Origin of the sequence: Pseudomonas sp. SWRI92 (assembly GCF_014268685.1) — a bacterium.
In the GTDB taxonomy this organism is placed as follows: domain Bacteria; phylum Pseudomonadota; class Gammaproteobacteria; order Pseudomonadales; family Pseudomonadaceae; genus Aquipseudomonas; species Aquipseudomonas marvdashtae.
The window spans coordinates 626883-684553 of sequence record NZ_JABWQY010000002.1 but is presented as its reverse complement, the minus strand read 5'-3'; the positions used below and the strand labels follow the sequence as shown (position 1 = coordinate 684553).

51 protein-coding genes (2 of these 51 cut by a window edge) are annotated in these 57671 nt (G+C 61.2%); 24 read left to right on the top strand and 27 right to left on the bottom strand.

Annotated features, from left to right (window positions below; genetic code table 11):
• Positions 1-453: the 3' portion of a glutathione S-transferase gene (locus HU762_RS06480; RefSeq protein WP_186634383.1), read on the top strand. Its footprint begins 177 nt before the window's first position; 453 of the gene's 630 nt are visible here — the last part of the coding sequence; its start codon lies off the left edge, out of view; the stop codon is at positions 451-453.
• A 181-nt stretch (positions 454-634) separates the two neighbouring features.
• Here HU762_RS06480 and creD read toward each other — a convergent pair whose 3' ends face one another.
• The 4 genes from creD to HU762_RS06460 all read right to left on the bottom strand — a co-directional run bounded on the left by creD (position 635) and on the right by HU762_RS06460 (position 4801).
• Positions 635-2008, bottom strand: coding sequence for a cell envelope integrity protein CreD (gene creD / locus HU762_RS06475; RefSeq protein ID WP_186634382.1), 1374 nt, complete (start codon positions 2006-2008; stop codon positions 635-637).
• 118 nt (positions 2009-2126) lie between these two features.
• Positions 2127-3545: a two-component system sensor histidine kinase CreC gene (gene creC, locus HU762_RS06470; protein WP_186634380.1), complete on the bottom strand. Its 1419-nt coding sequence runs from the start codon at positions 3543-3545 to the stop codon at positions 2127-2129.
• Positions 3545-4225: a two-component system response regulator CreB gene (gene creB / locus HU762_RS06465; protein WP_186634379.1), complete on the bottom strand. Its 681-nt coding sequence runs from the start codon at positions 4223-4225 to the stop codon at positions 3545-3547. Before creB ends, creC begins: the two co-directional genes overlap by 1 nt.
• Before the next feature lie 69 nt (positions 4226-4294).
• On the bottom strand, positions 4295-4801 hold the full coding sequence (locus HU762_RS06460; protein WP_186634377.1) for an ATP-dependent zinc protease: 507 nt from the start codon (positions 4799-4801) through the stop codon (positions 4295-4297).
• Between the two features lie 205 nt (positions 4802-5006).
• Here HU762_RS06460 and HU762_RS06455 point away from each other — a divergent pair, with 205 nt between their 5' ends.
• Positions 5007-5894, top strand: a complete 888-nt coding sequence (locus HU762_RS06455) for an acyltransferase (RefSeq protein WP_186634375.1) — start codon at positions 5007-5009, stop codon at positions 5892-5894.
• Here HU762_RS06455 and HU762_RS06450 read toward each other — a convergent pair whose 3' ends face one another.
• Entirely contained in the window at positions 5895-6464 is a 570-nt protein-coding gene (locus HU762_RS06450) for a DUF2780 domain-containing protein (protein ID WP_186634373.1), read from the bottom strand.
• 306 nt (positions 6465-6770) lie between these two features.
• Here HU762_RS06450 and HU762_RS06445 point away from each other — a divergent pair, with 306 nt between their 5' ends.
• The 3 genes from HU762_RS06445 to HU762_RS06435 all read left to right on the top strand — a co-directional run bounded on the left by HU762_RS06445 (position 6771) and on the right by HU762_RS06435 (position 8268).
• Positions 6771-7193: a DUF3757 domain-containing protein gene (locus tag HU762_RS06445; protein WP_186634371.1), complete on the top strand. Its 423-nt coding sequence runs from the start codon at positions 6771-6773 to the stop codon at positions 7191-7193.
• Positions 7194-7280: 87 nt separating this feature from the next.
• On the top strand, positions 7281-7856 hold the full coding sequence (locus HU762_RS06440; RefSeq protein ID WP_186634369.1) for a hypothetical protein: 576 nt from the start codon (positions 7281-7283) through the stop codon (positions 7854-7856).
• 199 nt (positions 7857-8055) lie between these two features.
• Positions 8056-8268, top strand: coding sequence for a cold shock domain-containing protein (locus tag HU762_RS06435; RefSeq protein WP_186634368.1), 213 nt, complete (start codon positions 8056-8058; stop codon positions 8266-8268).
• A gap of 577 nt (positions 8269-8845) precedes the next feature.
• Here the strand turns inward: HU762_RS06435 and fdhA are convergent.
• The 8 genes from fdhA to HU762_RS06395 form a co-directional block, all read right to left on the bottom strand.
• Positions 8846-10045 carry a formaldehyde dehydrogenase, glutathione-independent gene (gene fdhA, locus HU762_RS06430; RefSeq protein ID WP_123343755.1) on the bottom strand — a complete coding sequence of 400 codons (1200 nt, stop codon included), beginning with the start codon at positions 10043-10045 and terminating at the stop codon, positions 8846-8848.
• A 149-nt stretch (positions 10046-10194) separates the two neighbouring features.
• Positions 10195-11052, bottom strand: coding sequence for a formyltetrahydrofolate deformylase (gene purU, locus HU762_RS06425; RefSeq protein WP_072389895.1), 858 nt, complete (start codon positions 11050-11052; stop codon positions 10195-10197).
• Positions 11053-11213: 161 nt separating this feature from the next.
• A complete protein-coding gene (soxG, locus tag HU762_RS06420) occupies positions 11214-11846 on the bottom strand; it encodes a sarcosine oxidase subunit gamma family protein (RefSeq protein WP_186634366.1) in 633 nt (210 codons plus the stop codon).
• 59 nt (positions 11847-11905) lie between these two features.
• Positions 11906-14923, bottom strand: coding sequence for a sarcosine oxidase subunit alpha (locus HU762_RS06415; protein ID WP_186634363.1), 3018 nt, complete (start codon positions 14921-14923; stop codon positions 11906-11908).
• A complete protein-coding gene (locus tag HU762_RS06410) occupies positions 14920-15249 on the bottom strand; it encodes a sarcosine oxidase subunit delta (RefSeq protein WP_186634360.1) in 330 nt (109 codons plus the stop codon). The genes HU762_RS06415 and HU762_RS06410 overlap by 4 nt, the downstream gene beginning before the upstream one ends.
• A 14-nt stretch (positions 15250-15263) precedes the next feature.
• Positions 15264-16514 (bottom strand): sarcosine oxidase subunit beta, encoded by a 1251-nt coding sequence (locus HU762_RS06405; protein WP_186634357.1) that lies wholly within the window; start codon positions 16512-16514, stop codon positions 15264-15266.
• A gap of 21 nt (positions 16515-16535) precedes the next feature.
• On the bottom strand, positions 16536-17789 hold the full coding sequence (gene glyA / locus HU762_RS06400; RefSeq protein ID WP_186634354.1) for a serine hydroxymethyltransferase: 1254 nt from the start codon (positions 17787-17789) through the stop codon (positions 16536-16538).
• Positions 17790-17936: 147 nt separating this feature from the next.
• Complete coding sequence (locus HU762_RS06395; RefSeq protein WP_186634351.1) at positions 17937-18662, bottom strand: TraX family protein; 726 nt, start codon at positions 18660-18662, stop codon at positions 17937-17939.
• 193 nt (positions 18663-18855) lie between these two features.
• Between HU762_RS06395 and HU762_RS06390 the strand changes: the two genes are divergently transcribed.
• Complete coding sequence (locus HU762_RS06390) at positions 18856-19896, top strand: low specificity L-threonine aldolase (RefSeq protein WP_186634348.1); 1041 nt, start codon at positions 18856-18858, stop codon at positions 19894-19896.
• A gap of 236 nt (positions 19897-20132) precedes the next feature.
• Positions 20133-20666 carry a transposase gene (locus tag HU762_RS06385; protein ID WP_186634345.1) on the top strand — a complete coding sequence of 178 codons (534 nt, stop codon included), beginning with the start codon at positions 20133-20135 and terminating at the stop codon, positions 20664-20666.
• A 173-nt stretch (positions 20667-20839) separates the two neighbouring features.
• On the opposite strand, the gene gbcB is transcribed toward HU762_RS06385, so the two are convergent.
• Positions 20840-21940, bottom strand: a complete 1101-nt coding sequence (gene gbcB, locus HU762_RS06380) for a glycine-betaine demethylase subunit GbcB (protein WP_186634342.1) — start codon at positions 21938-21940, stop codon at positions 20840-20842.
• 284 nt (positions 21941-22224) lie between these two features.
• Between gbcB and gbcA the strand changes: the two genes are divergently transcribed.
• Positions 22225-23517 carry a glycine-betaine demethylase subunit GbcA gene (gbcA, locus tag HU762_RS06375; RefSeq protein ID WP_186634339.1) on the top strand — a complete coding sequence of 431 codons (1293 nt, stop codon included), beginning with the start codon at positions 22225-22227 and terminating at the stop codon, positions 23515-23517.
• A 123-nt stretch (positions 23518-23640) separates the two neighbouring features.
• Here the strand turns inward: gbcA and HU762_RS06370 are convergent, their stop codons facing one another.
• The 9 genes from HU762_RS06370 to HU762_RS06330 form a co-directional block, all read right to left on the bottom strand.
• Positions 23641-24888: a metallophosphoesterase gene (locus tag HU762_RS06370; RefSeq protein ID WP_186634338.1), complete on the bottom strand. Its 1248-nt coding sequence runs from the start codon at positions 24886-24888 to the stop codon at positions 23641-23643.
• Between the two features lie 27 nt (positions 24889-24915).
• The gene (locus HU762_RS06365) at positions 24916-26784 is read right to left on the bottom strand and encodes a hypothetical protein (RefSeq protein ID WP_186634335.1); all 1869 of its coding nucleotides are present in this window, start codon (positions 26782-26784) and stop codon (positions 24916-24918) included.
• A gap of 124 nt (positions 26785-26908) precedes the next feature.
• On the bottom strand, positions 26909-30361 hold the full coding sequence (locus HU762_RS06360; RefSeq protein ID WP_186634332.1) for a GMC oxidoreductase: 3453 nt from the start codon (positions 30359-30361) through the stop codon (positions 26909-26911).
• 1019 nt (positions 30362-31380) lie between these two features.
• Complete coding sequence (locus HU762_RS06355) at positions 31381-32151, bottom strand: electron transfer flavoprotein subunit beta (protein WP_186634329.1); 771 nt, start codon at positions 32149-32151, stop codon at positions 31381-31383.
• A 15-nt stretch (positions 32152-32166) separates the two neighbouring features.
• Entirely contained in the window at positions 32167-33387 is a 1221-nt protein-coding gene (locus HU762_RS06350; protein ID WP_186634326.1) for an electron transfer flavoprotein subunit alpha/FixB family protein, read from the bottom strand.
• Positions 33387-35336 (bottom strand): dimethylglycine demethylation protein DgcB, encoded by a 1950-nt coding sequence (gene dgcB / locus HU762_RS06345; RefSeq protein ID WP_186634323.1) that lies wholly within the window; start codon positions 35334-35336, stop codon positions 33387-33389. The genes HU762_RS06350 and dgcB overlap by 1 nt, the downstream gene beginning before the upstream one ends.
• Before the next feature lie 157 nt (positions 35337-35493).
• A complete protein-coding gene (dgcA, locus tag HU762_RS06340) occupies positions 35494-37554 on the bottom strand; it encodes a dimethylglycine demethylation protein DgcA (protein ID WP_186634320.1) in 2061 nt (686 codons plus the stop codon).
• Positions 37555-37569: 15 nt separating this feature from the next.
• Entirely contained in the window at positions 37570-38100 is a 531-nt protein-coding gene (locus tag HU762_RS06335) for a 4-vinyl reductase (protein WP_186634317.1), read from the bottom strand.
• A 79-nt stretch (positions 38101-38179) separates the two neighbouring features.
• Positions 38180-39157, bottom strand: a complete 978-nt coding sequence (locus tag HU762_RS06330) for a dipeptidase (protein ID WP_186634465.1) — start codon at positions 39155-39157, stop codon at positions 38180-38182.
• A gap of 233 nt (positions 39158-39390) precedes the next feature.
• Between HU762_RS06330 and HU762_RS06325 the strand changes: the two genes are divergently transcribed.
• The 5 genes from HU762_RS06325 (at position 39391) to HU762_RS06305 (ending at position 41789) form a co-directional block, all read left to right on the top strand.
• A complete protein-coding gene (locus tag HU762_RS06325) occupies positions 39391-39792 on the top strand; it encodes a lysozyme inhibitor LprI family protein (RefSeq protein WP_186634462.1) in 402 nt (133 codons plus the stop codon).
• An 88-nt stretch (positions 39793-39880) separates the two neighbouring features.
• Entirely contained in the window at positions 39881-40135 is a 255-nt protein-coding gene (locus HU762_RS06320) for a type II toxin-antitoxin system RelE/ParE family toxin (protein ID WP_186634314.1), read from the top strand.
• Positions 40119-40442 carry a helix-turn-helix transcriptional regulator gene (locus tag HU762_RS06315; protein ID WP_186634311.1) on the top strand — a complete coding sequence of 108 codons (324 nt, stop codon included), beginning with the start codon at positions 40119-40121 and terminating at the stop codon, positions 40440-40442. Before HU762_RS06320 ends, HU762_RS06315 begins: the two co-directional genes overlap by 17 nt.
• 104 nt (positions 40443-40546) lie before the next feature.
• Positions 40547-41323 carry a DUF4239 domain-containing protein gene (locus tag HU762_RS06310; RefSeq protein WP_186634308.1) on the top strand — a complete coding sequence of 259 codons (777 nt, stop codon included), beginning with the start codon at positions 40547-40549 and terminating at the stop codon, positions 41321-41323.
• Positions 41324-41372: 49 nt separating this feature from the next.
• Positions 41373-41789, top strand: coding sequence for a DUF3010 family protein (locus HU762_RS06305; protein ID WP_186634305.1), 417 nt, complete (start codon positions 41373-41375; stop codon positions 41787-41789).
• 190 nt (positions 41790-41979) lie between these two features.
• Here HU762_RS06305 and HU762_RS06300 read toward each other — a convergent pair whose 3' ends face one another.
• Positions 41980-43158: an AAA family ATPase gene (locus HU762_RS06300; protein ID WP_186634302.1), complete on the bottom strand. Its 1179-nt coding sequence runs from the start codon at positions 43156-43158 to the stop codon at positions 41980-41982.
• A gap of 68 nt (positions 43159-43226) precedes the next feature.
• Positions 43227-44186 (bottom strand): GlxA family transcriptional regulator, encoded by a 960-nt coding sequence (locus HU762_RS06295; RefSeq protein ID WP_186634299.1) that lies wholly within the window; start codon positions 44184-44186, stop codon positions 43227-43229.
• 194 nt (positions 44187-44380) lie between these two features.
• Here HU762_RS06295 and choX point away from each other — a divergent pair, with 194 nt between their 5' ends.
• The 6 genes from choX (at position 44381) to HU762_RS06265 (ending at position 49611) form a co-directional block, all read left to right on the top strand.
• The gene (gene choX, locus HU762_RS06290; protein WP_186634296.1) at positions 44381-45325 is read left to right on the top strand and encodes a choline ABC transporter substrate-binding protein; all 945 of its coding nucleotides are present in this window, start codon (positions 44381-44383) and stop codon (positions 45323-45325) included.
• A 71-nt stretch (positions 45326-45396) separates the two neighbouring features.
• A complete protein-coding gene (locus HU762_RS06285) occupies positions 45397-46284 on the top strand; it encodes a 3-keto-5-aminohexanoate cleavage protein (RefSeq protein WP_186634293.1) in 888 nt (295 codons plus the stop codon).
• Between the two features lie 45 nt (positions 46285-46329).
• A complete protein-coding gene (locus HU762_RS06280; protein WP_186634290.1) occupies positions 46330-47295 on the top strand; it encodes an L-carnitine dehydrogenase in 966 nt (321 codons plus the stop codon).
• Positions 47296-47424: 129 nt separating this feature from the next.
• The gene (locus tag HU762_RS06275) at positions 47425-47901 is read left to right on the top strand and encodes a thioesterase family protein (RefSeq protein WP_186634287.1); all 477 of its coding nucleotides are present in this window, start codon (positions 47425-47427) and stop codon (positions 47899-47901) included.
• 20 nt (positions 47902-47921) lie between these two features.
• Positions 47922-49085 carry a gamma-butyrobetaine dioxygenase gene (locus tag HU762_RS06270; protein ID WP_186634284.1) on the top strand — a complete coding sequence of 388 codons (1164 nt, stop codon included), beginning with the start codon at positions 47922-47924 and terminating at the stop codon, positions 49083-49085.
• A 265-nt stretch (positions 49086-49350) separates the two neighbouring features.
• A complete protein-coding gene (locus tag HU762_RS06265; protein WP_186634281.1) occupies positions 49351-49611 on the top strand; it encodes a hypothetical protein in 261 nt (86 codons plus the stop codon).
• A 43-nt stretch (positions 49612-49654) separates the two neighbouring features.
• On the opposite strand, the gene HU762_RS06260 is transcribed toward HU762_RS06265, so the two are convergent.
• A complete protein-coding gene (locus HU762_RS06260) occupies positions 49655-50758 on the bottom strand; it encodes a GlxA family transcriptional regulator (RefSeq protein WP_186612949.1) in 1104 nt (367 codons plus the stop codon).
• Positions 50759-51222: 464 nt separating this feature from the next.
• Positions 51223-52599: an L-serine ammonia-lyase gene (locus HU762_RS06255; RefSeq protein WP_186634278.1), complete on the bottom strand. Its 1377-nt coding sequence runs from the start codon at positions 52597-52599 to the stop codon at positions 51223-51225.
• 436 nt (positions 52600-53035) lie between these two features.
• Here HU762_RS06255 and HU762_RS06250 point away from each other — a divergent pair, with 436 nt between their 5' ends.
• The 5 genes from HU762_RS06250 to betB form a co-directional block, all read left to right on the top strand.
• Positions 53036-53983, top strand: a complete 948-nt coding sequence (locus HU762_RS06250) for a choline ABC transporter substrate-binding protein (protein WP_186634275.1) — start codon at positions 53036-53038, stop codon at positions 53981-53983.
• Between the two features lie 66 nt (positions 53984-54049).
• On the top strand, positions 54050-54895 hold the full coding sequence (choW, locus tag HU762_RS06245) for a choline ABC transporter permease subunit (protein WP_186634273.1): 846 nt from the start codon (positions 54050-54052) through the stop codon (positions 54893-54895).
• The gene (choV, locus tag HU762_RS06240; protein WP_186634270.1) at positions 54892-56070 is read left to right on the top strand and encodes a choline ABC transporter ATP-binding protein; all 1179 of its coding nucleotides are present in this window, start codon (positions 54892-54894) and stop codon (positions 56068-56070) included. The genes choW and choV overlap by 4 nt, the downstream gene beginning before the upstream one ends.
• 257 nt (positions 56071-56327) lie before the next feature.
• Entirely contained in the window at positions 56328-56948 is a 621-nt protein-coding gene (gene betI, locus HU762_RS06235; RefSeq protein WP_186612959.1) for a transcriptional regulator BetI, read from the top strand.
• Between the two features lie 80 nt (positions 56949-57028).
• A protein-coding gene (gene betB, locus HU762_RS06230) for a betaine-aldehyde dehydrogenase (RefSeq protein WP_186634267.1) crosses the window boundary here: on the top strand, positions 57029-57671 show its beginning. 830 nt of this gene lie beyond the right edge of the window; only the first 643 of its 1473 coding nucleotides appear in the window; the start codon lies at positions 57029-57031; the stop codon falls past the right edge of the window.

Here is a 57671-nt window from a genome sequence, read left to right as displayed (position 1 = left end):
GCCCTGCGCTTGGCCAATGGCAGCGTAATCCACGACAGCCGCGTCATCCTCGACTACCTCGACCACCAGCACGTCGGCAACCCTTTGATTCCCCGGGATGGCGCGGCCCGCTGGCGGCGCCTGACCCTGGCATCGCTGGCCGACGGGATCATGGATGCGGCCGTGATGATCCGTTACGAAACCGCGCTACGCCCGGCGGAAAAACACTGGGACGAATGGCTCGACGCGCAACGCGACAAGATTCGCCGCGCCTTGGCCACGCTTGAAGCCGAGGCGATTGCCGAGCTGGCCAGCCATTTCGACGTTGCTTCCATCAGCGTGGCGTGCGCCTTGGGTTACCTGGACCTGCGCCACCAGGACCTGGAGTGGCGCAAGGCCAATCCTCAGCTGGCGCAGTGGTTTGCCGAAGTCAGTTTGCGGCCGTCGATGATCGAAACGGTGCCCAAGGTTTAAATCTGCCTTGGCTGTATAGGCCTCCTCGCGAACAAGCCCCTTCCCACATGTTTTGCGTGTTCGTTGTGGGAGCGGGATTGCTCGTGAACCGGCCAACACGGTTGAGCCGCAAACAACCCGGCAATCTGCATCACCAACGCTTCCCGCACCCGCTGATCGTCCCGCAACCCCAGCGACCGGCTCATTTCACCTCCCCCAGATCGAAGCTCATCGCAGCTGCTGGCTTCGCCCCGACCCCGTACCAGTCCAGCTTGCGCGTCAGCACCATGAACACCCCGAGCAGGCTGAACAGCAGCAGCGAGCCCATCAACAGCGCATAGTCCTCAGCGCTCAACAGCCCGTAGAGCAAACCGTACAACCCCGCCAGGCCCGCCGAAAAACCCAGGCCGTGACTCACGCTGCGCAACACATGGCAGACATAGAACCCGATCAGCACCACGCAAGCACTGGCCGATACCAGGTACGCCAAGGTGAAGCCGATGTGTTCCGACAGCGATAACAGCAGTAGATAGAAGAATGCCAGCGCCACACCGACCAACGCGTACTGAACCGGATGCACCGCCAGGCTCTTGAGCACTTCGAAGAGGAAGAACCCGGCGAAGGTCAGCGCGATGAATAGCAGCGCATATTTGATCGCCCGATCGCTTTTCAGATACTGATCCACCGGGTCGACGAAACTCACGCCAAAGGCCCGGCTGCGGAACGCTTCACAGCCATCGCTTGGCTCACAGGCTTGCAGGGTTTCCAGGAGATTGGTGGAAAAAAACGAAGTCTGCCAGTCAGCGCTGAAACCCTGCTCATTGATTTCGCGTTTGACCGGCAAATAGTTGCCGATGAAGCTGGGGTGCGGCCAATCGGCGGCCAGGTGCACTTTGGTGGACTTGCCCACCGGCAGGATCTGCAGCTCGCCGGTGCCTTGCAGCCGCAGGTCGAAACCGAACGTCAACTCAGGACTGCCCTGGGCGGTGATCATCGGCAGCGGCACGTGGACGCCCTGCCCCAGCCAGCCGAGCCGCGAGCCGGGCAGGAAGTCGACCGTCTGCTGGTTCAGCGTCAAGGTCAGGGCATTCTCGATGCCGCGGATGTCGCTGATACCGACACTGAGGTACGGCTCGTCAAAACGGTAATCGGCAAAATCCTTCGGGGCGATGCCATAGCGTTCCGGCACTTTGAAGCGCCCATCGATCCGATTGTCGGCGTGGAACAATCGTGCTTCGTAGATCCCCCGGGCCCGGGTTTCGGTACGGATCTGCCCGTCGAGCTCGAATTGCTCCGGCAGAAAATACATCTCACCGGTTTGCTCGACGGTTTCCAGGAACCGCACGCCGGTCTTCTCATTGGTGTTCCAGACTTTCACGTCCTTGCGAAACGGCACCACGATCATCGGCCCGATCAACTGCTGGCTATGACTGGAGCTGCGGGCAATATCCTGCAACACCCCATCACGCAACTCTTGGCGCTCGTCAATCAGGCCGTTGATCATCAACAGCGGGATCATCAGCAAAAGAATCAATAGGGCGATCATGCCCAGTTTTATGGCGAGACTGCGGTTCATGTGGGGCTCTCCCTGGTCGAATGGAGAGAGTCTGGCGAGGCCGTGTGAGTGCTTTATGAGTGGAATGTGGAGATTGTGTGGAGACTGCATTCACCTGATCAACGTGAAACCTGTGGGTTCAGGGCAAACGGAGCACCACCTCGACTCCGCCCTCGACATTGCCAATGGTGAATTCGCCACCGTGCAACTGCACCACTTCCTCGACGAAGTTCAAACCCAGCCCTGTGCTCTTGCGACCGGTGCCGGGGCGCGGCAGGGAATAGAACCGCTCGCTCAGGCGCGGCAGCGCGTAGTCGGGAATCGGCTCGGCCTGATTGAATAACCGGAGCTCGACGCGCTTGCCGAGGCGCTCGGCGCTGATGCGCAACAGCCCTTCGACCGGTGTGAAGTCCAAGGCATTTTCCAGCAGGTTGCCCAAGGCCTGACGCAACAAGAACGCTTCTCCAGTCAGCGCCAGGTCGGCGGCTATGTGCCGTTCTATGCGCAACTGACGGTTTTCGATCCAGCCGCCACGGGCTTCGAGCAGCTCATCCACCAGCGCCGCCAACGGCACTTCGACGATGTCTTCAAGCCCTTGGCGCTGTTCGACCTGGGCCAAGTTCAGCAGGCGTTCGATCAATTGCTGCATGCGCACGCTTTCGCTGTCGATATTGCTGACAAAACGTTGGTGCTGGGCAGCGGGCATGTCGCTCTGGAGCAGCTCGGCGGCACCGCGAATCGCGGCCAGCGGGCTCTTGAGTTCGTGGGTCAGGGTGTGCACATAACGCTCGACGTAGGCCTTGCCTTCGAGTTGGGTGCGCATGTGCTCAACGGCGCCCGCCAGTTGCTCGAACTCACCGCCGCGATAATGCGGCACCTCCACCCGACGTCCTTGGCTGACCGCCTGGGCGTAGCTCGTCAAACGCCGCAGTGCCGCGCTGAGCCACCATGACAACGCCGCGCCCAGCAACAAGCCCAGGCCTATCAGCCCGGCGCCATAGAGCAGCAGACGCCGCTCCGTGCGATCGATATAAGGTTGCAGCGAACTGTTAGGCTTGGCGACGGTGACCACGCCGATGATCCGGCCGTTGTCACGGATCGGTGCCCCGACGTGCATCACCGAGGACGCTGGATCATCCGGATCACTGCGCGTCGAACGGGCGCCGTAGTGGCCGCGAAGGGTCAGGTAGACGTCATTCCAGCGTGAATAATCCTGGCCCACCGCCACGCCGCTTGAGTCGAGCACCACAATACCGTTGGCATCGGTGACGTAGATGCGATGGCTGACCTGGTTTTTTGGCAGCCCCCAGATCGTCGCCGCTGGCTGGCGCTCACCGTAGGATCTGAGCAATTGCGGCCAGCGATTCTGGCTGAGCGTCCCGGCCTTGAAGTCATCCCGCAGGATCTCGGCCATCAGGTTGGCCGTGTCCACCAGCGTCTCTTCGGTGGACTGGCGCACGCCGGGGCGGATTTCCTCCATCACCGTGTTGAGTACGAAATAACCGGCCAAGCCGATAAACAGCACGTAGGCGAGGAAGATCCGAACGCCCAGCGGCATCAGCTGTGCCCCGGGCTGTAGCTGTAACCCAGGCCTCGATGGGTCTGGATCGGTTCGGCCTCGGTCCTGACCAGCCGCAACTTGGCGCGCAGGCTCTTGATGTGGCTGTCGATACTGCGTTCATACCCGGCATCGCTGGGCACGCCCAGGGCATCAAGCAACTGTTCACGACTGAAGACCCGTTCGGGTTGCTCCAACAGGCAGTGCAACAGGCGAAACTCATGGCGGGTGAGGTTCAACGGTTTGCCGCGATAGCTGATTTGCACGCGATCGTTGTCCACCTGGAACAATGCCGAACCCGTTTCCACGACGGGCCTTGGCGCCACTCGCTTGAGAATGGCGCGGACCCTGGCGGCCACTTCCCGAGGGCTGAAGGGCTTGACCACATAATCATCGGCACCGATCTCCAGGCCCACCACCCGGTCGATCTCCCCATCCCGAGCCGTAAGAAAAATTACCGGAACGTCGCTGAAACGTCTGAGATTCTTACACGTCTCGAAACCGCTGATATCCGGCAGGCCCACGTCGAGAATAATCAGGTCCGCCGGGGTATTTTTCTGGTGCTCCAGGGCCGCTGCGCCAAGGCTCAACCAAGTGGTGTCGAAGCCCTCGCCCTGCAGGGCAAACACCAGCGTATCGGCAATAGCAGCTTCGTCTTCGACAATCAGAATATGAGGCATGGCGTCCGAGCCCGACAGTAAAGTTGCCGGAACGGTGCCCCAAGCCTCGAAGCACGTCAATCGGGGAAATCAACAGTCCGGTTTATCCGCAGTAAACCGCCGCGCCGGGTTAATCGCAGCGTCAAACTCGCGCAAGGCCTTGGCACCGATCAATAACGGGTAGTTGAAGCTGCTGCGGTCGGTCAAATTGACCTCGACGGTGCGCTTGACGTTACCCAGGCACATTTCCAGTTCCACTACCGGACGTTTGCTGGGTGCGATTTTTTCATCGTCGTCCTCGTCCTCTTCGGAACGGGTCTTGATCTTGCTGATGCGCGCGACCTTGTGCTCGTAGATTTTGTTGCTCGCGTCCTTGGTCGCCAGGCGAAACCGCACCCAGTCATCGCCATCCCGGGTAAATGTCTCGATGTCCTTGGCCGACAGCGAGGCGGTCAACGCACCGGTGTCCATCTTGGCCTTGAGCACTTCGCCGCCGATTTCCGGTAGCGCGATGTATTCGTAGCGCCCGTACAGGGTGGGCTCGGCGGCGAGCACGGGAAGGGCCACCAGGGAAAGCAGGGCTAGCATGGATTTCATGTAAGAGCTTCCGTTGTGGGAGTGGGATTTTAGACCGTGGCCGACGAATTCGTTCGGTTAAAGCTGTGGCGAGGGGGCTCGCTTCCTCGCCATAAAGACTGGCCCAGTCTAGCCAGGCCGAAGTGAAACATTCGTCAATAACTGAATTGGCCTGCCACGCGAAGCTGCTTATCATGGCCCGCCCACCCGTTTGCAAGAGTCATGTATGCGCCGCCTGCTCACCGGCTGTTTCGTCACCCTGTTGTTATTGCTCAACACCCTGGTGCTATTTGGGCCGCTCATGGTGTTTGCATTGCTCAAGCTGATCCTGCCCGGACGCTTTCGCGACTATGCGTCGTGGGCGGTGATGTGGATCGCCGAGACCTGGGCCGAAATCGACAAGCTGATCTTTGCCCTGTGCATTCCCACTCAATGGGACATCCGCGGCGGTGGAGGCTTGCGCGGCGACACTTCTTACCTGGTGATCAGCAATCACCAGTCGTGGGTGGACATTCCTGCCCTGGTCCAGGCCCTCAACCGACGCACGCCGTTCTTCAAGTTCTTCCTGAAAAAGGAGCTGATCTGGGTGCCGTTCCTGGGACTGGCCTGGTGGGCGTTGGATTACCCGTTCATGAAGCGCTACACCAAGGCGTTCCTGGCAAAGAACCCGGAGATGGCCGGCAAAGACCTGGAAATCACCCGGCAAGCCTGTGAGCTGTTCAAGCGCCAACCGGTCACCGTGGTCAACTACCTCGAAGGCACCCGCTTCACGGCTGCCAAAAGCCAACAGCAACAGTCGCCCTTCGCCCACCTGCTCAAGCCCAAGGCCGGCGGTGTGGCGTTCGTGCTAGCGGCAATGGGCGAACAACTGGACGCGGTGCTGGACGTGACGGTGGTGTATCCGCAACAGCGGATACCTGGGTTTTGGGATTTGATCAGCGGCGCCGTGCCAAAGGTCATCATCGACATCCAGACCCGCGAGCTGGATCCTGCGCTGTGGCAGGGCGACTACGAAAACGACCCGGTGTTTCGCCAGTTCGTCCAGCAATGGGTCAACCAACTCTGGGCCGAAAAGGACCGGCGCATCGCCGCGTTGCGCAACGCGCACAACTGATCAGATACCGGCGCCAGTGCCCCAGATACCGCCGAGGTTTTGCAGCAGCGAACTGGCCACACCCTGTTGGCCGAGGTATTGCAGGATGATCGGGGCAAATTGGCCAATCATGCCGCTGTCCATGCCCAGCGCGCTGAAGGCATTGTTCAGGTCGCCGGTGTCCTTGACGTTACCCAGCAGGCCGTCGAGCAAGGCGCTCTTGTCCGATCCGCCGCCGAGCAACCCGCCCAGGCCGTTGAGCCCGCCGATGGCGCTGTTGCCGGCGATCTGATCCAGGCCCGGCACGCTCTTGCTCAGTTCGGAGAACTGCGGCTCGCTGAGCCGATTCTTTGCCAGCCCCAACATCGCCCCGGCGCCGCCCACGGCCTGTTCCGGTGTGATCTTCAGCTCCGAGCCCAAGGTGTTAAGCAAGCCGGCGGCTTTCGGCGCAGCGGCCACGGCACCCTCCTGCTCGTCGCCTTGCATGGCGGACAAGACGTTGGCCGCGTCACCCAGGTTGAACTGCGCGAACGCCGGGCTGGCTGCCAATGACAGCAGGCAGGACAGTACAAAACCGCTCGAAACTTTCATCCGACATCCTCGATCACCGCGAAAAAGCCGCTTCACAAGAAGCGGCGCAAAAGCACGGCGTTGGACTGAGGCAAATAGCGATTGTTCCGTCGTGGCGCTTATATCTATTCCCACATCAAGTTCAGAATCGCCCTACAGCTATATCTGAAACTTCAGCCTTCCCATTTAATCTTCGGCCCCATAACAGCGCACCCATAAATATCCCCACATAATTCAGAATTGACATAAAGGACTGTCAACTCTGACAGTGGTGCGGCCCGGACAGACCTGTAAATATCGAGCATGACCGAGCCAGGAGGCGCGTAGATGTTAAATAAATGGGCGCTGAGCGCAGGATTGTCAGTTGCGATGATCGGCCAAGTCTACGCTGGTCAAATAACGTGTCCTGCCGTCGCCGATATACAACGCAATATTGAGGCATTAGAAGATGTCTTTTTTGTCGATGAACCGAGTGACCTCGACTGGCAAAGCCAAAGCCTGGTGAACGCAGTCAACCCTGCTTTATTGGTATTCAACGGAGCCGAATACGTCATCCATGAAGATGACGATCAACAACTCACCACCCCGACTACCTTTACCTGCAAATACGGCGAGATAAATTTAATCCTGAAGGATATCCAGATGCAGGTTCCGTCATTCTCGCCTTGGGAAAACAACCGCTGTGAAAGCCCGGACGTTCATAACTGCGAGTTAATTAATGCTGATTATTTCCAAGTCAACTTTGAGTAGCGTAACTCATCGAGCGCCCAACCTTTCGCCCCTGCACTTCAAGGCTCCTTTACCGTACAGTGCCGTGTCTCCCAACAGAGTTCGTCCATGAACGTAAAAATCGGCGGAGCCACCCTTGCCGTCATCCTGACAGGCATGCTCATCGTCCTGGGCGTCAACGAATGCCAGCGTGGGCCCTTGAACCCCGAGCTAGCGGACAACCTCAGCGAAGAACGGAAAGTCTGGCTGACCATTGAACACCGCATCAAGCGCTCAGACCCGGCCCTGACCGAAGTGACCCGCGACCAGCAAGCGCTGACCCTGTTTTACCGTCCCGAAGCGCCCACAGAGAATTCCGACCCGTGGGTTGCGCACATGCTGCGCGTGGTCGGCCATGGCCTGGCGGCGCTCAATGGCGCACCTGGGGGCAAGCAATACACGCACGTCACGATCAAGGCGAGACTGCTCGTTGATGACGACGTGGAGCTGGTCTACGACATGTCGGGTTTCGACGCCATCAAGACCCAACAAGGCGGCTACGAAACCTTTGCCGGCATGCCGCGCAGCCTGAATTTCAGTCGCGACGCCCTGGCCCAAGCGCAGGACTATTGCCAAGGCCCCAGCGCCAAAGGTTTCTACCCTGAATTCTGCGAACGGGTCGGGACTGCGACTGCCCAGCAGTAGCCATGGCATGACCGCGGCGCGAGTCATCCGACTATCAACGCGCAACCCGTTATTTCCTCTCGGTATTGCCTACTGTCAACGTTGACAGTAGGCAGCTGTTCATACGGTCTCTAAGCTCAGCCTTGACAAGGAAAACAAGGCCCTGGGCAAGCCACAGTCCCTGTGCCTTTCTTCATTCGGGCAAGCAGGAATAATAAAAATGAACGACCGAAGCAAAGGAACCGTGAAGTGGTTTAACGATGCAAAGGGCTATGGCTTCATCACTTGCGACAAAGGAGGCAAGGAATTGTTCGTTCATTACTCGGCCATCGCCGGCGAGGGTTATAAAACATTGAAACAGAAGCAAACGGTCTTTTTTGAAATCGAAAAGGGCAGCAAAGGCATGCAGGCCATGAGAGTGACGCCGGAATAACCGTCGGTTCGCACAGATCCTTCCCCTGAAGCGTCGCATGAAAACCCGCAGGGCTATTTCCTTTTGGTCTGACCTACTGTCATTTCTGACAGTAGGCGCAAGCATGACGCTCAGCGATCATCATTGCTCCGTTCAACAAGCGAGTACGTGACATGCGCGGTTTAATAGCTGGTTTACTTTCCGTCGCTGGACTCCTGGGCGTTACTCATGCTGCGAACGCAGCAAGCTGTCCCGCCGTAGGGGAAATAGAGTTTCGTTTAATGCCAGAGCCCAATCCTGGCCAACCGGTCTCCGAAGAATACGCTGTGAACGACTCCTCTGGAAAAGTTATCTGGCGGGGCGAGGCCGTGGGCCCTAACTTTTTACAATCGCAGTACCAAATGACGTTAACAACGCCCAACCCTATAGCGAACACCTGTTTATATAATTATCGGGAGGAATATGTGGATGAGGGCCCCCCTCCTCAGCAGGCTTGGAGGAACAAACAGCTGACACTCAATAAACAGCCTTGAGGACAATTCCTGTCAAATAAAAAGGACGACATCACTGTCGCCCTTTTTCCGTCTTGCCTACTGCCTTACGCCGCACTGAACAACTTGTGCGGGTCAATCACAAACTTCTTCGGCACGCCCGCATCGAACTCGCCATAGCCCTTTGGCGCGTCATCCAGGCTGATCACCTGCACACCCACGATTTCAGCAATGTTGATACGGTCCCACATGATCGCCTGCATCAGCTGGCGGTTGTACTTCATCACTGGCGTCTGGCCGGTGTGGAAGCTGTGGGATTTGGCCCAACCCAGGCCGAAGCGGATGCTCAGGCTGCCCATTTTCGCCGCCGCATCGACGGCGCCAGGGTCTTCGGTGACGTAAAGACCGGGGATGCCGATCTTGCCGGCGACGCGGACCACGCCCATCAACGAGTTGAGCACGGTGGCCGGGGCTTCGTGCTTGACGCCGTCATGGCCGTGGCCGCGGGCTTCGAAGCCCACGCAATCGACAGCGCAGTCCACTTCCGGCTCACCCAGCAGCGCGGCGATTTGTTCGTGCAACGGCGTGTCGGTGGACAGGTCGACGATTTCAAAACCCTGGGCCTTGGCGTGGGCCAGGCGGACGGAGTTGACGTCGCCGATGATCACCACCGCTGCGCCCAGCAGGCGAGCGGAAGCGGCGGCCGCCAGGCCAACCGGGCCGGCACCGGCGATGTAGACGGTGCTGCCAGGACCAACACCGGCGGTGACGGCGCCGTGGTAGCCGGTGGGCAGGATGTCGGACAGGCAGGTCAGGTCACGGATTTTCTCCATGGCCTTGTCGCGGTCCGGCAGTTTCAGCAGGTTGAAGTCGGCGTACGGCACCAGCACGTATTCGGCCTGGCCGCCGGTCCAGTCGCCCATGTCCACGTAACCGTAGGCACCGCCGGCACGGGCCGGGTTGACGGTCAGGCAGACACCGGTGTGTTGCTCTTTGCAGGAACGGCAGCGCCCGCAAGCCACGTTGAATGGCACCGACACCAGGTCACCGATTTTCAGGTTCTCGACGTCGCTGCCCTTTTCAATCACTTCACCGGTGATCTCGTGCCCCAGGACCAGGCCAGTCTGGGCAGTGGTACGGCCGCGCACCATGTGTTGGTCGGAGCCGCAGATGTTGGTGGAGACCACGCGCAGGATGACACCGTGCTCAATCTTCCTGCCGCGCGGGTCCTGCATTTTTGGATAGTCGATTTTCTGTACTTCGACCTTGCCGTTGCCGAGATACACGACACCACGATTACCAGACATGCTTTCACCTCGCTGTTGTTTTTGTGGAACTGCGTTGCCCAGGCAGGCAGCGCGTTGATTGCTCGGGTTTGATGCCTGAGCTTCAAGCGGAAAGCTACAAGCCGCAAGAAGCACGCATACCGCCTTTTCTTGCGGCTTGAAGCTTGTGGCTAAAGCACCACGGTACGATTGGCGTTCAAGAACACTCGTCGCTCAATGTGATACCCCACCGCCCGGGCCAAGGTCAGCCCTTCGATGTCCCGGCCCTTGGCGATCAGGTCCTCGGGATAGTGGCTGTGGTCCACCACCTCCACGCCCTGGGCGATGATCGGGCCTTCGTCCAGGTCGTTGTTGATGTAGTGCGCCGTGGCGCCCACCAGTTTCACGCCTTTGTTGTAGGCCTGGTGATATGGCTTGGCGCCCTTGAAGCCCGGCAGCAGCGAGTGATGGATATTGATCGCCTTGCCGTCGAGCTTGCGGCACAACTCCGGCGACAGCACTTGCATGTAGCGGGCAAGGATCACCAGCTCGGCACCGGTGTCTTCGATCACCTGCCACACCTGCCGCTCCTGGGCCGGTTTGTCGTTCGGGTCCAGGGGGAAATGGTAGTAGGGAATCTGGTGCCAGTCGGCCAGCGGCTTGAGATCGGGGTGGTTGGAGACCACGGCCACCACGTCCATGGACAATTGGCCGATGCGCTGGCGATAGAGCAAATCGTTGAGGCAGTGATCGGCCTTGGAGACCATGATCACCACTTTGGGCCGGTAGTTGGGTGGCGTCAGTTCGAAGACCATGCCGAAGGCTTGCGCACGCTCGGCCAGGCCTGCGCGGAAGCTCTGCTCGTCAAAACCGTCGGGCTGGCGAAATTCCACGCGAATGAAGAAACGCGCCGAGAGCCGGTCGTCGAAGGAATGGTGCTCGGTGACATAGCAGCCCTGCTCGAATAGAAAGCGGGTCACCGCGTCCACCGTGCCGAGCACGCTGGGGCAGTCGGCAGTCAAGATCCATGTGTCTGGGGCGCGGCTCATTGCGGTGACTCCTGTTCAAAATTAACTGGGCGACAAAGAACCCTGTGGCGAGGGAGCTTGCTCCCGCTCGGTTGCGTAGCAACCGCCAAAAAGCGAGGGCCGCTACGCGCCCCAGCGGGAGCAAGCTCCCTCGCCACGCAAGCCGTGGTCGGCTTTAGTCCTTATGCCTGCACGCTCAACCCATACTCAGCCGATGCATCCTGCAACCACAGCCACCAGTAATCGGAGAAGCTGCGACGGATCACCAGTTCCCAGGTGTCTTCGGCGGTGTGGCGAATCACCAGTTGCGACTTGGCGAACACCGTACCCACGGCCTTGCCCACCGGGAAGCTGTTTGGGTGTACATCGTAGCTGGTGGATTTCATCAGCACGTCGCGCACGTTCGGGCCGGACAGTTCGAGGATCTGCTGGCCGCCGCTGACGTTGACGATCTGGATGTGCAGGTCGCCCAGGGCTTCACGCAGTTTCTGCTCGGCGGCGAATTCTTCGCCAGTGGGCACCACCAGCAACCATTCATCCGGGCCGAGCCATTGCAGGCTGGTTTCGCCCTTGATAATCACGGCCAGCGCACCTGGCAGTTCCAGGCCCAGGGCCTTGTGCACGCCGGCAGCAAACGCCGGGTCGTGGCCGTCGCCACGAATCGTCAGGTGGCCCAGGAGTTTTTTCTCGCGCACGGTCACACCGGCGTTCTTGCGGCCCTTGCCTACCAGGCTGGCGAGGTCGGCATGGTGCAGCGACGACTCGGCCTTGGCCCCGGTGGTTGGGCGTTGTTGGTACACGTTGGCTGCGGTCATATGGAGCACCTGTCTCGTAGATTGATCGTTCCCACACTCTGCGTGGGAACGGTCAGGTATCAAATATTCTGCCGATCGCCCTTCGGATCGAAGAACACCGAAGAAACGATCTCTGCCTCGATCACCCGGCCATCGGCCAATGGCGCGAACACCCGCTCGCCCATCCGCTTGAGGCCGCCCTTGACCACACCCATGGCGAACGAATAACCCAGGGAGTTATGCGCATAGCTGGAGGTCACATGGCCAACCATGGTCATCGGGATCGCCTGCTTGGTGTTGAACACCAGTTGCGCGCCTTCCGGCAGCCAGACATTCGGGTCGATCGGCTTGAGGCCCACCAATTGCTTGCGCTCTTGCCGCACGCAATCTTCGCGATTCATGCCACGCCAGCCGATCCACGAGAACGGTTTGGTCCGGCCGACACACCAGCCCATGTTCAGGTCGTCCGGGGTCATCGAGCTGTCCGTGTCCTGGCCGACGATGATGAAGCCCTTCTCGGCCCGCAATACGTGCATGGTCTCGGTGCCATACGGGGTCAGGTTGTATTGCTTCCCGGCCTCGACGATCTGTTCGAGCACGCCCATGGCGTAGTCGGCCTGCACGTTGATTTCGTACGACAGTTCACCGGTGAACGAGATCCGGAACACCCGGGCCGGTACGCCGCCTACCAGGCCTTCCTTCCAGGTCATGAACGGGAACGCGTCCTTGTCCAGGTCGATGTCGGTGACGTGGCTCAACAGCTTGCGGCTGTTGGGACCCGACAGGGTCATGGTCGCCCAGTGGTCGGTGACCGAGGTGAAGTACACCTTCAGGTCCGGCCATTCGGTCTGGTGGTAGATTTCCAGCCATTGCAGCACGCGCGCCGCGCCGCCGGTGGTGGTGGTCATCAGGAAGTGGTTGTCCGCCAGACAGGCCGTTACGCCGTCGTCGAAGACCATGCCGTCTTCCTTGCACATCAGGCCGTAGCGGGCCTTGCCCACGTCGAGCTTGGTCCAGGCGTTGGTGTAGACGCGGTTGAGAAACTCACGGGCATCCGGGCCCTGGATGTCGATCTTGCCCAGGGTCGAGGCGTCGAGCAGGCCAACGCTGTCACGCACGGCCTTGCATTCGCGCTTGACCGCGGCATGCATGTCTTCGCCGTTCTTCGGGAAGTACCAAGGACGCTTCCACTGGCCGACGTCTTCGAACTCGGCACCGTTCTTCACATGCCAGGCCTGCAGCGCGGTGTAACGCACCGGCTCGAAGATGTGCCCACAGTGCCGGCCCGCCACCGCGCCGAAGGTCACCGGCGTGTAGTTCGGACGGAACATGGTGGTGCCCATCTGCGGGATGCTCACGTTCAACGAACGGGCCGCGATGGCCAGGCCGTTGACGTTGCCCAGCTTGCCCTGGTCGGTACCGAAGCCCAGTGCGGTGTAACGCTTGACGTGCTCCACCGACTCGAAGCCTTCGCGGGTGGCGAGCTCGATGGCGGCGGCAGTGACGTCGTTCTGCAGGTCGACGAATTGCTTCGGCGCCCGTGCGGTGGTTTTTTCATGAGGCACCTGGAACAGCGCCAGGGTCGGCTCTTCGTGACGGCTCAGGGCCTTGGGCAACACGCCCTCCACGGCCTTGAAGCCGGCTTCGCTGGCCGCCCGCACGCCGCCTTCAAAACCGTCGGCCAAGCTATCGCCGAGGCTGTAGACGCCGTTCACACCACCGACGCAGACGCGCTTTTGCGGTGCTTCGCCCGGTACGAAACCGAGGATGTCTTCCCGCCAGATCGGTTTGCCGCCCAGATGCGAAGCCAGGTGCACCACCGGGCTGTAGCCGCCGGAACTGGCCACCAGGTCGCAGTCCAGCCATTCGCCAGGACTGGTGACTTTGTGGGCGCGAACGTCGATCGCGGCAACACGTGCCCCAGTGACGCGCTTGCTGCCACGGGCCTCGATCACGGCGCTGCCGGTGAGGATACGGATGCCCTTGGCGCGGGCTTCTTCCACCAGCGCGCCACGTGGGTTGCTGCGAGCATCGGCCACGGCCACTACTTGCAGGCCGGCGTCGAACCAGTCCAGGGCCACGCGATAGGCGTGGTCGTTGTTGGTGCTCAGCACCAGTTTCTTGCCCGGTGCCACGCCGTAGCGACGCACGTAGGTGGACACTGCGCCGGCCAGCATGTTGCCCGGCACGTCGTTGTTGCCGTAGACCAGCGGCCGCTCGCAGGCACCGGTCGCCAGCACCACACGCTTGGCGCGGACGCGGTTGATGCGCTGGCGGACCTGGCCGATCGGTGCGCGGTCGCCGAGGTGGTCGGTGAGGCGCTCGTGGATGGTCAGGAAGTTATGGTCGTGGTAACCGTTCACCGTGGCGCGAGGCAGCAACACCACTTCGGGCATCGAGCGCAGTTCAGCCACTACGGCAGCGACCCATTCGGTCGCTGGCTTGCCGTCCAGGCTCTCGCGGGAGTCGAGCAGGCTGCCGCCGAACTCTTCCTGCTCATCCGCCAGGATGACGCGGGCACCGCTGCGAGCCGCGGCCAATGCGGCAGCCAGGCCAGCGGGGCCGGCGCCAACGATCAGCACGTCGCAGTGACGGTTCATGTAGTCGTAGGTGTCCGGATCGTTCTCGGTCGGCGAGCGACCCAGGCCGGCAGCCTTACGGATGTACTTCTCGTAAGTCATCCAGAACGATTGCGGGTACATGAAGGTTTTGTAGTAGAAGCCCGGCGGCATCAGCTTGCCGCCGACCTTGCCGAGAATCCCCATCATGTCGTTGTTCACGTTCGGCCAGCCGTTGGTGCTGGTGGCGACCAAGCCCTGGTACAAGGCTTGTTGCGTGGCGCGCACGTTAGGAATCTGCGTGGCTTCGGTGGCACCGATCTGCAGCACTGCGTTCGGCTCTTCGGCACCGGCGGCGTAAATGCCGCGCGGACGCGAATATTTGAAGCTGCGGCCGATGATGTCGACACCGTTGGCCAGCAACGCGGCGGCCAGGGAATCGCCCTCGAAGCCTTTGTAGCTCTGGCCGTTAAAGGTGAATGTCAGCACTTTATTGCGGTCGATCCGTCCGCCGTTGGACAGGCGATTGATCTGGCTCATACCTTCTCTCCCAGAGCCTGTGCGGCCGCTTTCGGGCTGTCAGTCTTGTCGGTGAATTGCGGCTTTTGACCGATCTTGTAGGTTTCGAGAATCTCGTAGGTCACGGTGTCACGGGTCACGTTGAAGTACTGGCGGCAACCGGCGACGTGATCCCACAGTTCATGGTGCAACCCGCGTGGGTTGTCACGGAAGAACATGTAGTCGCCCCACTCCTCGTCGGTGCAGGCGTTCGGATCCAGCGGACGCGGAATATGTGCCTGGCCGGATGCATGGAATTCCTCTTCGGAGCGCAGTTCGCCGCAGTGAGGACAGAAGATGTGCAACATAGGGATTTCTCCTGTTAGTGGGCAACCGCAGCAGCGCCGTGTTCATCGATCAACGCACCGTTGTGGAAACGGTCGATGGAGAAAGGTGCAGCCAATGGGTGCATTTCACCCTTGGCCAGACTCGCGGCAAACACGTTGCCCGAGCCAGGTGTCGCCTTGAAGCCGCCAGTGCCCCAACCGCAGTTGAAGAACATGTTCGGCACCGGGGTCTTGGAGATGATCGGGCAAGCATCCGGCGTGGTGTCGACGATGCCGCCCCACTGGCGGTTCATGCGCACCCGCGAGAGCACCGGGAACATCTCGACGATGGCCTGGACCGTGTGTTCGATCACCGGGTACGAGCCACGCTGGCCGTAGCCGTTGTAGCCGTCGATACCGGCACCGATCACCAGGTCGCCCTTGTCGGACTGACTGATGTAGCCGTGCACGGCGTTGGACATGATCACGCTGTCGATGATCGGCTTGATCGGCTCGGACACCAGCGCTTGCAGCGGGTGGGATTCGATCGGCAGGCGGAAGCCGGCGAGCTTGGCCATGTGCCCGGAGTTACCGGCAGTGACCACGCCGACGCGCTTGGCGCCGATGAAGCCCTTGTTGGTTTCCACGCCGATGCAAATACCGTTTTCCTTGCGGAAACCGATCACTTCGGTCTGCTGGATCAGGTCCACGCCCAAGGCGTCCGCCGCCCGGGCAAAGCCCCAGGCCACGGCATCGTGACGGGCCACGCCGCCGCGACGCTGGACGGTGGCGCCCATCACCGGGTAGCGGGTGTTTTTCGAGCAATCCAGGTATGGGATCTCGTCGGCCACTTGCTTGGCGTTGAGCAGCTCGCCGTCCACGCCATTGAGGCGGTTGGCGCTGACGCGACGCTCCGAATCACGAATGTCCTGCAGGGTGTGGCACAGGTTGTAGACGCCACGCTGGGAGAACATCACGTTGTAGTTCAGGTCCTGGGACAGGCCTTCCCAGAGTTTCATCGCGTGTTCGTACAAGTGGGCCGATTCGTCCCACAGGTAGTTGGAGCGCACGATGGTGGTGTTGCGCGCGGTGTTACCGCCGCCCAACCAGCCCTTCTCGACCACGGCCACATTGGTGATGCCGTGCTCCTTGGCCAGGTAGTAGGCGGTCGCCAGGCCATGCCCGCCACCGCCGACGATGACCACGTCGTAGACTTTTTTCGGGGTCGGCGTGCGCCACATCCGCTGCCAGTTTTCGTGATGGCTGAGTGAGTGTTTGAAGAGGCCGAAGCCCGAATAGCGTTGCATAGTCATTACTCCAAAACCGACTCAGCGATAAACCGGGAAGTCCGCGCACAGGGCCGCCACTTGCTGCGCGACATTGGCCTCGACATCGGCATCGCCGAGGTTGTCGAGAATGTCGCAGATCCAGCCGGCCAGGGTGACGCACTGGCTGACCTTGAAGCCACGGGTGGTCACCGCCGGGGTGCCGATACGCAGGCCCGAGGTCACGAACGGCGATTGCGGGTCGTTCGGCACGGCGTTCTTGTTGACGGTGATGTGGGCGCGGCCCAGGGCGGCGTCGGCGTCCTTGCCGGTCAAGCCTTGACGGATCAGGCTGACCAGGAACAAGTGGTTATCGGTGCCGCCGGACACTACATCGTAGCCGCGCTTGATGAACACGCCAGCCATGGCCTGGGCGTTATCAATCACCTGCTGCTGATAAGCCTTGAAGCCAGGCTCCGCCGCTTCCTTGAAGCACACCGCCTTGCCAGCGATCACGTGCATCAGCGGGCCGCCCTGGGCGCCGGGGAATACGGCGGCGTTGAGCTTCTTCTCGATTTCTTCGTTGGCCTTGGCCAGGATCAGGCCGCCACGTGGACCGCGCAGGGTCTTGTGGGTGGTGGTGGTGACCACGTCGGCGTACGGCAGCGGATTCGGGTACAGGCCAGCGGCAACCAGGCCGGCGACGTGGGCCATGTCGACGAACAGCAGCGCGCCGACCTTGTCGGCGATCTGGCGGAAACGTGGGAAATCCAGGGTCTTGGAGTAAGCGGAGAAACCGGCGACGATCATTTTCGGTTTGCACTCAACCGCCAGGCGCTCGACTTCGTCGTAGTCGATAAGGCCAGTGGTGGTGTCGATGCCGTACTGCACCGCGTTGTAGAGCTTGCCCGAGGACGACACCTTGGCGCCGTGGGTCAGGTGACCGCCATGGGCCAGGCTCATGCCCAGGATGGTGTCGCCGGCTTGCAACAGGGCCAGGTACACGGCGCTGTTGGCCGACGAACCGGAGTGCGGCTGGACGTTGGCGTAATCGGCGCCGAACAACTGCTTGGCGCGCTCGATGGCCAGGGCTTCGACTTTATCCACGTGCTCGCAGCCACCGTAGTAGCGCTTGCCCGGATAACCTTCGGCGTACTTGTTGGTCAAGCCACTGCCTTGGGCCTGCATCACGCGCTTGCTGGTGTAGTTCTCTGACGCGATCAGCTCGATGTGATCTTCCTGGCGTTGCTCTTCGGCGTTCATCGCCGCCAGCAGTGCATCATCGTAGCCTTGGATTTGGTCTTGCTTGCTGAACATCGCGTCTCTCCCAGCGGCGGCGGTGCGCCTTTCGTCTCGGTGAGGCACGGACCGTTTCGGTCGTGCCCTTTGGATGCGATGGTATGGCCGGCGCAGGCAGGTCAAATGCCTATGGACGCCACGCAAAGGTGCGTTTACGACATGCGCTCAAATGGAATGGAGCACCGGCCCTGTGGTGATCTGGCGAACCGCGAGCAACAGCAGGAAATGCGCGGGGTACAGCGCATAAGCCCAACGCCGCATCGGCGGAGGATGAACACGACCGGCCTGGCGCAGAATCACCAGCCCCAACCATGGCGCAAACAGGCAAGTCACTAATCCCCAAATAGCCACCGCATCCCCCAGCCACGCCGCGCCATACAGCACCCGCCATTGATTGGCGGCCAGGCACACCAACCCCGGCAATAACGCGAAATACCAGGGCCGGCGAAACACCAGCAACATCGCCAACGGCAGCAACACGCCGAAGAGGCCGAACATCAGTCGCGACGAGAACAGCGCCGCCAACAGCAACGCCACCGCGGCCAGGCATCGGGCTTCCAAGGTTGGCGCCTGCCAACAGCGCGCCACCAACAGCCCCAGCACCAGCGTTGGCATTACATTCAAGGTGACGGGGTTAGGGATGAATAAACGGTAGGGGACTTCGCTGACGGCGCTGAACAACAACAGCCAACCCAAGTAACGCCACGAAGCGGTGCCGGCGCCACTGCGCGCCAGATTGGCCGCCATCGCCAGGCAGAACCACGGAAACGCCAGCCGCCCCGGCACATAGAGCCAATCGACGGAAAAACCGACATATCGCAGATGATCGAGGACCATCGACAACAGTGCCAACCACTTGAGCAGGTCCAGGGCAACGTCGCGTTGGCTCATGTGCTCAGTAGCCCGATGATTTTGTGATTTTCTGACAGAAACATCCCATGTGCTCCCTCGCTAATCTTGGGTAAAGTGCGCACCACATCGATCACGGCGTTGCGCACTCAAGCACGCCGAACCATGGAACCCCTCATCCGGGAATTCCGCCAGGGATCTCTTACCCAGGACTCTCTATTCAAGGAGCAAGGCCATGACCGACAAGAGTCAACAATTCGCCAGCGACAACTATTCCGGCATTTGCCCCGAAGCCTGGGCGGCCATGGAAGAAGCCAACCAGGGCCACCAGCGCGCCTATGGCGATGACGAATGGACCCACCGCGCGGCGGATGATTTCCGTGCCTTGTTCGAAACCGACTGCGAAGTGTTCTTTGCGTTCAACGGCACGGCGGCCAACTCCCTGGCCCTGTCATCGCTGTGCCAGAGTTACCACAGCGTGATCTGCTCGGAAACCGCCCACGTCGAAACCGACGAATGCGGCGCGCCGGAGTTCTTCTCCAACGGCTCCAAGTTACTGGTGGCACGCACCGAAAACGGCAAGCTGACCCCGGAATCAATCCGCGAGATCGCCCTCAAGCGCCAGGACATACACTATCCCAAGCCGCGCGTCGTGACCCTGACCCAGGCCACGGAAGTCGGCAGCGTCTATACCCCGGAAGAAATTCGCGCGATCAGCGTCACCTGCAAGGAGCTGGGGCTGAACCTGCACATGGATGGCGCTCGATTCTCCAACGCCTGCGCATTCCTCGGCTGCTCCCCGGCGGACCTGACCTGGAAAGCCGGCGTGGACGTGTTGTGCTTCGGCGGCACGAAAAACGGCATGGCGGTAGGCGAGGCGATCCTGTTCTTCAACCATGACCTGGCCGAAGACTTCGACTACCGCTGCAAACAGGCCGGGCAACTGGCTTCGAAGATGCGCTTCCTCTCCGCGCCCTGGGTCGGCCTGCTACAGAACGATGCGTGGCTCAAGCACGCTCGCCACGCCAATCACTGCGCGCAATTGCTGGCGAAACTGGTGAGCGACATTCCCGGCGTGGAACTGATGTTCCCGGTCCAGGCCAACGGCGTATTCCTGCAATTGTCGGAACCGGCTATCGCCGCGCTGACTGCCAAGGGCTGGCGCTTCTACACCTTCATCGGCAAGGGCGGCGCACGCTTCATGTGCTCCTGGGACACCGAGGAAGCGCGAGTGCGGGAATTGGCGGCGGATATTCGGGAAGTGATGAGCGCCTGAAGCATCGACCGATATGATCGTTCCCACGCTCCGCGTGGGAATTCCTCCACGGACGCTCCGCGTTCGGCTCTTGAAGGGACGCAGAGCGTCCCGGGCTGCGTTCCCACGCAGAGCGTGGGAGCGATTAACGGAGGCGCGCGGACTATTCCCACTCGCTCCGTATCCTATTCGCCTATCCCCAAACGCCTCGAAGCCTGCAACATGTCCATTCCCACGCGCAGCCAAGGAATGCACCCATGGGCCGGAGCCGCTACGTCATAACCGAACCTGAAAAACCCCACTTTCTCACCTGCACATTGATGGAGTGGCTACCGCTGTTCGTACGCCCCTACCTCGTCGATCATCTGCTTGGATGCTGGCGCCATCAGCAGACCCATCAGAATTTACGGTTGTTCGGCTATGTCGTTCTGGAAAACCATCTGCATTTCGTTGCCCAAGCGCCGAATTTGAGTAAGTGCTTGCGTCAGTTTAAATCCTTTACGGCACGCCAGATTATCAATGACCTGCAAAGCAAAGGCGCTGAGCGGGCGTTACAACGTTTGCGGTTCAGTAAGCGAGCGCATAAGCAGGACAGGGTTTATCAGCTGTGGCAGGAGGGCTCGCATGCGGAGCTGATTTATAGCGAAACGGTGATGCGCCAGAAGCTGGACTACATCCATTTCAATCCGGTGAAACGCGGGTACGTGGAATTACCGGAGCATTGGCGCTATTCCAGTGCTCGCAATTATGCGGGGATGGAAGGGCTGATTGAGATTCAGCGGTGGTATTAGCGCATAGGCGAGAGGCTGCGGCGAAGCTGGGACGCAGAGCGTCCCTGAGCTGCATTCCCACGCGGAGCGTGAGGAACGATCAGCGTCACAGCCCCCCCACGATCCGATCATTCCCACGCTCCGAGTGGGAATGCAGCCAGGGACGCTCCGCGTTCCTCCTACACCGAAGAGGATCAGAAATCGATCCGCACATCCCCCTTCGGCACGCTGCAGCAAGACAGGATGTAACCCTCGGCCTCGTCGTCTTCGGTGATCCCGCCGTTGTGCTCCATCTCCACTTCCCCGCCCAGCTTCAGTACTTTGCAGGTGCCGCAGATGCCCATGCCGCAGGCCTTGGGGATCATCATGCCGAGCTTGGCGGCGGCGGCGTGGACGGTTTCTCCCGGCCCCACGCGGATGCTCTTGCCCGACGAGGTGAATTCCACCAGGTGCAGGTCCGCGGCATCGACTTCGGGAGCGTCCGCTGCCTGTTCGGCTTGTTCCACCGCATCGGCACGGGCTTCTGGTGGCGTAGCGCCGAAGGATTCCTCGTGGTACCGCTTCATGTCGTAGCCGGCCGCTTCCAGCAGACGCTTGACCGCGGTCATGTATGGGGTCGGGCCGCAACAGAACACTTCGCGATCGAGGAAGTCGGGCACCATCAGTTCCAGCATCTTGTGGTTCAGATAACCGCGATACCCGGCCCAAGGCTCGCCCAGGCCATGTTTTTCACAGATCAGGTGCAAGCTGAAGTTGTCGATCCGCGATGCCATGTGCTCCAGCTCGCGGTGGTAGATGATGTCCTTGGGCGAGCGGGCGCTGTGAATAAAGGTCATGTCGACATTGGCGTTGGTGTCGTAGTACCAGCGCGCCATGGACATCACCGGGGTAATCCCGACGCCGCCGCTGAGGTAGAGCACCTTGGGGCTGGAGAAGTCGATGGCGTTGAACAACCCCACCGGCCCGTGCACCGCCAACTCCTGGCCTTCGTGCAGGGTGTCGTGCAACCAGTTGGACACCTTGCCCCCCGGCACGCGCTTGATGGTCACCGAGAAGCTGTAGGGCACCGACGGCGAGCTGGAGATCGTGTAGGACCGCATGATCGGCTGGCCTTCGATTTCCAGCTCCAGGGTGACGAATTGCCCGGGTTTGAAAAAGAACATGATCGGCTGGTCGGCCATGAAGCAGAAGGTGCGCACATCCCAGGTTTCCTGGATGACTTTGACGCAACGTACGATATGTCGGCCATTGGCCCAGGTCTGGGTGGTGACCGGGTTCAGGAAGTTATTGGACATGCTGATCTCCACGGCCGACTGTCGGCCTTCATGAGGGCGATTGTGCGCAGGCGCCTGGGTGACCATTTACCTATCTGCGACATTCACATACTTATCGCGACCAGCCCCCAACTACCGGGGCTTGCGCGTCGGGAACAGATTGGGCCATGTCGCCCATGGATAAGGTTGCGCCCCTGCGCGGCCCCACACTCGCCCCAACAGATAAACAAAGTTTTCTGCCTTGCGTAGCACAACCGATTAGCCATTTTCACCGGCTCCGCTTAGAGAGCCACGAGGATAAAACGATGGACACCACTACCCTGAGCCTGGGCGATCCGCTGGAACCCGCACGCAAGGCCACCGCGCAAATGTTGCAAGAGCGCGAGCGCACCTTCTCGCTGCCGCAGCCGTTCTACTCCGATGAGCGCCTGTTTGATATCGACATGCAGGAAATCTTTCAGAAGGAGTGGTTGATCGCCGGCATGACCTGCGAAATCCCGGCCAAGGGCAACTACCTGACGCTGCAGATCGGCAAGAACCCGATCATCGTGATTCGCGGCGCCGAGGGCGTGGTGCATGCGTTCCATAACGTCTGCCGCCACCGCGGTTCGCGGCTGTGCACCAGCGAAAAGGGCAAGGTCGCCAAGCTGGTCTGCCATTACCACCAGTGGACCTACGAGCTGGACGGTCGCCTGCTGTTCGCCGGTACCGAGATGGGCGCCGACTTCGACATGAAGCAGTACGGCCTCAAGCCGGTGAACGTGAAGACCGCTGGCGGCTATATCTTCATCAGCCTGGCCGAGAACCCACCGGCCATCGATGACTTCCTGTCGACCCTGAACCATTACATGGAACCCTACGACATGGAGAACACCAAGGTGGCGGTGCAAACCACCTTGATGGAAAAGGCCAACTGGAAACTGGTGCTGGAAAACAACCGCGAGTGCTACCACTGCAACGCCTCGCACCCCGAATTGCTCAAGACCCTGCTGGAATGGGACGATGTCACCGACCCACGGGCCGACCAGGCTTTCAAGGACCACGTGGCCGCTTCCGCCGCCGCCTGGGACGCCGAGAAGATCCCTTACGCCCACGCCAGCTTCGGCCTGCGCAACCGCATCGTGCGCATGCCGCTGCTCAAGGGCACCGTTTCGATGACCATGGACGGCAAGCAAGGCTGCGCCAAGCTGATGGGCCGCATCAAGAACCCGGACCTGGGCTCGATGCGCATCCTGCACCTGCCGCACTCGTGGAACCACTGCATGGGCGACCACATCATCGTCTTCACGGTGTGGCCGATCAGCGCCCAGGAAACCATGGTCACCACCAAATGGCTGGTGCACAAGGACGCGGTCGAAGGCGTGGACTACGACGTGGCGCGCATGCGCGAAGTCTGGGACGCCACCAACGACCAGGACCGTCGCCTGGCCGAAGAAAACCAGCGCGGCATCAACTCCACCGCCTACCAGCCCGGCCCGTACTCCAAGACCTATGAGTTCGGCGTGGTGAACTTCGTGGACTGGTACAGCGAGCGCATGCTCAACAACCTGGGGGCCGAACCGGCGCCGTACCTCAAGGGCGTGCCGGTCCAGGGTTAAAACCCAGCGCTTCGGCTGATCATTCCCACGCTCCGCGTGGGAATGCAGCCCGGGACGCTCTGCGTCCAAAAAGCCGAACGCGGAGCGTCCGTAGAGGCATTCCCACGCAGAGCGTGGGAACGATCATCGGCTGGACGACCACCGCACACTGCCATCCTCCCCATAAAACGTCTCGATAATCTCCTCCCCCCTCAGCTGCACTTTCACATACCCATTCAACACCCGCTCCGGATACGCCTCGTCCCCCGCCAATTCGGTTTCCGACCACAACACCCGCGCATGCCCGTTCAGCTCGCTGGTGGTGCCGTAAGGGATCGCCCCATGCCCGGCGCAGCGCGCGTGCAGCCCGCCTTGCGGCGCGTAGCAAATGCCGTTGTGCAGATGGCCCCAATACCAGTAGTCCGGTTCACGCCCCAGGGCATCGCACACCGGTTGGTAAAGCGCGGTCTTGTTGTGTCCGGAAATATCGAAGCCCTGATGATGACTGAGCACCATCAATTTCTTGCGCTTGGGCAGGTTTTTCATCCATTCGATCTGCTGGGTGTTGAGGGTGCCGTCCATGTACAGGTTCATCGCGTCCGAGGCGTAGGCACTGTCGAGGCCAACCACCAGCCAATCATCGTTGTACAAGGCGAAATAGCTGGTGCCCTGTTGCACCGGAAAACGCGCCGCGAGTTCCTTGAAATAGCCGTGGCCGCCGCTGTACATCTCGTGGTTGGAATTGAGGGTGAACGCGCCGTGCTTGCCCTGGGGCCAGCCGGCCATGTCGACGTCTTCCTGGGAATGGGTGCCGGCGTAATACACGTCGCCCAGGTGGATGGTGAAATCCGCCAGGGCCAATTGCATCTGGTTGGCCACCGCCACCGCCGGGGCGTGGCTGTCGAACGGCCCGGTGCCCCAGTCGCCGGCGATGGCCAGTACCACGTCGTTGTCCATTTTCACCAGCGCCGGGTTCGTGGCGAACGGCGCGTGGTGGCGCAGGTTTTCGATCCACTTGAGCAGCGCCTCGCTCCACAACAAGTCCAACAGCTCCCATTTACGACAGCCCAGTAACGTACCGTCCTTGAGCACGCGGGTCGGCAAATCCTCTTCTTTTTGCGGCAACGGCGTGGCGTTGCCGAGCTTGAGGATCGACAAGCCGTGGGCCAGTTCCCATGGCACGGCCGGTTCATCGTCCGGCAGATCACCGTGGTCGATGACGTGCCGGGCCTGGTCGTGGCCGCGTTGCAGCAGTTTGACGATGGCCTCGAACTCCTCGGGCTCCAGGTCGTTGACGAGTTTTTTCCAGGACATTTCCAGCCGCGTGACCAACCCGTGCAGGCGGACCTTGACCTTGTCGAACTCATGTTCCCAATGGTGCAGTAATGACATGTGAACGCTCCTTCGTTGTGCCCTGGGTCACAGGGTTTTCATGAATTCGATCAGGGCCCGCTTGTCGATGTCCGACAGCTGCGTGCCATACAGGTGACCGCCGTTGTGGTTGCCTTCCAGGCGGGTGTCGTATTTGAAATCCGCCGACGCCTTCATTTGCGCGCCGCGGGTGATGAAGCCGACTTTCTCCTGGTCGTAGATGTCGGAGCCGGTGTAGAACACCTGCGGCCGTTGCTCCGGCGCTTGCAGCAAATCCCAGAGGGTCGGCACCGAGCCGTTGTGCAGGTAAGGCGCGCGCAGCCAGATGCCGTCGGTGGGCGTGTTGCTGTAGCTCTGGGTCTTGCGGTAGGAGCCAAAGTCGAACGGCGGTTTCTTGAAGCCGTGGAACGCCGTCACCAGGCCGGTGGTGAAGGAATTCAGGCGATGGGGGTCGGTGCCCAACTGGTCGATATGGGTGGTGACCTGGCCGGTGTCGCTGCGGCCAAAATCGTGGCAACTGGCGCAGTTCTTATCCCAGATCGGTTTGCCCTGGGCGACTTTCGCCTGGTCCAGGGCGAACGGCCAGGCCGGTGCCTTGTGGCCCAGCAGCCAGTTGGTCACCCGGTTGAAACTCGGTGGCAGCACCGATTCCGGCGTCGCGCCCACGGCCATGGCCGCGGCGTAGTTGCGTTCGTGGATCTTGTTGTTATTGCCGTCCCAATGCAGATACATGGACTCGCGGGGTTTCTGGTTCCACACCTGGGGCAAGTCCACGGTGCCGATGGTGGAATCATCCGGGAAGCCAAAGACCACCATTTTGGTCGGGTTGAAGGTGTCGGTCCGCCCTGGCCCCTGGGCCGGACGCAGCTTCTGCCAGGCGTACGCCTGCTTCTGCTTGAGCAGCGCACTCTTGGCCATCGGAATGATCAGGTAGCGGTTATAGAGTTTTTCGAAAAAACCCAACTGGAACTTGCCATTGATCGCCGCCATCACCGCATCGGGGGTGAATTTCGGATCGCTGGCGCACTCGTAGGCGAACCACTGGAAGGCTTGCAGCTGCAGGGTATTGGCCGGCGCGGCGGCAACGGGCACCGCGACGTCAGTGGCATTGGCCCGATAGGAACCGGTGTGGCACAAGGCGCAATTGGGCTCGACCGTGGGGTAACCGAGTTGCCGCTTGGCCATGCCGATGGGCAGGTCGTTGCCGTCTTCATAGAGGAAACCGAACACCTCGTAGCCGCCCGGCTTGGGCAGTTTTTCCGGGCACATCTGCGGCAGCACGGCGAACAGGTAGTAGGGAATCCGCGCCTCGATGCCCAGGCCGATGGCGGCGTATTTGTAATGGTCTTCATCGGAGGCGAAGTCCGCTTGCGGCACTTCCCGGATCATCTGGTACCAGGTCTGGTAGCCGATGAAACCCAACAGCAATACCACCACCAACGTGCCGACCTTGAACCCGTGGCTCCGCCAGCGCAGCGCCCAGCCGGCGCGCCATTCCCGCCAACCGGCGCAGAGCAAGGCCAGCGGACGATTGGCCACCGGGCTGCCCAGGTACAGCAGCACGCCGAGGATCAGGAACATGCTCAGGTCGCCCATCAACATCGGCACGAACAGCGAACCCTGGTTGTTGGTGTTGATCAGGTAGATCCAGAACACCACCGCCACCAGCCGCGACAGCACGCACAACCATGAATGCACGACGAAACGCGGCGCGTTGAACCCCGAGGGCATGTAGAACAGGCTGATCCCCACCAGCAACATGCCGGCGTTTTCCAGCCAGGGATCGGACAATACGGGCGGCAGGCCGATCATGGACGTCAGCAACGCCGGCGCGAACAGCGCCGGGATCGCGAAGACCATGTTCATGATGATTCCGATCCAGATGATGCGTTGGAACCAGCGGATACAAGTGTTCATGGCTTTCCCCTTGATCGTTCCCACGCTCCGCGTGGGCATGCATCCCGTGACGCTCTGCGTCACAACAGCGGACGCTGAGCGTCCATGGCGGCATTCCCACGCGGAGCGTGGGAACGATCAAGCGTCAACCGAGCGCCGTTTTCTCCAGGTGCTCAAGGATGATCGGATACACATCCACCACCGCATCCTTGCCGAACATGCAGTCGATATGACCGTACCCCGGCACTTCATGGCGGCTGAACAACTGCGGGCCGTGCATCTCGCACAGTCGCTCGTAGGTCTTGAGGGTGCTTTGCGGCAGGTAGCACTGGTTGTCGGCGCCGCTGATGAAGCAGATCGGCAACTTCAGCCGATCGAAATGCGGCATGTAGACGTCGTTGCCCTTGAAGTCCACCAAGTGCCCCTTGCGCACGATCAGCGCCAAGTGCTCGAAGGTCTGGATGTTCGACTCGCCGAACAACTCATGCAGGTTGTCGTGAAGGGTTTCGTTGAGGGTGTCGTGGCGGTACAGCGACGCATACATGAACGTGATGCGATGGCAGACCGGGTTGGTGCAATAGCCCTGGGCCTCGATCCGGGCATAGCCGTTGAGGGCCTTGTCGTAGAGTTTGTTGAACCAGCTTTCCTTGGTGTCGGCGTAGGCCGTCATGGATTTGATGCCGAGGGCATCGAGCATTCCCGGCAAGTGCAGCCCGGCCTTCAGTCCGGTGGCGGTGGCGACCACCGTGTCGGCGGCGATCTGCGAGCAGACCACCGAGCGCACCCCTTGCAAGCCCGCCAGCATCGACATGAAAAAGGTTGTCGCGCCGTAGCAATGCACCACGCATTGCACGTCACGGGCCAGGGTCGCTTGCTGGATCTGTTCGATGGCGGCCTTGAAGTCGTACTGGGCCACCTGATCGCCGTTCCATTCGTTCTTGCTGGCCGGCAGCAGGATGCTCACCCGCAGATCCAGCAGCCAGACGTCGTACTCGTGCTTGCACAGGTATTCCAGCAGGTTGGTGTGAATGGTGTCGGTGGAGAAGATATTCGAGCCCACGCCCAGGCCATGGACCAACATCACCGGGCCTTTGCTGCCGGCCTGGTAGCGGGTCAGGCGCAACTCGACGTTGTCTTCGGTCTGGAAGAAATGCACCACCGGCGCCGGCGCATCCAGTGGCCGTTTCAACCGGGGCGGCGCGTCCGGGTTGAAGTAGACGTCACCGGCGAAGACCCCGCCGTAGCTCTCCCACAGGATCCCGGCGAAGAACTTGCCGAACCGCGCCAGCGCCTCCACGCGCTCACGCTCATTGCGCGCGTTGAGCACTTTCATGGTGGTCATCTGCTTGGCGAAGTCGGCCGGCAGGATGTGCATCACACCGCAGCCGAGCACCGCGCCGGTCTTGTCCGGCCCGCGATAAAGCGTGACGTAGAGGGTGCTGGTGTCGTGCCAGATATTCAGCACGCCATTGTCCTCGGGCACGGTCTTGAACGCGCTGAAGAAATAGTCGCTGCCGTCTTCGGCGGTCAGTTTCATGTCGTAGTTCATGTGCCGCACGCCGACCTGTTCCTGGTACTGCTCGAACAGGTTGAACACCCCATTGCTGGCGACCAGTGGCTTGGATGACAGCAATGGCGCATCGAGGGTGCCGACCAGGGTCGCGGCGTGCTCCGGCTCCTTGATCAGGCGATCGAGGTCGGCGCCGGTAATGGTCAGCGTGAATTCGATGGGTGAGTTATCGGCCTTGCCGCGCTTGGCTGCCGCTTCGTAAGCGTTGAGGTCGGTGCCTTGGGGCTGGGTGAACGCCGTGGAGAAGTAACCTTTCATGGTTTCGGTGAACTGCACGCCGAGTGTCGGCGCCGCCACCGGTTTGCGCGGGGCCGAAGGCAAGGTGTAGTCGATCAGCCAACCTCGATCGGCCGCCAGCAGTCCCATGTTGCGTTCACTCACCGCCGAAATGGTCAGCAACGGATTGACCGCCAGGGAGGTCGGGATGACCGAGCCGTCCGTCACGTAAAGCCCTGGGTAGACGTCGGTGCCACTGGCGCCACTGAACACCTGTCCTTTGTGATTGACCACGCCTTGGATGGCGTCCTCGCCCATCACGCAACCGCCCAGCGGATGGACCGAGACGATGCTGTGCTTGAGCAGCTTGGTCCAGATCGGGTTCTCGACCCAGATCCCGCCCAGCGCCTTGGTGCTCTGATGCAGGCGTTCGTTGCCGAGGGTAACGTTTTCCTGCTCGCCGACACCGGACCAGTCGATACGCAGTTGGTCCTTGTGGTCGAGCACCATGCGGCCCTTGCCGTTGTCATGGCTCATGATCAGGTAAGTCTGCATGTTATGCAGCGCGCCGTAATACGGGCCGCGCAGGAAGCTTTCGGCCTCGCGCCCCTTGTACCGGAGGCTGGCACCGAAACCGGTGTCGGTGGGCACGCCGATCATCTCGGCGAACGCTGCCATGCTCGGCACCATGGCCCGACCGAGGGCGCCCGGAATCGAACCTTCCTCGATCACCATGCGGCTGCGCCAATCGCCTTCGGTGCGCATGTCGATCACCGAGGTGATGCAAGGCCCCACTGGCTCCAGCTCCTTGGCCGAATGCGCACCGAAGCCGATGCCGTTGATGACCTGGTCGCAGTTGTGGCCGAAGCCGAGGATATCGCCGTTGCCGCTCATGTTCTCGCCCAGTTGACTGGACGTCGACAAGCCTTTGTCCCGTGAGCGCAACATGATTTCGGTGGAGCCCAGCGTGCCAGCGGAGACCACTACAATGTCGGCCCGCACGAACAGCGTCGGTGCCGAAAACATCTCGCGACCGCTGTCCAGGTATTGGAAATGCACGATCCAGCCATTGCCATCGCGCTCCAGATGCCGCACTTCGGCCTGGCAGAAAATCTCGGCGCCGTGGTTCCAGGCGTCGGGCAGATAATTCATCAGCGTGGTGTTCTTGGCCTTGTTGTTACAGCCCGAAACGCAGTCGCCGCAACCATTGCACGGCAATTGTTCGACGCCGACATGGTTGAGGTTGTTGGGCAGCTTGTCGAAGGTCACGTTGATCGGCGGCTTGTAGAAATGCGCGCCCTGCTTGAGGTAATCAGCGGATTTCTTATGGGCATCGAGCTTGGGCAGGTTTGGCGCCGATGCCGGATAAGGAGTGGGTTTGAGCATCTCCCGCGCCCGCGCATAGCCGTCCTTGAGCAACGTGTCGCTGTGCTCGCGCATCGCCAGCGGCCAGCGCGGGTCCTCGAACACGCCCGGCTCGGCTTCCAGCGCGACGTTGGCATTGATCAGCGAGGTGCCGCCCAGGCCACACCCGACCACTACGTTCTGCTGGGCGTTGACGTGCAGGTCGAACAGGCCGGTACGCGAACCGATGTGGCCGTCCGGGTCATGCACCTGCAACTCCTCGGTGGCCGCGAGCAACGTGTTGGGGTATTCGCCCGGCTGGATCTCCCGGCCACGTTCCAACAGACAGACGCTGCGCCCGGCCCGGGACAGGCGCGACGCGGCAATGCCGCCGCCGTAGCCGGAACCAATGACGATGACGTCGTAGTGTTCCTTGATTTCACTGATGGGGGTCGATATCCGTGTCATGTTCAAGTCCTCTCAGGCAGAAAAGGGCAACTCTGCGGTTGCCTGCAAATCGATAGGCGCACGTACGCCTGGCCACTATCCCGTTCGGGTTAAAGCGGCAGTCAACGGTGTGAATGGAAAAAACTCAGAGGCTATAGGCGCGCACGCTGGTTGGCGGCACGACGACGAATGCGCTTGAGAATCGAGGTGGGAGGTATCGGGATGCACGTCAACGCAAAAGCGAGGTACGAGCGAGGGGCCTGGCTATCCATCATGCGTTCTCCCTGAACCTGATATGGATAAAAGTCGCGGTGTCCTGGTCCGTGAGTGAAGACACCGGACAGGCAAGCGTCAAGGCAGTTCCTTAGAACTGTATGAAATTTGACCTATCGCATTCGGCGCTAAGCCCGCCGCGGCTCCTAGCGTTCGGCGAACAAGTTATCCACACGACCGCCCACAGCAAATGGGGACAAATGCATCCAGGCCTTACTTTTTTTAGCGGCAACGTGAATAAAAACCGTGACTTATGAACAATGACGGTTTTATAACGCGATTGGTTGTTTTTTGATCATCTGCCTATAGGCCACGTCAGAGGAGGGCTGTGGCGGTGAGCGAACATCTTATCCACAGAAGCACCAACAGTGTTTGGGGGTAATTTTGACGATTCTGTGGAAAACCTGTTTAGCAGCGACTAGATAGGTGACTCTGAAAGGCTTTCTTGAAAAAAAACGGCCAATCGATCATTTTTTGATCAGGACACCGTAAGCCCCGTCCCGTACGGCTTGTAGCGTAGAGCGAACATCTTATCCACAGAAGCGCCAACAGAGATTGGGGGCAAGTTTCGTCGGGAACAGAATCTTTTCAGCGACAAAACCCAATAAAAACCGTGGGTTAGGCTGGTCGTTTTTTGATCGCAGGTCTGGAGCGCCTGGTTTACATGGGGTGCAGCGAGGGGCGAACAGGTTATCCACAGAGGCGCACACAGACATTGTGGGTAACACACCCGCCCGCTTCCACAGTGGATTTGGGCGCTCCAGGGATTAGCGAACCACCCCTTCCTCCACCAACAATTTGAGAATCGCCTCGGCCCCCGCCTCAGGGGTGACACCCTTGAGCACCTGCCCACCTCCGCCGCTGGCCTTGGCCGTGGCGGCTTTCATGCGGTCGGCACCGCTTTTGGCCTTGATCACTTTCAAGCGCTTGGGCCGTGGTTTGGCCGGTTGCAGGGTCGCCACTGTCAGCAAGTTGTCGTCGACCACTTCGACTTCTTCAGCCTGTAATGCGCCACGCTGCGCCGGGCCGTAGGCACTTTGTCGGGGTTTGGGGGCGGCGTTATCCACAGTCGCGAGAAAGGGCAGGCGCACCTTGAGCCGCCGCCGCTGGCCGCGCGGCAAGGCTTGCAGCACCAGGGCCGCGCCATTCTCAATGGACTCGACCTGGGCCAGCCCCACCACCAGCGGCCAACCGAGGCTCTCCGCCAGCAAAAACGGCAGCATGCCCGACCCTTCGCCGGTTTCCGCCTGGCTGCCGGTGAGCACCACTTGGGCGCCAGCGTCACGCAGGTAGTCGGTGAGGGCCGGCAGCGCGTCGGCCCCATCAGGGTTTTCCAGGACGTGGAGTTCGTCCAGGCCCATGCCCAGGTAGGCGCGCAGGGCCGGTTCGGCCACGTCGCCGGCGTGCAGCACTCGCAGGTCGTTGCCGGCCAGCTGCAGGCCCAGTTCCACGGCGCGGGCATCTTGCTCGGCCCGTCGAGGTCGACCAGAGGTCGGGTGGGCGCCGATGGAGACGAGGCTGATCACTTGGGTAGTCATGAACGTTTCCTTAGCTTAAGCCGCATCGCGCTTGGCTTCGTTGCGGTAAGCCTCTACCGCCGCGATCAAGGCCTGGAGAATCGCCGCGCTGTCGCCGATCACCGACAAGTCTGCCCGTTTGATCATGTCGCAACCCGGATCGAGATTGATCGCCACGACTTTGTCGCAGGCGCCAATGCCTTGCAGGTGCTGGATCGCCCCGGAAATTCCCACGGCCACGTAGACCCGCGCCGTGACCCAGGTGCCGGACGCGCCGACCTGGCGATCCCGAGCCATGAACCCGTCGTCCACTGCCACCCGCGAAGCGCCTTCGGTGGCGCCCAGGGCTGCGGCGGCCTGGTGAAAAAGCGCCCAGTCCTTGACGCCGTTGCCCCCGGAGAAAATGAATTCCGCCTCGGCCATCGGGATCGCGCCCGGGTCCACCGCCACCGCACCAAGGTCTTCGATGCGCGACAAGCTTCTGGCCACGCTTGTGGATAACTCTACCGGCAAGGCTTCGTGGCGGGTTTCACTGACCGGTTCGGCGCATTCGGCCGCCGCCAGGATCAAGCGTGCCAACGGTCGAGCCAAGTCTTGCAGGCCCGCACCGGCGCGGCCGATGCATTCCTCGCCCTTGACCTGCCAGACCCGCGTGGCCGGGCGTTCGCCCACGGCTGCGGCAAAGCGCCGGCCCAGTTCACCACCGCCGCTGCGGCTGTCAGGCAGCAGCCAATGGCGTGGGTTGAACTGGTTATCCACAGCCCGCAGGCCTTGCACCCGTTGTTCCGGTGCATAACCGCTGAATTCCTCGCCATTGAGTACCAACAAACGGTCGACACCCGCCGTGGCGAAGGTGCTTTCCTTATGCTCGCCAAACACCACCGCCAACACCGCACCGTCACTCCCGGCAAGCTGATGGGCCAGGCCCAGCAGATCGCGGTCGTGGCTACTGAGGCGGCCACCGACCATGTCCGGCACCACGCAGATGTGGAACGCCGGTTGCGGCACCTGATGCAGCGGCAATTGCACTTCAACGGCCGCGGTGCGTTTGCTCGCCCCACCCTGCTGGGCACCGCTGCGATCAATCCGCTTGATCCCATTGGGGCCGATGAAACCGACACCATGGACGTTCTTGCGGATGACCCCGTTAGGCCCCATCCAGCTGTGTTGTACCGGTTGCATGGCCGCGTGCAGCGGGTGCAGGCGGTTGCGGGCGATCCACTCGGCGCGAGGGTCGCGGCGGATAATGTCGCTCATCAATGCACCTCCGCGGGTTCACGTTTGGCCGGAGCCACAGGTTTGGCCGGGGCTGCATCTTCCAGCAGCGCATCGGCCACCAGTTCGGCAATGTCCTTGATCATTGGGCGTGGTTCGACCACCCCTTCGAGCATCGCGGTGCACTGCGGGCAACCCACGGCCACCAGCTCGGCGCCGGTTTCGCGGATGTCGTCCATGCGCATGTCGGGAATCCGCTGCTTGCCTGGGATGTCGGTGATCGGCGCACCGCCACCGCCGCCGCAGCAACGCGAACGGAAACCGGAACGCTGCATTTCCTTGACCTCGATACCCAGCGCACGCAGCACCTGGCGCGGCGCCTCGTATTCGCCGTTGTAGCGGCCCAGGTAGCACGGGTCGTGATAGGTCACGCTGTCGCCCTTGTGCTGGCCGAGGTTCAGCGCGCCGGCGTCGATGATTTCCGCCATATAGGTGCTGTGGTGCTGCACCAGGTAGTTGCCATCGAAGGCGCCGTATTCGTTTTTCAGCACGTGGAAGCTGTGGGGGTCGCAGGTGACGATGCGGTTGAAGCTGTATTTGGCCAGGGTCTGGATGTTGCGCTTGGCCAACAGCTGGAACGTCGCTTCGTCACCCAGGCGCCGGGCCACATCGCCGCTGTCGCGTTCTTCGAGGCCGAGCACGGCGAAGTCGATCTTCGCTGCCTTGAGCACTTTGACGAAGGCGCGCAGGGTGCGCTGGTTGCGCATGTCGAAGGCACCGTCGCCGACCCAGAACAGCACGTCGGTGGATTTCTTCTCGCTGAGCAGGTTCAGGTTCAGGTCCGCCGCCCAGTTCATCCGCCCGCCCGGGGCGAAGCCGCCAGGGTTGTCGGTGGCGATGAGGTTTTCCAGCACCTCGGCGCCCTTGTTCGGCGTGGCACCTTTTTCCAAGGTCAGGTGGCGGCGCATGTCGACGATGGCATCGACGTGCTCGATCATCATCGGGCATTCCTCGACACACGCCCGGCAAGTGGTGCAGGACCACAGGGTCTCGGCGTCCACCAGGCCGTTGACAATGGGCTGGTGCGGGTTGCCGCTGTGCTCGCCCACCGGTTTGCCCGGATACGGACTGCCGGCGAATTTCGCATCGGTGCCGCCGGCCAGGCCGACGACCATGTCCTGGATGAGTTTTTTCGGGTTCAGCGGCTGGCCGGCAGCGAACGCCGGGCAGGCCGCTTCGCACTTGCCGCACTGCACGCAGGCGTCGAAGCCCAGCAATTGGTTCCAAGTGAAGTCCTTGGGTTTTTCCACACCCAGCGGTGCGGCGGGGTCGTTCAGGTCCAACGGCTTGAGACCGGTGGAACGGCCACCGCCAAAGCGCTCGGCGCGACGGTGCCAGGCCAGGTGCAGGGCACCGGCGAAGGCGTGTTTCATCGGCCCGCCCCAGGTCATGCCGAAGAACAGTTCCGACACGCCCCACAGCACGCCGACAGCCAGGATCGCCGCCACCAGCCAACCACCGAAGTTCTCCGGCAGGATGCCCGCCACCGGCAGGGTCAGCAGGAAGAACGACGCCGAGAAGGCCAGCAGGCTTTTCGGCAGGCGCATCCACGGGCCCTTGGACAAACGGGCGGGCGGGTTGCGCCGACGCAGGTACATGAAGATCGCACCGACGAACATCACCGCCGACATCAGCAGCAGGGCGTAACCGAGGATGCGGTTGTGCAAGCCAAAACCGTGCACCAGGATCGCCAACACAATCGACGCCACCGCCCCGCCCGCCGTGGCGACGTGGGTATTGGCAATGTACTTGTCCCGCGCCACCACGTGGTGCAGGTCCACCATGTAGCGCTTGGGCATGGCGAAGAGGCCACCGATCAGGTCGACTTTCGATGGTCGTCCCCGGCGCCACATGTTCACCCGCCGCAAGGCACCAAGGACCGCGAGGCCCAGGGCTGCGAACAGCAGGATTGGAAGAAGGGTGTTCAACATGGTGAAGCTCCCACCAAGACATCTGGAGAAACGCCACTGATCGTTCCTCACGCTCTGCGTGGGAATGCCTCAATGGACGCTCCGCGTCCGCTTTTGGGACGCAGAGCGTCCCGGGCTGAATTCCCACGCAGAGCGTGGGAACGATCAGTTCAACGACTTAAAAATCCTTGCACAACCGCAGGGCGTCATAGATGGCGGCGTGAGTATTACGCTGGGCCACGCAGTCGCCGATGCGGAACAGCAGGTAGCCATCGCCGCTCTGCTCCAGGCACGGCTGGGGCTTGATCGCGAACAGGGCTTCGACGTCGATCTGGCCCTTGTTGCGCGAACCTTCCTTCAGCGCGTAGTAGATTTCTTCGTCCGGCCGCACGCCGTTCTCCACCACCACCTGGTCCACCACGCGCTCTTCCTTGGCGCCGGTGTATTCGTTCTCCAGCACCGCCACCAGCTTGTCGCCTTCGCGGTAGACCTTCTCCAGCATCATGTCCCCGGTCATGATCACTTCCTTGGGGTACATGCTGCGGTAGTAGGTGGGGAACGACGTCCCGCCAATGGCCACGCCCGGCTTGATATCGTCAGTGACGATCTCGACCTGGCTGCCCTTGTCGGCGAGGAAGTCGGCCACCGACATGCCGGTGAACTCGCAGATGGTGTCGTAGACCAGCACGTTCTTGCCCGGCGCCACCTTGCCGTCGAGCACGTCCCAGCTGCTGACCACCAGCCCTTCGGCGGCGCCCCAGTGTTCGTTCTGCTCGATGAATGGATGCCCGCCGACGGCCAGCACCACCACGTCCGGACGCAGGTCCATGATGGTCGGCGCATCCGCCGCCACGCCCAGGCGCAGGTCGACTTTCAGCCGCGCCAGTTCCAGTTGGAACCAGCGGGTGATACCGGCGATCTGGTCCCGTTGCGGGGCTTTCGAGGCGGTGGTGATCTGCCCGCCGATGAATTCCTTTTTCTCGAACAGGGTCACATCGTGTCCACGTTCGGCGGCCACACGCGCCGCTTCCATCCCGGCCGGGCCGGCACCGACCACCACGACTTTGCGCTTGGGCCCGGTGGACTTCTCGATGATGTGCGGCACACCCATGTATTCACGGGACGTCGCGGCGTTCTGGATGCACAGCACGTCCAGCCCTTGGTACTGGCGGTCGATGCAGTAGTTGGCACCAACGCACTGCTTGATCTGGTCGATCTGGCCCATCTTGATCTTGGCGATCAGGTGCGGGTCGGCGATGTGGGCGCGAGTCATGCCGACCATGTCGACGTAACCGCCCTCCAGGATCCGCGTGGCCTGGTTAGGGTCCTTGATGTTCTGCGCATGCAGCACCGGGACCTTGACTACTTCCTTGATACCGGCGGCCAGGTGCAGGAACGGCTCCGGCGGATAACTCATGTTCGGGATAACGTTGGCCAGGGTGTTGTGGGTGTCGCAACCCGAGCCCACCACGCCGATGAAATCGAGCATGCCGGTGTCGTCGTAATACTTGGCGATCTGCTTCATGTCCTCGTGGGACAAGCCGTCCGGGTGGAACTCGTCACCGCACAGGCGCATGCCCACGCAGAAATCGTCGCCCACTTCGGCACGCACGGCCTTCAACACTTCCAGGCCGAATTTCATGCGGCCTTCGAAGCTGCCGCCCCATTCGTCGGTCCGCTTGTTGACCCGCGGGCTCCAGAACTGGTCGATCATGTGCTGGTGCACGGCGGACAGTTCGACACCGTCCAGGCCTCCGGCCTTGGCGCGCTTGGCGGCGCTGGCATAGTTGCCGATCACCCGCCAGATTTCTTCCGGCTCGATGGTCTTGCAGGTGGCACGGTGCACCGGCTCACGCACGCCGGACGGCGACATCAGGGTCGGCCAGTTGAAACCGTCCCAGCGCGAGCGACGACCCATATGGGTAATCTGGATCATGATCTTGGCGCCATGCTTGTGCATGGCGTCGGCCAGGTTCTGGAAGTGCGGGATGATGCGGTCGGTGGACAGGTTCACCGAGCTCCACCATTCCTGCGGGCTGTCGATGGCGACCACCGACGAGCCACCGCAGATCGCCAGGCCGATGCCGCCCTTGGCCTTCTCTTCGTAGTACTTCACATACCGGTCGGTGGTCATGCCGCCGTCGGTGGCGTAGACCTCGGCGTGCGCGGTGCTGAGCACGCGGTTGCGGATGGTCAGCTTGCCGATCTGGATCGGCTGGAACATTGCTTCAAAAGCCATGGTGCGATCCTCGACTTACAACGGCTTGACGATGAACAGGCCGTCGTCGTGGCCTTCTTCGGAACCGCCGTAGACCTGTTCGGCCACGGTGCGGATCTGGCTGCCGCGAGCGGCGAGGATCTGGTCCATGGCGCCGGCGAACCAGCCGGTGAACATGTAGTCGACCTTGCGCCCGACCTTGCCATACACATAGACGAACGCCGAGTGTTCGAGCTTGACGCTGGCGGTGCCTTTGTCCAGGTCGATGTCCTGGATCTTGAACAGGCCCCAGCCACGTTGGGACAAGCGCTTCATGTAGTGCTCGAACACCGCGACGCCTTCCAGGCCGTGGCATTCGGCTTCTTTTTCACACCAGTGCCAGGCGGACTTGTAGCCGGCCTTGTAGAGAATGTCGGCGTAGGCGTCGGCGCCCAGCACTTCCTCGATGCCCATGTGGTTGTTGACGAAGAAGTGACGCGGTACGTACAGCATCGGCAGGGCGTCGGACGTCCAGACACCGGTTTCGCTGTCGACTTCGATAGGCAGTTGCGGGGCGATCTTGGCCATGAAAACTTGACTCCGGAAATTCGTGATGTGCCTGCGGCGTGGGTGGCCGCAGGTAAAGGATTCAGTGATGCGGCGGCGCTTATTCGCCCCAGACGTCTTTGAGCACGTTCACCCAGTTTTCGCCCATGATCTTGCGCACCACCCGCTCCGGGTGACCGCGCTTGAGCAGCGTCTCGGTGAGGTTCGGGAACTCGCCCACGGTGCGGATGCCCAGCGGGTTGATGATCTTGCCGAAGCTGGTCAGACGACGGGCGTAGCCCTTGTCGTGGGTCAGCATCTCGAAGAAATCCTGGCCGTGGCCCTGGGTGAAGTCGGTACCGATGCCGATGGCGTCTTCACCGACGATGTTCATGGTGTATTCGATGGCTTCGGCGTAGTCGTCGATGGTCGAATCGATGCCCTTGGCCAGGAACGGCGCGAACATGGTCACGCCGACGAAACCACCGTGGTCGGCAATGAACTTCAGCTCTTCATCGGATTTGTTGCGCGGGTGTTCTTTCAGGCCGGATGGCAGGCAGTGGGAGTAGCACACCGGCTTTTTCGATTCGAGGATGACTTCTTCGGAGGTCTTGGAACCGACGTGGGACAGGTCGCACATGACGCCGACGCGGTTCATCTCGGCGACGATTTCACGACCGAAGCCCGACAGGCCGCCGTCGCGCTCGTAGCAGCCGGTGCCCACCAGGTTCTGGGTGTTGTAGCACATCTGCACCACACCGACGCCGAGCTGCTTGAAGATCTCGACGTAGCCGAGCTGGTCTTCAAAAGCGTGGGCGTTCTGGAAGCCGAAGATGATGCCGGTCTTGCCCTGTTCCTTGGCGCGACGGATGTCGGCGGTGGTCTTCACCGGGATCACCAGGTCGCTGTTCTCGCGGATCAGTTTCTGGCTGGCAACGATGTTGTTGATGGTGGCCTGGAAACCTTCCCACACCGACACGGTGCAGTTGGCTGCGGTCAGGCCGCCCTTGCGCATGTCTTCGAACAGGTCGCGGTTCCACTTGGCAATGATCAGCCCGTCGATAACGATGCTGTCGGCGTGCAATTCGGCTGGGCTCATCAGGCAGTCCCCTTGTTGGCGATTCATGCGCCGAATCGTGTGCCGGCGCTTTGGGGCCAGCATATGCCTGAGGGCCGTCGCGACCCGGTGCAAAAACGACAGGGGAATTGCCGAAAGCGTCAATCCACGACAATGGGCTACGACAGGCCCACCCTGCCCGTCTGTTCTTTACTCGACGCTTGCGCCAGAATCCGCCGCATCACTGGTTTTCACTGGACTTGAGCGGCAACGCGATGAAATCGATCTTCCTGGCTTTGGCACTGATCAGCACCCTGGCACACGCAACCGAAGACACCGAGCCCAATCCCTGCGACGAAGTCGAAAACGACGTCCAGACCCTGGCCTGCTCGGCCTACGGCAAAGCCGCTGCCGAACAATTGCTGGGGGAAAACCTGCAGAGCCTCCTTGAGCGCCTGCAAACCCGCTACGCCAGCGACAAGGCCCAGCTCAACGACATCACCACCAAGGTCAAGGCCGCCCAGCAACTGTGGCAAAAACAGCGCGACGCCGACTGCGCCATCGCCGCCTTCCCGGCCAAACCCGGCAGCGACGCCTACAAAATCGCCGAAAACGACTGCATGGCCCAAGTGAGCGATGACCGGTCGGAGTTTTTGGAGTCGATTGGGCAGGAGTGAAAGCAATATTCAGACATCTTTCACGCGTTGGCCCTGGACGGGATATAAGTCAAGATTCGCAAATCTTATAAAAGACTTATATCCTTCCATGAACACTATCCACTGGACCAGAAAAGCCGTTAAGCAGCTTTTGAAATTGCACTCCGTCCATCAGGTTCAGGTTCGGGACGCCGTTACGGCACTCGCCCAGATGCCTGACGTGGTGAATGTCAAAGCACTTGTTGGCCATGGCTATGCGTACCGCCTCCGGGTAGGTAGCTATCGAGTCATGTTCGATTGGGACGGGGCGATCAAGGTCGTCAGCATTCAAGAGGTCAAGAAACGCGATGAACGAACCTACTGACATCCAGATCATCAACGACGCAGACGGGAACCCGGCATTCGTGGTCATTCCGTATGCGAAATACGTTGCGCAAAAACTAGAACCGGATCTGATCCCTCATGAGGTAGTCAGCCGTATCGTCGACGGTGCGACACCGATTCGCGCCTGGCGCGAACATCTGAGTTTGACCCAGGAGGAGGTTGCCCGTCGTCTGGGCATCTCCCAACCGGCGTTTGCCCAACAGGAATCAGTCGGCAAGCCGCGCAGGGCGACCCGCGAAAAAATTGCCGCTGCTTTTGGTATCCGTGCCGATCAGCTGGAACTGTAAAACCTCAAAAGCGACAAACCAGCAGCTTCGTCTACACTGGCTACATACCCGTCCGAGCCGGGCTGTACAGACGAGTCACACACGACAATCGAAGGGATTTTCGTATGCACTCTCTTACCGCCTTGCCCGTTTACGGCTTGGTTATCTTTATCGCCATCGTGCTCGGCATCGAAGCCGGTCGTCGGGTCGGCAACCGTCACCTGGCCCAGGACCCGGACGGCGCCCGCCAGGGCATCGGGGCTATCGAAGGCGCGGTGTTTGGCCTGCTGGCCTTGCTGATTGCCTTTACCTTTTCCGGCGCGGCTTCGCGCCTGGATCAGCGCCGCGCACTGATCGTTGCCGAAACCAATGCCATGGGCACGGCCTGGCTGCGCCTGGACCTGCTTCCAGCAAGTGAACAACCGGAGATCCGCCAGGCGTTCCGGGACTATGTCGACGCCCGCATCGAGTATTACCGCGACCTGCGCGAAGACGAAGTCGACGAAGCCGCCCATGACCGAGCCAATGACTTGCAACAAACCATCTGGAAACGCACCGTCGCCGCCCTGCAACAGATGCCCACCCCAACCCTGGGAACCCCGGTGTTGCAGGCACAGAACGAGATGATCGATATCACCACCACCCGCGCGGTGGCCCACGAAACCCACCCGCCCCTGACCATTTACCTGATGCTGGTGACCATGACCCTGATCAGCGCCCTGCTGATCGGCTATGGCATGGCCGGCGCCCGGCAACGCAACTGGCTGCACAGCCTCGGTTACGCAGCGGTGATGGTCTGCGTGCTGTACGTGATCCTGGATTTCGAGTACCCACGCTTTGGGGTCATCCGGGTCGACTATTTCGACAAGATCATGCTGGACCTGCGCGCGAGCATGAATTGATCAAGGCGGATAGACTGGCTCTCCAGACCTCCCGAATCCAAGGCCAAGCATGATCATCTGCGGCATCGAAATCAAAGGCAGCGAAGCGATCATCGCCGTTGCCTCGCTGGATCAACAGGCGTTGAGCCACGTCCCACTGAACACCAAGAAAATCGCCCTGGACGACGATGACGAAGCCGCGAACGTCAAGGCTTTCGCTGCGCAAGTGCGGGCGTTCGTGACGGACAACGGCATCGAACGCATCGCTATAAAGAAGCGCAGCAAGAAAGGTGAGTTCGCCGGTGGGCCGACCACGTTCAAGATCGAAGGGATTTTCCAATTGCTGGAAGGTTGCGAGGTGACGCTGCTGTCGCCGCAGACCATTAATGCACAGAGCAAGAAACACGACTTCGCCCTGCCGGCAACGCTGAACAAGTATCAGCATGAAGCCTATAAAGCAGCCTGCTCGGCGTTGATGAAGAAGTAAATTCTCTTCTACCAATGCCTGACCGAGCACCATCACTGTGGCGAGGGGATTTATCCCCGTTGGGGCGCGAAGCGGCCCTGAAACCTGGCGACTCGGTGTATCAGATAGATTTAGGGCTGCTGCGCAGCCCAACGGGGATAACTCCCCTCGCCAAAGGTTCTTCTTTGCCCGACAGCTCATCCGGTTGGCATCAGTTCTGTTGCTTGCGATACCCCTTCAACCACTCCGCAAACGCCTTGTCTTCCAGCGCATAACCACCGCGGTTGGACTTCCACACCAGCTCTTTTTCACGCAGCGCGTCGATGCAGGATTGGATGGTCTGGGTACCGGGCACGACTTCGCTGCCCATGTTTTTCAGCACCTTGCCCACCGCCTCCAACGTTGAGTCAGTGAAGGGCGCGAAGGGCTCGTTGTTCTGCGAGCGTTCGGCCATGACCTGCAACACCGCGCGTTGCGGCACCGTCAGGGCGTTCCAGGCGCTTTCGAACTCGGTCCAGACACCAGCGCGGAGCATTTCGGCGCTGTTGCGCAGCAGTTCACCCAAATGGCTCGCCTCACCCAGTTCCAGGGCAATTTCTCCGATGACGCTGCGCAACATCTCGGGACGGCGCCCCACCAGCTCAAAAGCCTGGTCGAGGTCATCGGCGTTGAACTGGTTGGTCTGGGCCAGGTGTGCGTTCAAATGGAAGGTGTAGGCTTGGGTGAAGGCTTTGCCCAGCAAAGGGAACGGCGTGATGCTGGACCCGTAGAACGGTTGGTTGCGGCTCAGTACCAAGTGCGCGAGCTTGTCGCGATTGGAGCCGGTGAACACAAGCCGCAGACCGCTGGTATCCCCTTCACGCCCCTGGTTGAGCTGATCACGGGCAGCCTTGAGGGCGAACATCGCGTTGACCCCGGCCTCGGTGGTCAGCGCATGCTGGGCTTCGTCGATCACCAGCACCACGGTTTTATCGGCGGCACGGTGCAACAGTTCCAGCGCTTGGGTCAGCGTCGCCCCCTCGGGCAGTTGCGGCTGGCTGAAATCCCAGGACAACGTGCGCAAGAAGCTGAGTTTGTCGATGCCCATGGATTTGGCGAGCTTGCGGATGCCCTTTTCATAAGGCACCAGTGCCCCGGCGATGGCCGAGGCGATCAGGTCGGCAGGGTCTTTCTCCTTGTTTGCCCAGAGGTCGACGTAGACCGTGAGCCAACCACGGGTCTCGCATTCGGGAATCAAGTCCTCGCGCAGGAACGTACTTTTTCCGGTACGCCTTGGCGCGGCCAGGAACAGGCCTGAGGTGTAATCCTGGATCCCGGCGCCGGCCAGCCCATCGACAATATTGCGGGCCAGATCGGGGCGCCGGAAAACAAAACCGGGGTGCTTGGACATGGTTTTATACTCAATTATGGCGACAGGTATAATTTATAGTCCCGAGTATAATTGAGTATAAATGCCTGTCAAACCAACTCCCGCCCATCTCCCTGCCGCCGCCGATCCTCCCGCGGACACCGCGCGAACCGTGCCCGATAACTGCGGGTGAAATACGACGGTGATTCAAACCCGCAGGCGATGCTCACTTCCAACACGCTCATGTCGGTCTGGCGTAGCAGTTGCCGGGCCTTTTCCAGGCGCAGGCGCAGGTAGAAGTTGCTCGGGGTGTCATTCAGGTGCAGGCGGAACAGGCGTTCGAGCTGGCGCCGGGTGACGTTGATCGACTCGGCCAGGGCCAAGGTACTCAGGGGCGGTTCACTGTGGGTTTCCATCTCGCCGATGACGTGCACCAGCTTCTTGTTGCGAATGCCGTAGCGGTTGGCGATTTCCATGCGCTGGTGGTCTTTGCGCGGGCGGATGCGGCCGAGCACGAATTGCTCGCTGACCTGGATCGCCAACTCCGAACCGTGGGCCTGGCCGATCAGGTCGAGCATCAGGTCGATGGACGCGGTACCGCCCGCGCAGGTGATGCGGCGACGGTCGATTTCGAACAGTTCCTGGGTCACGCTGAGCTGCGGATAGGACTCCTTGAACGCCTCGATCGCTTCCCAATGCAGCGTCACACGATGCCCTTCCAGCAGTCCCGCCTCGGCCAGGACCACACTGCCGGTGTCGATGCCGCCCAGGATCACGCCTTCGCTGTCCAACCGATGCAACCAGCGCTCCAGCACCGGGCCGGCGAACTTCAACGGCTCAAAACCCGCCACGACCCACAGCGTCGCGCCTTTCTTCAGCGGCTCCAGCGCGGCATCAGCGTTGACCGACATGCCATTGCTCGCCAAAACCGCCCCACCATCGGCGCTCAACACGTGCCAGCGATACAGCTCGCCACGAAAACGGTTGGCGACCCGCAACGGCTCGATGGCCGAGATGAAACCGATGGCCGAAAAGCCCGGCATCAACAAGAAGTAGAAATCCTGGGACATGGCGCGCTCGGTGGTCGGGTAGCGTGCGGACCTTGATACGCCAGTTGCAACGTCCCTTCAAGAGGACAGGTCGCTGCAGTGCAAGAGGACGTCGCCGCTGTGCGTTTTGAGCAGGCCCTGGCTGCGTAACTTGGCACCACCGGCGCACAGACACCGGAACCCCCATAACAATAAAAACTGCCGAGGAACCCGACATGAAACGACTGATCAGCGCTTGCGTGCTTGCACTCAGCGCCACCTCCCTTGTGAATCAGGCCGCCATCGCCGCCGAGCCCGCCGCGTGCCAGAACGTGCGCCTGGGCGTGGTCAACTGGACCGACGTCATCGCCACCAGCGCCTTGACCCAGGTGATGCTAGACGGCCTCGGCTACAAGACCAAACAGACCAGCGCTTCCCAACAGATCATTTTCGCCGGGATCCGCGACCAGCGCCTGGACCTGTTCCTGGGCTACTGGAACCCGCTGATGACCCAGACCATCACGCCGTTCGTCGAAGCCAAACAGGTCAAGGTGCTGGAGCAACCGAGCCTTAAGGACGCCCGCGCCACCCTGGCCGTGCCGACCTACCTGGCCGACAAGGGCCTGAAGACCTTCGCCGACATCGCCAAATTCGAGAAGGAGCTGGGCGGCAAGATCTACGGCATCGAGCCCGGCTCCGGCGCCAACACCCAGATCAAGGCGATGATCGCCAAGAACCAGTTCGGCCTGGGCAAGTTCCAGCTGGTGGAGTCCAGCGAGGCCGGCATGCTCGCCGCCGTGGATCGCGCCGTGCGGCGCAAGGAAGCCGTGGTGTTCTTCGGCTGGGCGCCGCACCCGATGAACGTCAACGTGCAGATGACCTACCTCACCGGCAGCGAAGACGCCCTCGGCCCGAACGAAGGCATGGCCACCGTCTGGACCGTGACCGCGCCGAACTACGCCGAGCAATGCCCGAACATAGGTCGTCTGCTGAGCAACCTGACCTTCACTGCCGAAGACGAGAGCCGGATGATGCAACCACTGCTCGATCACAAGGATCCCCTCGAATCGGCCCGGCAATGGCTCAAGGATCACCCGAAAGACAAGCAGCGCTGGCTCGAAGGCGTGACCACCTTCGACGGCAAGCCGGCCGCCGACAATCTGAAACTCACCAGCAACTGATCAACCGATCTCCCTCTGCGCAGCAGCAAAAGGCTGCGCAGTGACTCACTACGCCTGAAGGAATCCGCACCATGAACCACGACGTCATCATCACCTGCGCACTCACCGGTGCTGGCGACACGACCGCCAAAAGTCCTCACGTGCCGGTCACCCCAAAACAGATCGCCGCGGCAGCCGTCGAGGCTGCCAAAGCCGGTGCGACCGTCGTGCACTGCCATGTTCGCGACCCACAGACCGGCAAGTTCAGTCGCGACGTCGCGCTGTACCGCGAAGTGATGGAGCGCATCCGTGAGGCGGACGTCGACATCATCGTCAACCTCACCGCCGGCATGGGTGGCGACCTGGAGATCGGCGGCGGTGAAAACCCGATGGAGTTCGGCCCCAACACCGACCTGGTCGGCCCGCTGACCCGCCTGGCTCACGTCGAAGAACTCTTGCCGGAAATCTGCACGCTGGATTGCGGCACGCTGAACTTCGGCGACGGCGACACCATTTACGTTTCTACCCCAGCGCAACTGCGGGCCGGCGCCAAGCGCATCACCGAGCTCGGCGTGAAGGCCGAGCTGGAAATCTTCGACACCGGCCACTTGTGGTTCGCCAAACAGATGATCAAGGAAGGCCTGCTGGACAACCCGTTGTTCCAACTCTGCCTGGGCATCCCGTGGGGCGCGCCCGCCGACACCACCACCATGAAAGCCATGGTCGACAACCTGCCGGCGGACGCGGTGTGGGCCGGTTTCGGCATTGGCCGCATGCAAATGCCGATGGCGGCCCAGGCGGTATTGCTGGGCGGCAACGTGCGGGTCGGGCTGGAAGACAACCTCTGGCTGGACAAAGGCGTGCTTGCCACTAACGGTCAACTGGTGGAGCGCGCTGGCGAAATCCTCAGCCGCCTCGGGGCTCGCGTCCTCACCCCGGCTGAAGGCCGCAAGAAAATGGGCCTGGTCCAGCGCGGCTAAGCAGGACCAGGCCATTCAATTACCAAATCTGTTCAGGAAATCACCATGCGCTTCATCACTGACATCAAGACATTCGCTGCTCTGGGCAGCGGCGTGATTGGCAGCGGCTGGGTCAGCCGCGCCCTGGCCCATGGCCTGGACGTGGTCGCCTGGGACCCGGCGCCCGGTGCCGAGGCCGCCTTGCGCAAACGCGTTGCCAACGCTTGGGGCGCCCTTGAGAAACAAGGCTTGGTCGCCGGCGCCTCGCAGGGCCGGTTGCGCTTCGTCGCCACCATCGAAGAATGCGTGCGCGATGCCGACTTCATCCAGGAAAGCGCCCCCGAGCGGCTGGAACTCAAGCTCGAACTGCACGCCCAGATCAGCGCCGCGGCCAAACCCAATGCGCTGATCGGTTCTAGCACCTCGGGACTGCTGCCAAGCGAGTTCTATGAGAACGCCACCCACCCGGACCGCTGTGTGGTCGGGCACCCGTTCAACCCGGTTTATCTGTTGCCGCTGGTGGAAGTGGTCGGCGGCAAAAACACCGCGCCCGAAGCCGTGCAAGCAGCGATGCGGGTGTATGAATCACTCGGCATGCGTCCATTGCACGTGCGCAAGGAAGTCCCCGGCTTCATCGCCGACCGGCTGCTCGAAGCGCTGTGGCGCGAAGCCCTGCACCTGATCAACGACGGTGTCGCCACCACCGGGGAAATCGACGATGCCATCCGTTTTGGCGCCGGCCTGCGCTGGTCATTCATGGGCACGTTCCTGACTTACACCCTGGCCGGCGGCGATGCCGGCATGCGCCATTTCATGGCCCAGTTCGGCCCGGCGTTGCAACTGCCCTGGACCTATCTGCCGGCGCCGGAGCTGACCGAGAAGCTGATCGACGATGTGGTGGACGGCACGAGCGAGCAATTGGGCAGCCACAGCATTTCGGCCCTGGAACGCTATCGTGATGATTGCCTGCTGGCAGTGCTGGAAGCGGTGAAGACCACCAAAGAAAAGCATGGGATGGCCTTCGCCGAGTAACTGATCGTTCCCACGCTCTGCGTGGGAATGCAGCCCGGGACGCTCCGCGTTCCGAATGAAGCGTGACGCAGAGCGTCACAAGAGGCGTTCCCACGCAGAGCGTGGGAACGATCATGCTCGGAGACAGCCATGCCCGCCCTCACCACCTACCAAACCCGCATCCTCCCCGAATGGGTCGACTACAACGGCCATTTGCGCGATGCCTTCTACCTGCTGATCTTCAGCTACGCCACCGACGCGCTGATGGACCGACTCGGCCTCGACAGCCAGAGCCGCGAAGCCAGCGGCCACTCGTTGTTCACCCTCGAACTGCACCTCAATTACTTGCACGAAGTGAAGCTCGGCGCCGATGTCGAGGTGCACACGCAGATCATCGGCCACGACGCCAAACGCTTGCATCTCTACCACAGCCTGCATCTGGCCGGCGGTGATAAAGAGCTGGCCGGCAATGAACAGATGTTGCTGCATGTCGACCTGGCCGGCCCGCGCTCGACGCCCTTCACCGAACTTACCCTGGGCCGACTCAAGACCCTGTTGGATAGCCAAGCCGACCTGCCGACACCGACCTACACCGGTCGGGTCATCGCCCTGCCCCCCGCCCGATAAACCGCGAACAGGAGATCGCCATGAACACCGCTGCCGCTGTCGCCGACTTCCGACGCTATCCGCTTGTCCAGGCATTGACCGCTGCGACCCCCTTGGCCGACCGGGTACAGGTCACGTGGGCCGACGGCCGGGTCAGCCCGTTCCACCATCAGTGGCTAAGGGACAACTGCCCGTGCCCGCAATGCGTCTACAGCGTTACCCGCGAGCAGGTCCTGGAGATCGTCGATGTTCCGGAGGACGTGGGCCCCTGCGAAATCAGCATCGACGATGCGGGCCACCTGTGTGTGGTTTGGCGGGGTGGCCACCAAAGCCTGTTCGACCCGGGCTGGTTGCGCGCCCATGCGTATGACGACCATTCCAGGGCCGAACGCCTGGCGAACAAGCCGCGCCGCCAGCTGTGGCAGCATGACCTGAAACTGCCGGTGTTCGAATACCAGGCACTGATGATGGACACCGACGCGTTGCTGCAATGGCTTCTGGCGCTGCGCGACATCGGCCTGACCCAAGTACGCGGCGTGCCCACCGAACCCGGCTCGCTGAAAGAGATCGCCCAGCGCATTTCGTTTATCCGTGAGAGCAATTTCGGCGTGCTGTTCAACGTGCAGTCCAAGGCCGATGCCGACAGCAACGCCTACACCGCTTTCAACCTGCCGCTGCACAGCGACCTGCCGACTCGGGAATTGCAGCCGGGCCTGCAGTTCTTGCATTGCCTGGTGAACGACGCCGACGGCGGTGAGAGTATCTTTGTCGACGGCTTTGCCATTGCCGAGGCACTGCGCCAAGAGGATTGCGAAGCGTTCGACGCGCTATGCCAGATCCCGGTGGAATTTCGCAACAAGGATCGCCACAGCGACTACCGCTGCCTGGCGCCGATCATCGCGCTGGATGCGTTGGGGCACGTCACGGAAATCCGCATGGCGAACTTCCTGCGAGGGCCGTTCGACACCTCGGCCGAACAGATGCCCAGGTTCTACCGCGCCTACCGCCGCTTCATCGCCCTGACCCGCGAGCCGCGATTTCGCCTGGTGCAGCGCCTCGAACCCGGCCAGCTGTGGTGCTTCGACAACCGCCGCACGCTTCATGCGCGCAACGCGTTCGACCCGAACTCCGGCGCACGGCATTTCCAGGGGTGCTATGTGGATCGGGATGAGTTGTTGTCGCGGATTCTGGTGTTGCAGCGCTAGAGCGATTCATCCAGACAAAAAAATCCCCGATCAAGCCGTGACAGGATCGGGGCAGGAGCGTTACTGGAGGAGCTGTTGCGCGAGGGTGACCAAACCATCGTGATTCAGCTTGGGACCCAGTTTGCCCAGTCCCGGACCGGGCGAGTTAGCCGAAAACGACCCGCTCATAGTCATTCATGACAGATCGACGATTTGCCCTTGCCGCCGCTTCGGACGGCTACCAGAATCCAGGCACGACCCCAATCCCTGAACAAGGAAAAGCGTCATGATGTACGCCGATTTGATCGACCAGGAAGACCTGCTGGGCCAGCTCAAGGCCTTGGGACTGCAGATACCCAGCAACTCCACCGCCGAGCAGGCCTGCGAATGCGCGGTACGGGGGCTGGACAGGGCTCGCGCCAATGAATTGCGGAGGATGGTCAAGGACATGTATACCAGCAGCGCGACCATCCTGCCGGCGGTGCGCCAGGCAATCGATCAGCAACTGTTGCCGGCATTGGCCCAATACCAGCAGACCCATAGCTGACCCTGTGGCGAGGGAGCTTGCTCCCTCGCCACAAAAGCCCGTTTTAGAGCCTCACACTGGCAAACGTCGACTCGTTGCGGGCCTGGCTCAGCGCCGACAGCGGGCCGGACAACGGCGACAGCACCAGGGCCTGCGGCAACGGCATCATCGCCACCTGCTGCGCGGTATTGGAACCGACGCGCTCGTCCCGTGGTGGAATGCCGAAATACTCGCGGTAGCATTTAGAGAAGTGCGGGGTCGAGACGAAGCCGCACACCGAGGCCACTTCGATGATCGACATCGGCGTCTGCTTGAGCAACTGCCGCGCACGAATCAGCCGCAGCTTGAGGTAATAGCGCGACGGCGAGCAGTGCAGGTATTTCTGGAACAACCGCTCCAGCTGACGCCGGGACACGGCGACGTACACCGCCAGTTCATCCAGGTCGATCGGCTCTTCGAGGTTGGCCTCCATCAACGCGACGATTTCCTGCAATTTAGGCTGGTTGGTGCCGAGCATGTGCTTGAGCGGCACGCGCTGGTGATCCTGCTCGTTGCGGATGCGCTCGTAGACAAACATCTCGGAGATTGCCGCCGACAGTTCACGACCGTGATCGCGGCTGATCAGATGCAGCATCATGTCCAGCGGCGCGGTGCCACCGGAGCTGGTGAAACGGTTGCGGTCGAGGGTGAACAGGCGCGTGCTCATCGACACCCGCGGAAAGGCTTCCTGCATCGCCGCCAGGCATTCCCAGTGCACGCTGCAATCGAAACCGTCCAGCAGGCCGGCGCACGCCAGGGCCCAACTGCCGGTGCAGACCGCGCCAAGGCGACGGGACTGACGGGCCTGGCTTTGCAGCCAGGAGACATGCTCGCGGGTCACCGTACGCTGGATGCCGACGCCGCCACAGACGATAACGGTGTCGAGGGCCGGCGCTTTGTGCATGGAGGCGTCCGGGGTGATCTGCAAACCGTCGCTGGCCCATACCTGGCCGCCATCGACGGTCAGGGTGGTCCAGCGATACAACTCGCGACCGGACAGCTGGTTGGCCATGCGTAGCGGTTCCACCGCGGACGCCAGGGAAATCAGCGTGAAATTGTCCAGCAGCAAAAAGCCGATGGATTGAGGCGCACGGTTCTGGGGTTGGGCCCCGGAGTTGGACGTCGTCATCGCGGTATCTCCTCACACAAAGCGGGTGATGGCCTCAGGCGGAGGCTCTTGTTATTGCCCATCATTCTCTTGCGTGAGACGGGGCTTTATCGGGATAGAGCAATTGCCATGCCTAAATTTGAATGCGTGTTCAATAACTCCTGAAAACGACATGTCGGCCTGTCTAGACAAGGCTTCGATGGAGGCTGGGTTCTAACTGCCATCAATGGCGCAGACGGCTACCGCTGTGGGCTGTGAGCAGATCGGTAGCACTTGTGGTTACTGGGCTGCGGCGTCTTCGAGGCGGTTGTCACCGCAAGCGCGGGGACGGACGGTAGCGCGATACACAAAGGCGTGACCGATAAGTCACGCCTTGTCTGTTTGCGACGCGCCAAAACGTGGCGTGTTTTTGTGGTGGTGTGCATTTTACGAGCGATTTTTACAATTTTTTGTGACGAGGAGTTTTTTCCCCTCGCCACACCTGATCAACACTCCACCGCACTCACCGCCAAGCCACCGCGCGATGTCTCTTTATATTTGTCATGCATGTCGGCGCCGGTATCACGCATGGTACGGATCACCCGGTCCAGCGAGATAAAATGCTGGCCGTCACCGCGAAGGGCCATTTGCGCGGCGTTGATGGCTTTCACTGCGGCAATGGCGTTGCGTTCGATGCAAGGCACCTGGACCAGGCCGCCTACCGGGTCGCAGGTCAGGCCAAGGTTGTGTTCCAGGCCGATTTCCGCCGCGTTGCACAATTGCTCAGGCGTGGCGCCAAGGATCTCCGCCAGCCCCGCCGCCGCCATGGCGCAAGCCGAGCCGACCTCACCCTGGCAGCCAACCTCGGCACCGGAGATCGACGCGTTCTTCTTGCACAGGATTCCCACTGCCGCCGCGCCGAGGAAATAGTCCACGACGTTGGCGTCGGTGACCGCTTCGCTGAATTTCATGAAGTAATGCAGTACCGCCGGGATGATCCCCGCCGCACCATTGGTCGGCGCCGTGACCATGCGCCCACCGGCGGCGTTTTCCTCGTTGACCGCCAAGGCGAACAGGTTGACCCATTCCATGGCGCTCAAGGTCGAGCCGATCACGTTCGGTTTGTTCAACTCTTGCAGGCTGCGGTGCAACTTGGCAGCACGACGCCGCACATTCAGGCCGCCGGGCAGAATGCCTTCGTGCTTGAGGCCCTGCTCGACGCAATCCTGCATGGCCCGCCAGAGCTTCATCAGGCCGCTGCGAATCGCTTCTTCGGAGCGCCAGACCTTCTCGTTGGCCATCATCAATTCAGCCACCCGCAGGTTGTGCGTGCGGCACAGCCCGAGCAATTCCTCGGCGCTGGAAAAGTCGTAAGGCAATTCGGTGGCGTCCAGGTCCGCCACGCCACTGGAAGCCTGGGCCTGGTCGACGACAAATCCGCCGCCGACCGAATAATAGGTATCGCGGTGCAGCTCGCCGTTGTCGCCCTCCGCCACCAGCGTCATCGCATTGGGGTGGAACGGCAGGTTCTCATCGAGCAGGCGCATGTCGCGGGACCAGATGAAAGGCACCGGCAGGCGGCCGTCGAGCAGCAGCGTCTGGGTTTCGCGCAGCAGCTCGATGCGCGTGCCGATTTGCGACGGATCGATCGAGTCAGGCCATTCGCCCATCAACCCCATGATCGTGGCGGTATCGCTGCCGTGGCCGATGCCGGTGGCCGACAACGAACCGAACAGTTGCACCTCGATCCGGCGCACTTCATGCAGCAGCGACCGGGCCCGAAGCGCTTCGACAAACAGCGCCGCCGCACGCATGGGCCCCACGGTGTGGGAACTGGACGGGCCGATACCAATCTTGAACAAGTCGAACACGCTGATTGCCATTGCCTTGAATCTCCAGAACGGTCACATCTCCAGGCGCGGGAGCGCCCAGTGGCGCAGCTGCTACGCTCAACGCCGGGATGGCCGCATCATCCGGCTTTTGAATCGGCTTTCGACGTCTGACACCGACGCAATCATGCCCAGCAACGCCGCGTCGCCGTCGCCCAGGTTTTGCGACGTTTTTTTGCGTGTCAGAAGCCAGTCGAGGGCGGAAAAAATCTGTAAACGACGTCACCGACACTGGATGCGACCCTCCCTGTACTGGATACGACGCACCCTGTAGGCGTTGGATTTGCACTGGTACATGATCGGTTACGGCTCGTTTGCAAGGCCGCGTGTCACGAAGAGTGCCCACGCGCCACCAACCGCAACTTAAAAAAAGCAAAAAAGCGCGGTTGTCCCGACCGGACACTGCCGATAAAACACCAGGAGTCCACCCATGAAAGGTTCCACGCCGTTGTTGTTGGCCGCCATGCTGAGTCTTCCAATGCTGGCCAACGCTGCAGAACCCGCACAATGCAGTACCGTCAACTTCTCCGATGTCGGCTGGACCGACATCACCGTGACCACCGCCACCACCAGCGTCGTCCTCGACGCCCTCGGCTACAAGACCAAGACCACGATGATTTCCGTACCGGTGACCTACAAGTCCCTGGCCGATGGCAAGAACATGGACGTGTTCCTCGGCAATTGGATGCCAACCATGGAAAACGACATCAAGGCCTACCGCGAAGCCGGTACCGTGGAAACGGTGCGCGCCAACCTGGAGAACGCCAAGTACACCCTGGCCGTTCCCGAAGAACTGTATGAAAAGGGTTTGAAGGATTTCGCCGACATCGCCAAGTTCAAGAAGGAACTGGACGGCAAGATCTACGGCATCGAGCCGGGCAACGACGGCAACCGCCTGATCCAGAGCATGATCGACAAGAACGCCTTCGGTCTCAAGGACGCAGGCTTCAAAGTTGTCGAATCCAGCGAAGCCGGCATGCTGTCGCAGGTCGATCGCGCCCAGCGCCGTAACACCGCCGTGGTGTTCCTGGGCTGGGAACCGCATCCGATGAACACCCGCTTCAAGATGAAATACCTCACCGGTGGCGATGAATTCTTCGGGCCGAACTTCGGCCAGGCAACCATCTACACCAACACGCGCAAAGGCTACGTACAGGAATGCGGCAACGTCGGCCAGCTGCTGAAAAACCTGGTCTTCACCCTCGACATGGAAAGCACGCTGATGGGCAACGTGCTGGACGACAAGATGAAGCCTGAAGCCGCCGCCAAGGCGTGGCTGAAGAAAAACCCACAGGTGCTCGATACCTGGCTCGCCGGCGTCACCACCATTGACGGCAAACCTGGCCTGGAGGCCGTGAAAGCCAAGCTCGCGCAGTAACAAGCTTATGCCGGACGGGTTCGCCCGCCCGGGCTGTTTATTCCTTGCATGCGGAAGTTCACTACCATGCTTATTGATCAGAAAATACCCTTGGGCCAGTACATCGCGGGCTTTGTCGAATGGTTGACGCAAAACGGCGCCGACACTTTCGACGCCATCGCGATGTTTCTGGAAACGATGATTCACGGCGTGACGTTTGCGCTGACCTGGTTCAACCCCCTGGCCCTGATCGGCCTCATCGCCTTGCTGGCGCATTTCATCCAGCGCAAATGGGGCCTGACCGTTTTTGTCGTCGCCTCCTTCCTGCTGATCCTGAACCTGGGTTACTGGCAGGAGACCATGGAAACCCTCGCCCAGGTGCTGTTCGCGACCCTGGTCTGCGTTCTGATCGGCGTGCCGCTGGGCATCGTAGCCGCGCACAAGCCGATGTTCTACACGATGATGCGTCCGGTGCTCGATCTGATGCAGACCGTACCGACCTTCGTTTACCTCATTCCTACCCTGACCCTTTTCGGTCTGGGTGTGGTCCCGGGCCTGATCTCCACGGTGGTGTTCGCGATTGCCGCGCCCATCCGCCTGACCTACCTGGGCATCCGCGACGTGCCGGACGAACTGATGGACGCCGGCAAAGCCTTCGGCTGCTCCCGTCGCCAGCTCCTGTCGCGCATTGAACTGCCCCATGCGATGCCGAGCATCGCCGCCGGTATCACCCAGTGCATCATGCTGTCGTTGTCGATGGTGGTGATCGCCGCGCTGGTGGGTGCCGATGGCCTGGGCAAACCCGTGGTCAACGCACTGAACACCGCTGATATCGCCCTGGGCTTCGAAGCCGGGCTGGCGATCGTATTGCTGGCGATCATGCTCGACCGAATCTGCAAACAACCCGACGCCAAAGTAGGGGGTGACGCATGAGCATAATCCGCTTCGAAGAGGTCGACGTGATCTTCTCCAAAGATCCACGCGAAGCCCTCAAGCTGCTCGACAAGGGCATGACTCGCAACGAAATCCTGAAGAAGACCGGGCAAATCGTCGGTGTGGAAAAGGCCAGCCTGGACGTCGAAAAAGGCGAGATCTGCGTACTGATGGGCCTGTCCGGTTCAGGCAAATCCAGCCTGTTGCGCTGCATCAACGGCTTGAACACGGTGAGCCGCGGCAAGCTGTTCGTCGAGCATGAAGGCCGACAGATCGACATCGCCTCCTGCACCCCCGCCGAGTTGAAGATGATGCGCACCAAGCGCATCGCCATGGTGTTCCAGAAATTCGCCCTGATGCCTTGGCTGACGGTGCGCGAGAACATCAGCTTCGGCCTGGAAATGCAGGGTCGCCCGGAGAAGGAACGCAAGAAGCTGGTGGATGAAAAGCTGGAGTTGGTCGGCCTGACCCAGTGGCGCAACAAGAAGCCCGACGAGCTGTCCGGCGGCATGCAGCAACGGGTCGGCCTGGCCCGCGCCCTGGCGATGGACGCCGACATTCTGCTGATGGACGAGCCCTTCTCGGCCCTCGACCCGCTGATTCGCCAAGGCCTGCAAGACGAACTGCTGGAACTGCAGCGCAAGCTGAGCAAGACCATCGTGTTCGTCAGCCATGACCTGGACGAAGCCCTCAAACTGGGCAGCCGTATTGCGATCATGAAAGACGGCCGGATCATCCAGTACAGCAAGCCGGAACAGATCGTGTTGAACCCGGCGGACGACTATGTGCGTACGTTCGTCGCCCATACCAACCCGCTCAACGTATTGTGCGGTCGCAGCCTGATGCGCACGCTGGACAACTGCAAGCGCATCAACGGTTCGGTGTGCCTGGACCCGGGCGGCGATTCCTGGCTCGACCTGGCCGAAGGCAACACCATCAAGGGCGCCCGGCAGAACGGAGCGGCCCTGGACCTGCAAAACTGGGCACCGGGCCAAGCCGTCGAAGGCCTCGACCGTCGCCCGACCCTGGTGGACTCCAACATCGGCATGCGCGACGCGTTGCAAATCCGCTACCAGACCGGCAACAAACTGGTGCTCCACGATAACCAGAAAGTCGTCGGGATCCTGGGCGACAGCGAGCTGTATCACGCGCTGCTCGGCAAGAACCTGGGCTAAACAAGCCACGCACACAAAAACGCCGCGAGACGATCGCGGCGTTTTTGTTTGGGTGGTCCTGAACTGCTGCATTTGGCCTACAGGCCAACCGACGAGTGTTATAAAGACATCCCCCAAAGTCCTCGCCCCGGCAAATAGCGACGACTTGTCATAGAACTTATTTTTTGTTGATTGAACGTTCAATCAAAACAAAATAGACTGGCCCTCATGAAGGCGGACCACACTTGTGCGCCCGATGGCCTAAGGAGATGTTTCAAATGCCCAAGGTCGGTATGCAACCCATCCGCCGCCAGCAATTGATCGAAGCCACTTTGCAGGCCGTCGATCAGGTTGGAATGGGGGACGCCAGCATTGCGCTGATCGCCCGTTTGGCCGGTGTTTCGAACGGCATCATCAGTCACTACTTTCAGGACAAGAACGGCCTGATCGCGGCCACGGCCCAGTACCTGATGAGTGTCTTGAGCGAGAACGTCACCGCGCGGCGTCAAGCCCTGACGGACTCGAGCCCGCGAGCTCACCTGAAGGTGATCATCGAAGGCAACTTCGACGCCAGCCAGGTGAATGGCCCGGCGATGAAAACCTGGCTGGCCTTCTGGGCCACCAGCATGCACCACCCGTCTTTGCACAGGTTGCAGCGGATCAACGATCACCGTCTGTATTCCAACTTGTGTTGCCAGTTCCGCCGCGTGTTGCCCGTTGACCAGGCACGCAGCGCTGCACGGGGCCTGGCCGCTCTGATTGACGGGTTGTGGCTGCGCGGGGCGCTGTCGGGAGACGCGTTCGATACCGCCCAGGCACACCAGATCGCTTACGAATACATGGATTTCCAACTGGCCAAGGCAGGGGAACCAGAGCACGCAGAACGGCTCGACTCCTGAACCGCCACCGAACCGCGTAGTCAGCTATAAACGACACGCCCGGTGGTCAAGCCAACCACTTATGCACTTGCGAGGACTTTATGGCCCGTTTCGAACTGCAAAAACTCTACATCGATGGCGCGTACAGCGATGCCAGCAGCGACGCCACCTTCGAAGCCATCAACCCGGCCAACGGTGAAGTACTCGCCCTGGTGCAGCGCGCGACCTTCGAGGACGTCGAGCGCGCCGTGGTCAGCGCCGAAAAGGGCCAGAAAATCTGGGCGGCGATGACCGCCATGCAGCGTTCGCGCATCCTGCGCCGCGCCGTGGACATCCTGCGCGAGCGCAACGATGAGCTGGCGGCCCTAGAAACCCTGGACACTGGCAAGTCCTTCTCCGAAACCAAATACGTCGACATCGTCACCGGCGCCGACGTGCTGGAATACTACGCTGGGCTGGTGCCTGCCATCGAAGGCGAGCAGGTTCCGCTGCGCACCACTTCATTCGTCTACACCCGTCGCGAGCCCCTGGGCGTGGTCGCCGGCATCGGCGCGTGGAACTACCCGATCCAGATCGCCCTGTGGAAATCCGCACCGGCCCTGGCCGCCGGCAACGCCATGATTTTCAAGCCAAGCGAAGTCACCTCCCTGACCACCCTGAAACTGGCCGAGATCTACACCGAAGCCGGCGTTCCAGCGGGCGTGTTCAACGTACTGACCGGCAGCGGCCGGGAAGTCGGCACCT

What these genes read in the sequence shown, in the direction of transcription:
- HU762_RS06285 (WP_186634293.1), top strand. Translation starts at nt 45,397, where the DNA reads ATGAACCACGACGTCATCATCACCTGCGCACTCACCGGTGCTGGCGAC.
- HU762_RS06395 (WP_186634351.1), bottom strand. Translation starts at nt 18,662, where the DNA reads ATGAGCCAACGCGACGTTGCCCTGGACCTGCTCAAGTGGTTGGCACTG.
- soxG (WP_186634366.1), bottom strand. Translation starts at nt 11,846, where the DNA reads ATGACCGCAGCCAACGTGTACCAACAACGCCCAACCACCGGGGCCAAG.
- HU762_RS06305 (WP_186634305.1), top strand. Translation starts at nt 41,373, where the DNA reads ATGATCATCTGCGGCATCGAAATCAAAGGCAGCGAAGCGATCATCGCC.
- HU762_RS06355 (WP_186634329.1), bottom strand. Translation starts at nt 32,151, where the DNA reads ATGACTACCCAAGTGATCAGCCTCGTCTCCATCGGCGCCCACCCGACC.
- HU762_RS06385 (WP_186634345.1), top strand. Translation starts at nt 20,133, where the DNA reads ATGGGCCGGAGCCGCTACGTCATAACCGAACCTGAAAAACCCCACTTT.
- HU762_RS06250 (WP_186634275.1), top strand. Translation starts at nt 53,036, where the DNA reads ATGAAAGGTTCCACGCCGTTGTTGTTGGCCGCCATGCTGAGTCTTCCA.
- HU762_RS06320 (WP_186634314.1), top strand. Translation starts at nt 39,881, where the DNA reads ATGAACACTATCCACTGGACCAGAAAAGCCGTTAAGCAGCTTTTGAAA.
- HU762_RS06390 (WP_186634348.1), top strand. Translation starts at nt 18,856, where the DNA reads ATGACCGACAAGAGTCAACAATTCGCCAGCGACAACTATTCCGGCATT.
- HU762_RS06455 (WP_186634375.1), top strand. Translation starts at nt 5,007, where the DNA reads ATGCGCCGCCTGCTCACCGGCTGTTTCGTCACCCTGTTGTTATTGCTC.
- HU762_RS06255 (WP_186634278.1), bottom strand. Translation starts at nt 52,599, where the DNA reads ATGGCAATCAGCGTGTTCGACTTGTTCAAGATTGGTATCGGCCCGTCC.
- dgcB (WP_186634323.1), bottom strand. Translation starts at nt 35,336, where the DNA reads ATGTTGAACACCCTTCTTCCAATCCTGCTGTTCGCAGCCCTGGGCCTC.
- HU762_RS06275 (WP_186634287.1), top strand. Translation starts at nt 47,425, where the DNA reads ATGCCCGCCCTCACCACCTACCAAACCCGCATCCTCCCCGAATGGGTC.
- glyA (WP_186634354.1), bottom strand. Translation starts at nt 17,789, where the DNA reads ATGTTCAGCAAGCAAGACCAAATCCAAGGCTACGATGATGCACTGCTG.
- fdhA (WP_123343755.1), bottom strand. Translation starts at nt 10,045, where the DNA reads ATGTCTGGTAATCGTGGTGTCGTGTATCTCGGCAACGGCAAGGTCGAA.
- choV (WP_186634270.1), top strand. Translation starts at nt 54,892, where the DNA reads ATGAGCATAATCCGCTTCGAAGAGGTCGACGTGATCTTCTCCAAAGAT.
- choX (WP_186634296.1), top strand. Translation starts at nt 44,381, where the DNA reads ATGAAACGACTGATCAGCGCTTGCGTGCTTGCACTCAGCGCCACCTCC.
- HU762_RS06410 (WP_186634360.1), bottom strand. Translation starts at nt 15,249, where the DNA reads ATGTTGCACATCTTCTGTCCTCACTGCGGCGAACTGCGCTCCGAAGAG.
- HU762_RS06300 (WP_186634302.1), bottom strand. Translation starts at nt 43,158, where the DNA reads ATGTCCAAGCACCCCGGTTTTGTTTTCCGGCGCCCCGATCTGGCCCGC.
- HU762_RS06440 (WP_186634369.1), top strand. Translation starts at nt 7,281, where the DNA reads ATGAACGTAAAAATCGGCGGAGCCACCCTTGCCGTCATCCTGACAGGC.
- HU762_RS06265 (WP_186634281.1), top strand. Translation starts at nt 49,351, where the DNA reads ATGATGTACGCCGATTTGATCGACCAGGAAGACCTGCTGGGCCAGCTC.
- HU762_RS06325 (WP_186634462.1), top strand. Translation starts at nt 39,391, where the DNA reads ATGAAATCGATCTTCCTGGCTTTGGCACTGATCAGCACCCTGGCACAC.
- gbcA (WP_186634339.1), top strand. Translation starts at nt 22,225, where the DNA reads ATGGACACCACTACCCTGAGCCTGGGCGATCCGCTGGAACCCGCACGC.
- purU (WP_072389895.1), bottom strand. Translation starts at nt 11,052, where the DNA reads ATGAGCCGCGCCCCAGACACATGGATCTTGACTGCCGACTGCCCCAGC.
- betI (WP_186612959.1), top strand. Translation starts at nt 56,328, where the DNA reads ATGCCCAAGGTCGGTATGCAACCCATCCGCCGCCAGCAATTGATCGAA.
- HU762_RS06315 (WP_186634311.1), top strand. Translation starts at nt 40,119, where the DNA reads ATGAACGAACCTACTGACATCCAGATCATCAACGACGCAGACGGGAAC.
- HU762_RS06330 (WP_186634465.1), bottom strand. Translation starts at nt 39,157, where the DNA reads ATGAGCCCAGCCGAATTGCACGCCGACAGCATCGTTATCGACGGGCTG.
- gbcB (WP_186634342.1), bottom strand. Translation starts at nt 21,940, where the DNA reads ATGTCCAATAACTTCCTGAACCCGGTCACCACCCAGACCTGGGCCAAT.
- HU762_RS06460 (WP_186634377.1), bottom strand. Translation starts at nt 4,801, where the DNA reads ATGAAATCCATGCTAGCCCTGCTTTCCCTGGTGGCCCTTCCCGTGCTC.
- HU762_RS06260 (WP_186612949.1), bottom strand. Translation starts at nt 50,758, where the DNA reads ATGACGACGTCCAACTCCGGGGCCCAACCCCAGAACCGTGCGCCTCAA.
- creB (WP_186634379.1), bottom strand. Translation starts at nt 4,225, where the DNA reads ATGCCTCATATTCTGATTGTCGAAGACGAAGCTGCTATTGCCGATACG.
- HU762_RS06280 (WP_186634290.1), top strand. Translation starts at nt 46,330, where the DNA reads ATGCGCTTCATCACTGACATCAAGACATTCGCTGCTCTGGGCAGCGGC.
- HU762_RS06335 (WP_186634317.1), bottom strand. Translation starts at nt 38,100, where the DNA reads ATGGCCAAGATCGCCCCGCAACTGCCTATCGAAGTCGACAGCGAAACC.
- HU762_RS06445 (WP_186634371.1), top strand. Translation starts at nt 6,771, where the DNA reads ATGTTAAATAAATGGGCGCTGAGCGCAGGATTGTCAGTTGCGATGATC.
- dgcA (WP_186634320.1), bottom strand. Translation starts at nt 37,554, where the DNA reads ATGGCTTTTGAAGCAATGTTCCAGCCGATCCAGATCGGCAAGCTGACC.
- HU762_RS06310 (WP_186634308.1), top strand. Translation starts at nt 40,547, where the DNA reads ATGCACTCTCTTACCGCCTTGCCCGTTTACGGCTTGGTTATCTTTATC.
- HU762_RS06450 (WP_186634373.1), bottom strand. Translation starts at nt 6,464, where the DNA reads ATGAAAGTTTCGAGCGGTTTTGTACTGTCCTGCCTGCTGTCATTGGCA.
- HU762_RS06370 (WP_186634338.1), bottom strand. Translation starts at nt 24,888, where the DNA reads ATGTCATTACTGCACCATTGGGAACATGAGTTCGACAAGGTCAAGGTC.
- HU762_RS06405 (WP_186634357.1), bottom strand. Translation starts at nt 16,514, where the DNA reads ATGCAACGCTATTCGGGCTTCGGCCTCTTCAAACACTCACTCAGCCAT.
- HU762_RS06270 (WP_186634284.1), top strand. Translation starts at nt 47,922, where the DNA reads ATGAACACCGCTGCCGCTGTCGCCGACTTCCGACGCTATCCGCTTGTC.
- HU762_RS06350 (WP_186634326.1), bottom strand. Translation starts at nt 33,387, where the DNA reads ATGAGCGACATTATCCGCCGCGACCCTCGCGCCGAGTGGATCGCCCGC.
- HU762_RS06365 (WP_186634335.1), bottom strand. Translation starts at nt 26,784, where the DNA reads ATGAACACTTGTATCCGCTGGTTCCAACGCATCATCTGGATCGGAATC.
- HU762_RS06295 (WP_186634299.1), bottom strand. Translation starts at nt 44,186, where the DNA reads ATGTCCCAGGATTTCTACTTCTTGTTGATGCCGGGCTTTTCGGCCATC.
- HU762_RS06435 (WP_186634368.1), top strand. Translation starts at nt 8,056, where the DNA reads ATGAACGACCGAAGCAAAGGAACCGTGAAGTGGTTTAACGATGCAAAG.
- HU762_RS06360 (WP_186634332.1), bottom strand. Translation starts at nt 30,361, where the DNA reads ATGACACGGATATCGACCCCCATCAGTGAAATCAAGGAACACTACGAC.
- creD (WP_186634382.1), bottom strand. Translation starts at nt 2,008, where the DNA reads ATGAACCGCAGTCTCGCCATAAAACTGGGCATGATCGCCCTATTGATT.
- HU762_RS06415 (WP_186634363.1), bottom strand. Translation starts at nt 14,923, where the DNA reads ATGAGCCAGATCAATCGCCTGTCCAACGGCGGACGGATCGACCGCAAT.
- creC (WP_186634380.1), bottom strand. Translation starts at nt 3,545, where the DNA reads ATGCCGCTGGGCGTTCGGATCTTCCTCGCCTACGTGCTGTTTATCGGC.
- choW (WP_186634273.1), top strand. Translation starts at nt 54,050, where the DNA reads ATGCTTATTGATCAGAAAATACCCTTGGGCCAGTACATCGCGGGCTTT.